We start from the raw sequence: 57,671 nt of genomic DNA on the forward strand, positions 1-57,671 counted from the left end.
GAGGTCCGTCGCGCCAGATTTGCCCGCCCGGCAGCGGGTTATCGTCGAGCATGACAATGCGGGCGCCGCTGGGGGCAGCGGCAAGGGCGGCGCTCATCCCGGCAGGGCCAGCGCCAATGATCAACAGATCAGCGTATTCATTCATGGGCGAGTCTCCACCTGCATGCCGTCACGGCACAGGGTCTGGCAAGCCAGGCGACGCCGGCCATCGATGATCACCCGGCATTCCTGGCAAATGCCCATGCCGCACAGCGGCGCACGGCGCTGACCGCTGACCGAGGTGCGCGTGCAGCCGTCACTGGCCAACGCCAGGGCAGCGGCGACGCTGGTGCCTTCGGCGACTTTCAGGGCGTGGCCGTCCAGCAACAATTCAGGCATAGACCGGTTCTCCGAGAAAACGCTGGGGCAGATAAGGTTGTGCGGCCAGTGGCGGGGTTTCGTTGAACAGTTGCGCCACCAGTAGATCGGCGGTGCCGGGGGCGGTGGTAACGCCCAGTCCTTCGTGACCGACTGCCAGCCACAAGCCTTGACATTGTGGATGTTGGCCCACCAGCGGCAAGCCGTCGGGGCTGGCGGCGCGAAAGCCGGTCCAGGCACGGATGCCATTGAGCCGGGCCAGCCCCGGCATGTACTCGGCGGCACGCTTGAGCATTTTCGCGAGCATCCAGCCTTCGACCTGCGGGTCGGTGGTGCCGAATTGCCGCGAGGCGCCGATGAACAGTTGCCCGGTGAGGCGCGGCTGGATATTGCAGGCGGTCGACGGCCCCGTGGCGTTGTGGGCGCTGGTGACGTAACCCAGTTCCACCAGCGTATGGGTGACGCTGCCGGGGTAACGGTCAGTGATCAGCAGGTGGCCTTTTTTCGGCTCGATGGGCAATTCCGGGCACAGCTCGTTGGCTTGGATACCGTTGGCCAACACCACGGCATCGGCACTCAACCAGTGACCATCATCGAGGCAGACGCGGTTGCCATCGACCGCATTGACCCGTGCCCGGCGCTGGCGGATGTTCGGTGTTTCGAGCATCCATCCGGCCGTCGCCGGGGCGTATAGAATGCCGTCGCCATTGATCAGCAAACCGCCTTCCAGTCCTTCGCTCAGTTCCGGTTCGCGCTGGCGCAGGGCACTGGCGCCGATCAGTTCGCAAGCCACGCCCTGGGCTTGCAGGTTCAGGAATTTGCTGTGGGCCACCGCCATTTCTTCGGCATTCGCCGCCAGCCACAGCGTGCCGTTGCAGCGATAGGCACAGCTGTCGGGCAGGTCCGCGCCCAGTTCGCGCCAGCGCTGCAATGAATATTGACTCAGGGCCAGTTCGGCGGGGTTGTCGTCGAGTACCAGCAAGTGGCCCATGCCGGCGGCCGTGGCGCCGTGCAGGCCGGCGTCCAGCACCAGCACCTGCAAGCCGCGACGGGCCAGCGCCTGGGCACAGGCGGCGCCGATAATGCCGGCGCCGATCACGATCACATCGGCCACCTGGCCCTCGTTCATGGACGAATGCCCCAGGCGAACGGGTCGTCCTGTTCGATGATCAGGCTCGCCTCGGCACTGATGAACGCGCGACCGCGAATGGTCGGCACAATGCGCTCACCCTGCAGTTCGTAGGCCCCCTCGAACTCGCTGCCGATGACGCTGGCCTGGCGCCAGACCTGCCCCGGTTGCAACTTGTCGTCGGCCGCCAGGCATGCCAGTTTGGCACTGGTGCCGGTGCCGCAGGGCGAACGGTCATAGGCTTTTCCGGGGCAGAGCACGAAGTTGCGGCTGTCGGCGTGATCGTCATCGGCGAACAACTCGACGTGATCGATCAAGCCGCCGTCTTCACCGCGAATGCCTTGGGCTTCCAGGGCTTGCTGCACAGCGAAGGTGTAAGCGGTCAGCGCTTCGAGGTTGTCGCCGGCCACCCGCAGTCCATGCTCGGCGATCAGGAAAAACCAGTTGCCGCCCCAGGCGATATCACCGACCACTTGGCCGATGCCCGACACCTGCACCGCCAGCGCCTTGCGATAACGGTAGGCCGGCACGTTGCGCACACTCACCGAATGGTCTTCGTGCAGGGTTGCCTGCACCGTGCCCACCGGTGTTTCGATGCTGTGCACACCGGGGCCGATCTTGCCCAGGTGCGCCAACGACGCCACCAGGCCGATGGTGCCGTGGCCGCACATGCCCAGATAACCGGTGTTGTTGAAGAAAATCACCCCGGCACAGGCGCCAGGGTCCACCGGCGTGCAGAGCAGGGCGCCCACCAGTACGTCACTGCCCCGTGGTTCCAGCACACAGGCGGCGCGCCATTGGTCATGCTGTTCGGCCAGTACCTTGCGCCGTTCGGCCATGCTGCCAGTGCCCAGGTCAGGAAAGCCGGCGGTCACCAGGCGGGTCGGTTCGCCGCCGGTGTGGGAGTCGATCACTGAAATGCGTTTCATGGGAGGGCCACGTCCATTCGGTTGAGTGAACGCAAGAGTGGCCCGTGCGGCGGGGTGTCGGCTTGATGGATTTAGTCTGTGTCGATGACGAAATCGGCACAGCATTCGTCGCTGTCAGTGGCTATGGGGCAGGTGCTCGAACAGGGTCGTGCAGACGCCGGCAATGTGCTCGTCCAGAAGCTTCACCGCCAGGTCCACATCCCCGGCGCGGCAGGCCGCCAGGATCTCGCGGTGTTCGTGATCGGCCCGTTCCTTACCGGCCGACAAGCTCATCTGCATGCGTAGATAACGCTCCAGCTTGTCGTTGACCGAACGGATCAGACTCACCAGAAACGGTCGCTGCGCCGGCTCGTACAGGCAGGAATGCAACTCCCAGTTGAGCTCGGCCCAGCGCCCCACGTCGTCCTCGCCGACAAACTCCTGACAGATGCGCTCGGCACGGGCGAAGGTCTCTTCGGTCATGTTCGGAATGGCCAGGCGCAGAATCTTGTCCTCCAGCAGCATCCGCACTTCGAACATCTGCGCCAGTTCCGCATCGGAAACCCGCGTGACCATCGCCCCGCGATTGCGCTGGAACATCACCAACCCTTCGGCCTCCAGACGCTTGAGGGCTTCGCGCACCGGGATCTTGCTGACATTGAACTGGCGGGCGATGTCGTCCTGGCGGATCGGCTCATCCTCGGCAAAATGCCCGGCGACAATCGCATCGCGCAGATGGCGGGTGATGATTTCCGAAGTCGAAGGCGTGTTACCAAGGTCGGGTGCGTTGAGTTTGGGTAAGTTCACGGCGGCGGTCATTTGGAGTGAGATAGCGCTAGGGTATACGAAATTCTTTTGCTGATCTTCCCCGGTTCGACGTCGATGCACCCGGTGTCGGTCATGCAACCCGCGACAACAAAACGGGCGCCTGTAAAGGCGCCCGTTTTCATTCAGGCCTGCGTCGCCTTCTCAGAGGCTGTCCGGATCCCCGAAGAACATTTTGACTTGGCTCTAGGGCGGTAGTTACAGCCTGAAAAAATAGAATTGTGCCCCCAGTTTTGCCCCCATTTGCACTGGGTGTGCGAGCGATCGCGAATGGCGATTTCTGAAGCGGGGCGGGGTGGACGTGACTGGTATTCAGCGCGCCTCCGTGTACTGGATCAGCAACCCAAGCTGCCTAGAGTGTCGGCGCTGATGCGATTTTGACCCAGGTTGCTGATTTTGACTGACCCACACGCTGCCTCCGAAATCACCCGCAAGGTCATCATTTCTTGAGTACTCGAGTGGGTCAATGAATTCCGGTAGCCTGCGTCAAAATCGCATCAGCGCCAACAAGCAGAGGTCTGTCTGCAGCGCCTGCGTAGTCTGCGAGGACTGGGGGGGCTATGTGCGCGAGCAGAAATGCTACGGGTAGCTAGTTTCAGTTCTGGCACACCTCCATCGCGCTCACAATACTCTCCGCCATATCGCGCCAGCACGCTTTCTCTGAAATTTGCCTGGCTAGGCCGAACAACTGATGCCTGGGTGCGAAGCCTCCGCCTATCAGCCTGTAGCAGCTCAAGCTCTACCGTCGGTGAGTTTATTGGTGAGAATGCCGCGTCCTCGATCTCCAGCGGCAGGGTATTGGTGAGCTCCCGCACCAGTTCGTGAAAGGGCATTGCCCGGTAGGAAGGTTTGGTCGACGATTCGCTCTTTAGGGCGCGAAGGATGGCCTGCGTTTCCGCCGCGGCCTCAAGCGACGAAAAGCTGACGGGCAGTTGCGGGTCACTTAGCTGACTGGCTACGTGTCATATTCAGCACCACCACCGCCACGCGTCCCTGCGTGGCAGCCTTGCTACGCTCGACCAGCATCATCTTCAGCTGCTCCGGGGAGCTGGGGGGCGGGCTTCCGTCTGCTGGACGGCGAGGTTTTTTGGAGTGCTCGCCAAACCACAGCACAAGGTAGATGCCCAGGCCCGAGCCACTGTGGAAGCTGACATAGCCGTCATCGAGCTGCTGGTCGGCCGCGTTCCAGAGTTGCCCGTTCCAGGCACGCTTGATTTCGATGGGCAGTGTGATACCCATGGTTTCGCACATGATGTCCACGCGTTTTTGGTCGACCACGTGTCTTTCGGGATCGAATCGGATACCTGCCGTTGCATGTTCGAACATACCGATCAAACGATCTCGGCAACGTCCTTCTAGTTGTGGCGTCTCGCCGTCGTCCATGTAAAACAGCTTCCAAGAGCTGAGCTCGTCATTCTTGATCCGGCGCTGTACATCTTCCAGTTGTTCGAGAATGAAGGCCAGCAAATCGGCCCCGGTGCGCGGTGGTCCGTCACACTTAATTGCCAGCAACATCTCCAACGTGAGTGGCTGGTATGCTAGTTCTTGGCCGTTCTGGCGTTGCAGGGTGCGGCGTTCACACAGGTAATCGGTGTAACTGTCACGGGAGGCTTCGCACAGTAGGTCCATGGCCGAGTGTGCTTCGTTGGTTTGCTGCTCGCTTAGTTGGAAGATTAGGTGTTGCAGGTATTCACTTGGCGGTTTCGACCAGTCTTCATCGATCAGGTTGCCCTTGAGCCAGCCGATCATGGGATACCAGCCCCGGAATCTTTCGATGATCCAGATGGTGGCGGCCACATCGGGAGTGAGCATATGAAACTCACTAAGTGCCAGCAGCAGTTCAGGGTTCACGGGTGTGCAGTCGAGTAGCGCCGACTTTTCCTCGAAGTTCACGATGAGTTGCGCGGCTTCAATGAACAGCGGCATGGTGCGAAATTTTCCGGGGCCCCAATGCCGCAGAGCTCGGGGGACTGTGTCTGGCTCATTGAGGGCCAGATGCTTCAAGCACCAGCTCTGCGAGGTTTCGGGCAGGTCCGGTCGGCACTCCAGCCAGTCGCTTGCCAGTTTCGTCAGGATTTTCTCGGTTTGCTTATAGGGCTCCGGGTTATCTGGATAAAGCTGCGGGATGAGCTCGCCGATAAGCAGGCAGGGTTCGAACCAGAGCTGTATGGCCTCCATCAGAAGGCTGCGTTCGCCTAGCGTCTGGTACACCAGCGTTTCCAGCGTGTCAGGTGCCGTGAAGGGGAGATGTTTGAGCGAAAGAAAGATGGCGAACAGCGCTTCGGTCGTTAAGCATTCCAAAGACTTTCGGGTGCGTACGTGCTCGATTGCCGCAGCCAGGATGATCTCTGCGGAAAGCTCTGCCAACGCCACTTCCTGGTCGTTGCGTTCGTACCGGCTGAATCGGGCGAAGTACTGGCTTATCGCTTCAACCGATAGGCGTGTTTGAATGTTTTGTAGGTAGTTTTCGAAACCTTGGAAAACTGCGGCTGCCAATTCGTCACCTGCCCACTGCACGACAGCGCCATTTCCGGCCCCTGCATCAAGGCTATGGCGAGATACGCGCAGGTAGGCTTGCGCCGGTATCATCAGGTACTGGTGATCACCTTTGCTTATGGAGGCCATTGCTGCCTTGTGCTCATTCAGCCGGGCAACGGCGTCGTGACGGTCCTGTTCCGCGCGGGTCTGGTTTTCGCTCCGTTGTCGTTCCCAATTCGCTTGACGGCTGAAGTCCAGTTCAATGTTGCCTGCCCACGCCAGCCTTTGCGGGTGGCTGCCGGCAAACCGCAGCGCGGCGGCGCGAATTTGTACACCGTGCTCGTTGTCGTGATGCATTAGGCTTACAAGAGCCTTCCAGCGCTCGTCCTCTAGATCGTCGGCGTCTAGCCTCGTCAGCATCTCGATCGCGTCGTTTTCCGAGCAGTCAAGACCGATCTCTTGCAGCCGCTCATGTCGTTGGTCAAGGCTCTCGCCATTTGTGCGGTCGAACAGCACATGTTGTTGAACGGCGCGGCGAAAGGCGTGGTCTGCGGCCAGACGCTCAGTAATGGTGGGGTCCAGCATTGGGTAGAGCGGAATTGAGCAGAGGAAGCTGAACGCTCGCCAGGCTTGAGCCGGAGAGAGCGTATTGTCCGTCATCGCCGCTAAGGTCAGCGCAGTAAGCAGTTCGCGAAACTCGTCAACCTGCCGAGTATAGAACTCGGTACAGGACAGCCCTACGGGAGCCTGGTCGATCAGGCAATTCAACAGTGGCGTGCGTCGCGACGCCGGGAAGTCGGACTTGAGAAGGGCGAACTTGTCCCACAGCTCACCGAAGCGGTCGTTCTGGTCTGAGCAGCCGATGATCAGGCCGGCAAGTAGTTCATTTTCGACACCGACGAAATCGACCAGGCAAGAAAGGTCGAAGGCTAGCCTGACGGAGTCCGGGTCGGCACATGCATGCATGACGCGGATGCACTCAAGGGACTCATCGCCTGACAAGAGGGTAAGCAGTGCTTGAACTGCTGCTCGGCGAGCGCCATACACATCCGTGCTGTCGAGCATGACGGCCAATAACCGCTTCTTGAACGGCTCGAGCTTCGCCGAAGCCTCCAGCGATTCGAGAACAAGCAGGCGCAGATGCACTGGCTTGCTTCGATCCGTGCCGATGTCTACCAGCTTGCCCAGCAGGCCTCTGCTAGCCAGTTCAACGGCGGCGCTGGGGCGCCACCAGGAAAGTGCCATTGGGTTACTCGAATAGCACTCTTCCAATCGATTGAGTAACAGGGTAATGGAGCCTGGATCAAGCCCGGCCAAGTCCGCGTTCTCGATGACGCCTGCTGGGTCCATGCATATCACTCTTTGGGCCAGTTTCGGGCTCATGCACAGCCATGCGTGCATGCCGCGCAGGCCAGAGGGCACGATGCCATGCTGATGGAACATCGCAAGCAACCGGCGCTGGCTTCTGCGAGGCAGCGGTTCGTGTACCAGCCAGTGAGCGGCCAGGTATTCGGCGATGCTGCGGTGGATGCATTCGAAGCGATTGGCATCCAGCGCCCTGAACAGGCGGGTGCCCAGCAAGTCTTCGACCCGATCGGCGTTTGGCAGTCGCTTCAGTGCGATGATGGAGACATCGGTCGATCGGGCAGGTTGTGATTGGCGTGAAATAGCTGTGTGGCCTGTCAGCAGAAGTGCCGCGCAGACTGCGCCGGCCAACTCGAAGGCGTCATTGATGGCGAACGCGTTTTTTGTCTTCAGGTCATTATGTTCGCTCACCAGTTGTTCCACGGCGTGTCGGAACAGTTCGGAGCGACTGTGGGGAAGTTTGCCATGTGCGGTGCTTTCGGCAATCAGTTTCAGCGTGTGTGGATTGCCAAGCCAGTGGGTGAGGCCGACGCGCTCGAGGTGTGACTGAAGCGTGATGACCTGCTCGGAGGGAAGGTATGCACGCAAGAGTGCCTTGATACATTCATCACCGAGTGGTTGCAGGCGCAGCACTGTGGGTTCTTGGCCGTAGGCGGCCTGGATCCAGCGTGCATGCTTTGTGTGCGACCAATCAGAGGCACGGCAGGACATAATGAAGGGCGGGCGGCTGCTTCTCTTCAATTCCTGCAACACCGCCTTCAGCGTACTATCGACGTCAGCGGCTGTCGTTTCGTCGAGCGCATCTATCAGCATGACTGCCGAAGCAGGGTTGTCAACCAGATCGATCTCGTCGGCTCGCACGATGTGCCAACCTGGTTGTGTAGCTAGTTGTGCGAGCAAGCGGCTTTTCCCCATCCCGGCCTCGCCCAATACCACGATCGGGGCTTGATGTGGGTCAAGCTCACTATCACGAAGGGGGCCGTGGCGCCCATGTTGGTGCACCAGGGTACGCGGGATGAAAGGAAGTTCCTTTTCCATAGCCTGTTTCTTCAGCCAAAAAAATTCCGTGTAGGTTAACCCGCACGCCGACGTCGATGAAGTAGCGGCGTAACCGTCGCAGGAAAACTCGCCATCATCACCAGTGCCGGCTCCGGTATCGGTCGCGCTACGGCGAAACTGTCCGCCGAGAAGGGCGAGTGTCTGGTGCTCAACGCTCGGCGCCGGCCCGAGGTACAAGCAGTGGTCGACCAGCTTATGTCGTGAGCAAGGCCGGGCTGTCCCAGTGATCACTACCGAATGCGGCGAGCGGGGAATCCGCGCCAATGCCATGCTGCCCGGCGGTACCTATCCGCCAAAGGCCCGGGTCCAGATCGCGGTACTATGTGCCCCCCCCCGACGCTTATCTCGGCCCGAGGAGATTGCCCGGGCGGCTCTGTTCCTCGCGAACGTGCTCAGTTTCGTGAGCGTGATGGTCACCTTATGAAACGGGCACGTAGGCTATTGCCTGTCTTTCCTATAGGGTTCCTTTGAGTTTCCCATGGAGTCTTGCGATGTAGCTTTCCCTGTTTTCTGTCATCGTCGGCGGCAGCGCGGGTTGTGTGCTGCACTGGCTGCTCGGCTTGCGCCTGAACGGCCTTTTCCCGGGCATGCCACTGTGCATCCTGTTGGTCAACCTAGTCGGTGGCTTCATCATCGGCGGTGCGATGGCGCTGTTCTTCCGCTGGCCGAACCTCTACCAGCGCAATGCTTCAACATATTGCCCCATCTTGGGATGCCGACGCGCAGCGTACAGATACCGCGGCGCTGGCTTTTAGAAAATGGAGGAGTTGCCATGGTTGAGTCACTTTCTCGCGGCGAAATCGAAGGCAGACTCGCTGAACTGCAGGCGCGCATCGGCGTCACGCTGGCCTCCTTTGACGCGAGATCGGCCACGTGCTGCCTGCTGGACACGCTGCGGGCCGTCGAGGAACTAATCAACCTGCACACCGTTGACTGGGAGGATGAGTTCGAACAGCAGCTTTTCGGGTTCCCCGTCATGCGGAGCGCTGAGGACTTGCTTTTACTCACGCGTATCCGCAAGCGTTTGGCTACGCGATTGGAGCAACCCCTCGTCGAGAGACTTACTTTGTTGATCGTCCAGGGATCAGACATCGGTGTGGCTTTTAAGCGTCATGGCGTCATTGAGGCGGCGAGTGGCTTTCAGACTTTGGCGGCAATGATTGGCTACCTACAGTCCCGGCGACGACATTTGGTAGGATTACTGCACTTCATTCCTGCGGCGTGCCGAGGAACGAAGTCTATCAGGCGAGAGGATGCGCTTAACGTTTTCCTGCCTATTGTGGAGTTCAGCGGAGCTCCGATGATGGGGGCTCAATATGCTCTGATGGTAAAGCTTGCACAGGAACGACTGGGCATCCCGGATGATGCCAACGCCGAGACGGCCATGTTGAATGGACTATTCCTAGAGCCAGAGCGCGCTCCAATTTTCGAGATGCCCAACTCGCCAGAGGGTTGGCAGATACTGGAGGCCATGGAGCAGGTCCGGGCCGATCGACTATTTTCGGCCGCAGAGCTGAGAAACGACATTCTCCTCTGTGAAGCGGTCTACGCCGAGTTTGACCTAACAAGTACCGAGTTCGCCGTCGCCGCGTCATTGATACGTCGCCTGTCCAAGGAATTTATAGAGGACGACTACTGGATTCGCATCTCCCCCGAGGATCTGACGTTGATCACCGTGCAGGAAGGAACTTCGCCGCTGCTCGCGGCGGCGTTAACCTGCGGTGCCGACACTTATATGGAATGCTTGTCGACCTACGCGCCGCTGGTGCTGTCTGGCGACCACTATTTATCTACCGTTACGCTGCTGAGCCGCTTTGCCTACAACTGGCGGGCGCAAGTACTTGATCGCCAGAAACGGTATCAGATTAGGGCAGGCTTCATCTTTGAGGATGTGGTCAAGGCAGCGCTGGAAGCCCAAGGCTTCATCGTCCAGGATATTGTGCGTATCAGTCGGCAGGAGTTTGACGTAGTGTCGTTACGCGATGGCATTATCTGGAATGTCCAGTGCAAGAACAACTTCGTCGATCTCAAGCGCATCGACTCGGATGCGGTCGCCTTTGCCCGCTACAACCGCGGACTCGTGCGAGCATATGAGAGGGCCTTGATGAAGGAGCGAAATCGCGAGCACCTTCTGAAGATGAAACTGGACGTCGAGCCCGTGCAGCACATGCTGGTCTCGCGCTTTCCGGTAGTGACGGACAACCCGCGTATCGTTGTCTTCAGCCGCATCGCCGAGTTCACGGTGCGGGCCGATGGGGTCTTGGCAGCCTCTGAAGGTGAGTCCGCCCATGTCTGAAGACTGTTGGCGGTGATGCAGAATTGTCCTCCCTGCTGGGGCAAGACTGCCCCAACATGGATAGGTAGATACCCAGCACAGGCGGCCGTAGCCTTGAACGTTGCTCGGGTCAGCGTTTTTTCGGCGGATGGGTCAATTCTTCTTCAGCGCCTACAGAGCAACACCACCCTGGCGGCGAGAGGATTGCGCGAATAGCCGATGAGACGGCGCACTCTTCACATTACGAATGCCCGTCCCATGTCGGATTTACTTACTCATAGCTTGGTAGTGCTCCGCGTACCCACACTCTTCAAAAATCAACCTCAGACCATCTTTGAATACATCATGATCAAATTCCTTTATGTCAAAAATATTTTGACCCAAGGAATGTGACTCGCGGTTCATGTACCTGTAGAACGTCGTGAATTTATCAGTCGACAGGGCTGGCTTTTGGAAGACGTTATTAAAATCCTTTTTTTGAACAAAATTGAAGAAATATTCGATAATGTTCCGCATGCAGTTAGCAATCAGCGCAGGCGGTGAGGCCTGGTCCTTTATGATTGACCAATAGGACTGGTAGTCATTCTGGATTTCCTCATACTTCATTGGAACTACAGAGCTTCCGTTTGTATTTTTGAAAATTCTGAATAGCTGCTGTGTCTCCGCGCGTTTCTCTTTATTAGTGTGGGTCAGCTCGTAGAAAAAATACAGACTATGGGTGAGAACAAATACCTGCGCATAGAGTTTGTCGTTAATGAAATATTTCTTGATCAGCTGTCCAATGTTGAACACGTAGAGGTGAGAAAGGCTGGAAATGGGATCATCAATCACAACCACTTTCGACTGAGGCACCGCAGTGGCCGTCTTCTGCCCTTTGCAAAGCTCCATGAAGTATAGAAAACTAATGACGGTTTTCTCACCCTCGCTCAGCGAGTGAAATGCATTCGCTTGATCGGTAGTCCTGGAAACTCGGTAGAAATTTTCACCGTACGGCACCACAGAAAATCCATCGATGCCTATCTCTACAAGCCCAGCGTTGATGTTCTCAATTGACTCTTCGATGTTGACCGTTTGCTTCCTGAGAGCAGCAAGCTTGCCGTAAGAGGCTGTGACATCAGTATTTATTTTGGTGGCTTCCTGGCTTATCTCGCTAGCCTCATCTTTGAGATCTGAAGCTGATTGAGAGTAGGCAGAAATTGTTTGATCGTAATCCCAGCGCATCAACGTCCAAAAGCGCGATCTTATGTCATCTCGAGTTTTCTTTTTATTCGCCAACTTGTTGTTATGTGTCTCAATCAGCTCATTCAGGCCGTCGATCAAACTGTTGATCACGTCGACGGCGGACTGAGTATCGGTGAGGGCAACAGGCGTGCTCGGGCTTTTGATCTTGTTGCCAATGTGCAAAATATTTTCGCGAATTGACGCTTTCAAAACCTCACAGGCAATGCTCCAAGCTTCCACAAGCTCTTTGCTGGCAAGCGGGGAATTTGAAATATCTTGTAGATTCAGGCTGGAGGTTAGCGTCTCGTAGCGGGTCTTGATTGACTCCAGCTGCTTAATATCTTGCTCGTAGGCTTCGTCGAAGACTTGGCGGATGGAATAGATGAAATTTTTAGTGATCGTTTCTCGCTGGCAGAAAGGGCAGGCTTGAGGATCCTTATCATCTGAAATGAACTGGAGCCCTTGCTTCACCCAGTCAGAATTGCGAGCTTTATTGATGAACTCTGCAACTGAACCTTCTTGACTACCTACAATGATTTTCGACCAGAGGGAGTCCCCTTCAATGGTCAGCCAGCCAGCCGAAAGGGTTGAGATTTTCGTGAATGGAGCTGCACCCTCGCCTTCAATGGACGACGCCTCAGTCTTCAGATCATCTACGGTGTAGCTGGGTGCATTTTCCGGCAGAGGTAGTCCAATAATATGCTGGAAAAGAAGTTCTGTTCTTTTGAGACTTTCCAGGCAAAACTCCAGAACGCGATCCCCTCCTGAGAAATTCGTCTTGATTTCCCAGACTTTTCCACTTGCTTTGGTCTTTTCCTGATCGAGTTTGCCGGCGTTTTCAGTGGCCAGTTTTGAGTTCTCTTGCTGAGCGCTCAAATGCTTCGCCAGCTCTTTTGTTTCGGCTTCGATTTGCTGGAGTGCAAACTTGTTCTCTTTCGAGAGGGTGAAAATTCCTTTTAAATTGTCCTCTTCGTAAAAGTAGTCGTTAAGGAAGCTTTGATTGTACACCAAAATTTCACATGGCTGACTGGTTTTCAAACTGCATTTAGTAAAACGAGGTTCGGTATGATTGTACAGAAACTCGGAGATGGTGCTCTTACCTGCACCATTTAGCCCGTAGATGAGAGACGTCTTGTTGGTGGGCGAGAGAGTAGACCTGGATTTGTAACTGGCGACGCCATCTATATTCAATTCCGTGATCACAACCTGACTCCTAAGTGTTAAGTGGCTTGGCGCCATCTCTGTTGGCGAGAAGGAGCATAGGCGAGCCAGGAGCTGCCTACCACACCGACTTTAGGCTACTTCCTGAAATCCATCGCTGGCCTGGCTGCTCTGGTCTATTTAGATGTCAAGGTTGAAGTATTCGGTCCTTAATTCGAAATATCGTTTTACAGTCGGGAATCTTCGACTGTGAGGGCTTTGAAACCGTGTACCTTTGGGGGGCATTTAGAATGGTTGCTCCGCCGGATCAAATCTCCTTTGAACCGGCGAAAGCATTTGCCAGGCCTACCAGCGCTGGGCGAGGGCAGGGCGAAGGTTCGACAAGGCAGGTGGCAGCTCCTGATGACAGACCATGCCGAGGTAAGTCGCTGCCCGGGTGGCACCTACATACAGGAATCGCTGGAACAGAGTAGGTTTCGCTTCGACGAGCTCATCCAACCCGATGAAGAACACGGCTTCGAACTCGAGCCCCTTGATGTGCTGGACATCAAACACCCGGATATCGGACTGGTTACCCAAAGACTGGCCATCGACACAAGGAACCGCGAACAGACTCCTGCTCTCTAGTTTTTTGGTGAGCGCTTCGGCAACGGGTCTCACGTGCGCCTCGGATGCGACCAGGACGGCAATCGTAGGCACCGGCTCATTTTTGGAGCGGATCTGATCTTCGATCTCGAAGATCCTGTCGGCGACCCAGGTGACGACGTCTTCACCCCGGAGGTTTTCCCCTAGCACCGGCGGTACACCTTCGTGAGAGGAGTGCTCCGGCAGGCTGCCTACTGCTTCAGTGTCTCCATCCATGTGCTCGAGCAGTTTGATGGCAAAGCTGTTCAATAGGCGACTCTGCCGATACACCGTGTTGATTCGCTGAGGCTTGAGGCGAGGGGAAATCCACTCAAGCTGATCGAGGTGTTTGAGGCCAACCCCTGTGATCCGTTGGTTGAAATCTCCGCAGGCGAAGAACGATTCAATAGCAGGGTCAGTCAGGCTCTCCATGCAAGCAAGCTGGAGGAGCGAGAAGTCCGTGGCTTCGTCTACTAGGACTTGCTGCAGGAATTGGCTCGAGATCCTGGCAAGCTCGGTGAAGCGAGGTTCGTCTATATGCCGCTTCACAAAATCCTGGCGGATGAGTTCGCGAGCGGATCGAAGCATGAGGAGAAGAATGGCGTCGAGCTCTGTCTCATCAATGTGGGAAGCGTGCTCTGGCCGCTCATAGCGGTACCGATCAAGCGTTACGCTGTCGCGACGGAACGCTCTGTAGCTTGCCGGGACATCAAGTATGTACCGTTTCCAGGCGTCCCTGAAGCGCCGCAGCGCGTTCTGGAAGCACATCTCTCGCCCAAGCGTTTCAAGCCATTCATCTGAGGGGACTCGATCTCCAAGCCAGTCTCGTAATTGAGCTGCACGGCTTGTCTTGCCTAGATTGCTGTTACGATAGCGAGTGCGCGCATAGGCCTGAAGGAACTTTCGGTAAGCCGCGAATGCTTTGAGCTCTGCGCTGTGCGACGGCGTAGCAGTACCATCGTCAGCAGTATCGTCATCAAATTCGGCACCTTCCTCGTCCTCATCATCATTTTGGCCAAGGCTATCAAGGAAGGTGGCCATTTCTGCGAAGACGACTTTGTTCCGGTTGTGAAGGAGGTTGCCTTGCTTCTTGATCAGATCGTCTGTGGTTGAGCGACTGGCTTTGAGCATAGGATCAATCCGCGTCTCGAGATTGTTCCACTCGGCATACGCGCTCAGCAATCCTTCTGGTCGAAGTCCATCTGACATTGCAAACAGCTTGTGCACCACTGCGTCTACTAGGTTCGGGGCAGAATCCCGCAGCAAAATTGCTCCTTCCTTCAGAGAGGAGAGGAGGCGGCTTTGGTGTAGAGCTTTAAAATCGGCAAACCACTGGCGCGGATCATCGTTGATGTCCACCGGGGCGAATTGATGATCTTCCTTGAGAATGCATGTGCCACTGTTGCCCGTCTTGAGGATGCCAAATGTAGACCTTGCCAGTTCATGTCGGCGCTTGCTCCAGGTCTTGATATGCTCGTCCGAAGCCGGCACGTTTTCACGGTTGAAGGCCTCTTTGACGTAATGCTTTAAGAGGTCTGACGGCGTGAACATCATCCAGCGTGAGCGCTTAGACTGGGGGCCCAGCAAGAGGCGCTCGTCCTGGCTAAGCGCCTCCCAGTCGAGCTTCTGGCCGAGACGTTTAATCAGGGTGGTTGTTTTGCCTGTCCCCGGTGGGCCAAGGATGATTAGCTGGTGGTCTACTGAAAGGCGGAAAATTTCGTCCTGAAATTTGTCAAGAATCGCTTGGTCTCGAAGAGCCATAGCGTTTCGGATCTCGTGACGCACACCTTCGCGGATCTTCTCAGTTTCGGACGTGCCGGCGAGCATGGCGAAAAACGAATTGCTGTCGTCGGGCTGTATAACCTTGCGAAGAGACGGGATCGTCTGAGGTGCTGAGCTTTCTTGGCGCCAAATGCTGTCGATTGAGTCCCAGAGCTCAGCGCTTTTCTGAGGCTTTAACTCGAGTTTGTCCAAGACCCGGTAGCTGACTTTTTTACCCGCGATCTCTACATCAACGTCCTCACCTGCGCCGTGGGCAGCCAAGCGACCGAACGGAGAGCGGTAACCAGCTAGCTTGCCGTTATTGAGGACGAATCCTCCTGTGGTGCGGCAGATGTAGTAGGTCTCAACCTGGCCTTTCTCGTTTTCCACCACGATCCGCGAGACAGCTGGCTCTCGGATGAGGCTAACCAGTGATTTGGTCACATCGTCAGAGATGGATGCGATCTGCTCAACGGCAGCGGCACCGGTGAAGGTATTCACAAATGCTAAGGCATCAGAGGCTTCGCGACTCCCCGATGTGAGCTGTTTGGAAGCAATTTGTTCGATCTGGTGAAACGAGTCTAAAGCGTCGTTGGCAAGATCCAACGCATCATTGGCACTCATTGAAGCACTCCCTGTTTCAAATGTTCATGACTTCGTCTGCCAGACATGCATGTGCGTAGATTCATGTACTCATGGCGATGTTCATCGGCTGCCCCAGATCCTAAATCCTGATGGCTTTTGTTGCTAGCAGATTGCTATGAATCTGGTATTGTCCGGGCATTGTCGCCTTTCGCGACTCGCCGGCACAGGAGACGCCAGCTTGGGAACTCTGCAGAAATCGTCGCCCTTTCTATCTAGATTTGCGACGCCTAGAACAGGAGAGGACCGTATCCCGGGCTTCTATTCCCCGGAGCTCCAGATGTGGGCCGTTGAGGCTCCTGATGGAGTAGTTCCAATCATCGCTGACGGGGCCCTGAATGAGCTGATGACCAAGACCAAGGTCAACGCTGAGCAGGATGACGAGGCGTGCTGGCAGGTTGAGCTGTTGACCAAAACCTACCAGAGAGTCGAAAGCGATGACGACGATCCCAGTCCTTACCGAGGCCAATCGGCTGATTCAGGCTCCCCGCGTCGATTCGACTCGAGCAATCACCTGCTGCAGCTGGTTACCAAAACCGATGCGACGACTGAGCGCGATGATCAATGCAGTGCCAATCACATCCTGGAGCTGATCACCAAGACTAATGTCGAGCTGGAGCGGGACGACAATGGTGATCCAACCTTTGGGCTAGATGCTCGTTACTACTCGGACTGAACTGGAAACGCTTCATGTTGCTGTTGGTTACAAATTGTCGTGACATCACAATGGACTACGTGGTTGCTGAGCTCCGTCGACGTGGCCAGCCTTTTTTCCGGCTGAATACCGAACAGTTGCCCCAAGCGTTGTGCTCGATGGCAGGGTTTCCCCGGGACGCGTGGTCTATTTCGCTAGACGGGGTAGTAGTCCGCGGGGCAGCGATAACAGGAGCTTATTTCCGTAGGCCGGGAGCTCCAGTTGTACCGGACACGGCAACGGATCCTGGAGAGCGGGCCTACATCGAAGCGGAGTGGAGTAGCTTCCTCAAAAGCCTTTACTCCCGTTTAGAAGGCCGGTGGCTGAACTCTCCCACCAAGATCTTCATGGCTGAGGACAAGCCGATGCAGCTCCTTCTCGCGCAGGAGATCGGCTTCCATGTACCACAGGCATTTGTGACGAACGACATCTTATGCGCTAGGGCTATCTCTGCTCTTGGCCAGGCCATTGGCAAGCCTCTTCGACAAGCGGTGTTAGCAGGCGAAACGGAGCGAGTCATCTTCACCTCTCGACTCGCTGAGATTGAGGATGAACAGGCGGAGGCCATCAGGCTGAGTCCTTTCATTGTGCAATCAGAGATCTTGAAGCAATACGATGTCCGAGTGACCGTCGTGGGCGAGCGGGTTTTTGTGACCGCGATCTGGTCACAAGATAACGAGGAAACGATAACTGACTGGCGCAAGGGTAGTCGTCCTGATCTTCGCCACGAAAAGATTGTTCTTGATCGACGCGTTGAACGTCAGTGCGTGAAGCTCGTCCAGCGCCTAGGCCTTCGTTACGGGGCGATCGATTTGGTTTGCGATCAATCGGGCAAATTGTGGTTCTTGGAGATAAACCCGAATGGGCAGTGGGCCTGGATCGAGAATCTCACGGGTTACCCAATCGCTGCTGCAATCGTAGACGAGCTGACGGTGAACGCCATTGCTCAAACTTAAAGACTGGCTTCATTGGGTATGGCCGACCCTCATCCCGTTGTCGCCTGGTCAGCAGGCTGAAGATGTGGAATGGAAGCAGGGTATTGCTGCGTCTGTTCAGGCGGGGGATTGGTCGACAGACAGCGACGTGGTGCTGGACGAGTCACGCCGTCTTTTCGATGCAGAGGTTGACCGCCGGAAGGGAGCTGACGCGAAAGCCGGTATCTACCTAGCCGCCATTACGGCGCTGATACCCGTCCTAGTCTCACTGCTGCCCACTCTGTGGAGCGACAAGTCGAGCAAATGGCTAGGCTGCATTGGTCTCGTCCTGTTCGGATTGGCAGTGGCCTTTCTGCTACGCGCAGGGGCGTGGGCATTCAGAACGTTGAAAGTCGCAGGGTTCGCTCAGCTTGGCCCAGGAGAGCTAGCCAATACCTGGAAAGAAAGCTCGCCTAAAGCGGGCTTAGCCAAACAGCTCGCCCGCGCCGTTCTGCATAACTACTCGCTGGTCAACGAAAAAGTGACCGGCATCAAAATGACCTATGAGTATCTGCTTCGGGCCTTTTTGACCTTCACTATTCTCCTTGTGCTTCAGGTGATGTGGCCGTTTGGCGCGTGGGTAGTCGAGAAGAGCGCCAGGTTGATCGAGGCTCCCGTCCCAGCTCCATTGATCATGTGCTACTCATGACGGTACGAATCCGAACGATCTATCCCTGAATATGCTACGTATCCAGTACTTTTGAGATGTTTGAGCATGCATTTGAGGCGGTGCTATGGGCGGAGTCAAGAGAATGATGGAAGAGGACATGGAGCGAGGTTTCTCGCGAGTCGAGGACACGTTCGTGTGCTTACACTGCGTCGAAGATGACGGCCTCAAAGCTTTCATCAAGGATAATTCGGTGAGAGGAACCTGCAGCTATTGCGATGGAAGCCGACGCGTCGCGGACATGAATGACGTGATTGAGCACGTTTTCAATAGCCTCTCAATAGAGTGGGGCGAAGCTACGAATGAGGGGCTCGCTTACGAAACCCGTGAAGGAGGCTGGCAGGGCCGCGTATGCGGCACTTGGGAGCTTCTCTATTATCACGGCCCCGAGTGTGCGGAAGAAGTGTTCGACACTATCGCCGGATCCATACACGACGTGGCGTGGTGCGAGAGAGATCCGTATTCGTTACCCATAGATCGAACGCTGGTCTACGGATGGCAGAGCTTCAGTCATTTCATCATTCACACAGCACGATTCGTGTTTTACAAAGCTGTGAACACCTCATATGCGGCTGATCAGCACGATGAGATGAACCCGGTCGAAATTCTTGAAACGCTGGGGAGCGTCGCGAAAAAGCTCGACCTAATTGATACAGTGCCTACAGGGCAGTCGATCTTCCGCGTTCGCATCGTCGATCCTGAGGTTCACCTCAGCCGAGCTAGTGAGCTTGGGCCGCCACCAGCCGCGCATGCGAACATGCCGAACCGGATGAGCCCCGTGGGAATCCCTATGTTCTACGGGGCGTTCGATCAAGACACCGCAATTCGTGAAACCTACGATCCTGCTGAGGAAGCCCTTAAGAAGGCAGCCACCGGCGAGTTTTCGCCTATCAGGGATCTGCGGGTGGTTGATCTGTCCCGCTCGTTTTATGTGCCGAGCCTTTTCGATCCTGAACTGCAAACGCTAAGGCCATACTTCAGCTTCATGCGTGACTTCGTCGAGGATTTCACCAAACCGATCGAGCGAAGCGATCGAGCTCACGCGGACTATGTCCCGACCCAGGTGGTGACTGAGTATTTCAGGCACGTCTACCGTACCGATGACGATCATCAAATTGATGGGATCATCTACCCGAGCTCGAAGACTGGGAACAAGGCGATCGTTATTTTTGCTGATGATTCAGGCTGTATCGACGCTGGGGATACGTCTAGTGATCGAACGCTGTTGCGGCTCGACAGAGCATTCGACGTTGACCTGGCCGACTTCGCGGCAGGCGAAGATGACGATGAGATCTTCTGACTATCTGCAGATGCCCTGGGGAAGCAGGGCATCTGTTGAGTGGCTTGGGATTACCCCTGGGAATCGCCAGTCTTTATAAGCCTCAACGGAGAAGCAGGCACCTTGAGCATGAACTGGTTCTCGACCATCTGGCTGGTCAGTCCAGCCCCTGCGAGAACCCGGCTCCAAGTCGAAAAATCCAGGAGATCGATTGCTCGTTGCACAAGCAGGGGAGACTCCATTGGGATGAGCTCGTCGAACTCCTCGTGCTTAGTAAACCCTTTCCGAGCGAGATAAGTGAAGCCGCTCTTGGCTTGGTCAGCGGTGAGAAGATCCAAAGCCCGTGCACGATAAATCAGCGCCTTGAAACTGACCTTCCAGCGAAGCTTCAAGTCTTTCAGCGCTGGCCAGTTGAGATACTTACCTCGCATTGCTGGGAACTCAGCCGCGAAGCTAGCCCTTGGCATGAGTAAAGCGCTGGCGAACTGATTGGCTTGCTCTTCCGTTTCCCAGCAGCCGGTTTCCACCCCTTGATGCATCACAAGATGACCGAGCTCGTGGGCCAGATCGAAGCGCTGCCGTCCAGGGTTCACCTTTGAGGTATTCCGGACGATCAATGGACGTTTGTTGAACAATGAAAAGGCGTCAACGCGATCGTCCGCGTCCGCCAGGTTGACGACGAGCACCCCAATTTTTTCCGCAAGCTTGGTAACGCTCGAAAGTGGGCCCAAACCTATTCCTTGCTCTCTCCTAAAACGCTCGGCCACCTGTTCAATTTTTCCGGCACCTGTGACTGGCTCCTCGATGGCATGGAAATCGACGGAGGGAAAAGCTACCTCCTTGTCCAGCTCATCAACGAGAAGCTCGAAGATCTCCACTTGGGCTGCGATTGTTTTCTTGAGCGTTTGGGTCGAGGCTCGCACGCTACGAAAGTGGCATTGTTCAAGCTCAACACCACTTTTGCGCGGAACGAAGAAGAAGCTCTCCTTGACGTTCAGGATTCCGCATAGCTGCTTCAACTGTCCAGGATTGGGAAGTGAGTTGATCTCAAGCTTGTGTGCGTATTGTCTGGTCACGCCAAGGAGCTCGCCGATTTCAGCAAGGGATCGCCCCGAGGCGCACCTTGCAAGGCGGAGCTTGTCGGGTGAGAACTCATCACCCAGAGGCAGAAGGCCTGTTGTGTCATTCATCTTTCAAGTCAGCGTCTTTCGTTTCTTTCTGCGCAGCGTCCTTATCGCGACGAACTGGCAGAGAATCATCAATTTCAACAATAGGGGAAAGCTCGGTGACGCGGACAGAAACCAGAGGTTCGTAGTTATGTGTCCACTTGCTAACGACATTTCGGTTGGTGTCGAAGCCCAGGACAGACACGGTGAGAGTCGGGCCATCTGGATTTCGATCGCTGTCTACGTACAGCCGCCACGTTACGTTCCCGTCAGTAGCCGGCCCTAGAAGGCTGTCGTGGTAAAGCTCAACGACGTTCTTCTCCACTCGATAGCCTTTTTTGCGAGTGTCGGGATCATCCGTGACCACCTGCATCAAAACCCCATCAATGCTGACCGTGAAATCCAGCGTGTTGTTGACGAGCTTGAACCAAGGGAGGTCAGCCTGGAGATGTAAACGCTTGAAGCGGCCATGAATGCGACCGTAAGGGAAGATCCCTCGAGTCCAGTTAGTGTCATCGTCAGTGGAGGTAGCCTCGAGCGCTTTGTAAGCAGCATCCAATAGGTTGTTGCAGACGACATCAAGGTGAGCGCGGCTGAGCTTCGGCTCAAGCTCGCTTGGATGCTGGTAATCAGGCATGCATTTCTCCGAAAAGCGTGCAAATAATCTGTAGTGTCAACCGGGATTTTTGTGCATAATTCTGAGAATGTCAACCTCTGGCATAGTGGTCAGAGTGATCAGTAGCCATGCTAACAAGGCGTGCGCTTTGGCTGCTCAAACTCATGCGAGCTTGGCGAATCTTGGGGTGATTGGGGGTTTTATGAACGTTTTCATCAGCTCTGTCGTTCGAAACTTTGAGAGCTATCGGGCGGCAGCCAAGAAAGCTGTCACGCTGCTGGGGCATGTGCCAGTGATGTGCGAGGATTTTGGGGCGCGGCCTTATTCCTCTCAAGAAGCTTGCATGACTGAGGTCGAGCAGGCAGATGTGGTGGTGCTGGTGCTAGGTGCAGATTTCGGATTCAGAACTGCATCTGGGGAGTCAGTGACACAGCAAGAGTTCCGGCGCGCTCGTGCTGCAGACAAGCCCATCCTCGCGTTCCTGCACGATGTGGACGTGGAGGGGCCCCAGCAGGAGTTTCGCTGGGAAGTATCGGATTATGTCGACGGCCTTTTCCGCGCGACATTCGCCAATGAGCAGGAGCTTTCGGATGGTATCGTCCGGGCATTAAACCAGCTGAATACGAACCGAAGTGCAGTTAGTGAGGAGGAATTTGAGAAACAACTTCAGATTCGGAACGCCAACGGTCGGTGGGGTGGCAGAGACCACGAAACACGGATCGAGCTGGCCTTCCTCCCTCAGCCTGCTAGCCCTAGCAGTCTGCGTGCCATCCACGCGGAGCATGAATCGTATTTCTTGAAGTTTTGCCAAGCTGGACTCAGCACGGTCAAAGCCGGCTATGTGGACTTCGACAGGGATGAGCTTACTGGAATTGATGCTCCAGGCTTGATCTGGCGGCATCACGATCGTGGACTGTCCTGGTTGTCGATGACCTTGGCAAACCCAGTCCGCACGTCTAACCACTTTGACGGGTACTACATATCGCCAACACAAGTGAGACGCTTGGCAGAGGCTGCGCATGAGATTCTTTGCCAGGGCCGAGGAGGGTGGTTTCAACTGTCTCTCTATGGCGTTTCATACAAGGTATTTGCTGAGCCGCCTGCGGTTGCCACCAGCAGTTTCACTATGTCGCACCGGTCGGAGCAAGAGGTGGAGGAACGCCGGCTGCTCGTCCCAGCTACCCCTGCGACTTATGGGCGATGGCTTGATGACGTGATGTTCAAGTTCAAGCGTAAACTGTCGTCATAGCCTGTCTTTGCGCCTGGCATAGGGCTACCAGGCGCGCCTCGCGTACTTAGCTGGAAGAAATATGAAGGATCATCCCGCTCTCAGCCACCTCTTCAAGTTTGAAGAAACGACCAGCCACCTTGAGGGCGGGGAAAACAACACAAGCGGCGTAGGGGGCACTGTATTGAGTGGATATTCCTTGGACGTCGAACACTATCTGGCCGGGTGGAAAGCCTAGGTTTTGGGCACGCGTCAGGTTGTGAAGTGCTCCCTCCCTCTCTCCATTTGCCTCTGCAACCTCAATCACTTTCAGGCGGAGAGTGTCCACGTCGTCGTCAATCACTTCGGTGAAAAACTGCTGCCTGCGATGCTTTCCGAAGCCGAATCCTGCTGAGTTGGCAGAGCCAATACGATTGAGCGCGATGCATGCAACGGTAACCAGTTCCATACCACTTCCTTGGTTTGCCTACGGTACTCATTTCATAGATGAAAAATGGTTGGAACGCCAGGAAGCTCAAGAGGTTAAGCGGAACCTTCCAATTTCTTGGCGAGCCCGCCGAACTGCTGTGCGGGCTCCACGTACCTCAACGCCGATTTCAGATCGCCCCAACCTATGAATGATTGCTATTCAGTTAGTACTTGTTGGTCGTTTGGATTTTCAATCTTCGGGGGTAGAAGGGCCCTTACGGGCTTTTGAAAACCGGCGTGATCATGGGGCGACGGTTGTCCTGCAAGCGATGCCTGTGTCAGCCACTGCGACATCAACCCAGCAAGCGCTCAGACTGCTCCAACGGCAATGAGCACTCTGCGTATTTGAGCTGAGGTGATCCGATAGCATTCAACGGCGATAGGGAACTGTCGCAGGTGATTTTTCGAGAAGAAGATTGTTGAGCCTTAGGCTGGGGGCATCCTTTTCAAACCATCCAAAGCATGCCCTCAGATATGCCCCCAATGTAGCAATTTTCTGGAAGTGGATGGATCTCCATGGTCTATGAAAAGGCAGAAATGATCAGCTAAACAGCCTGCCCGACAACGCCTAAAGACTCTCAGGGTCGCCGAAGAACATCTGAATCCGCGAACGCAACCAGCGTTCGCCCGGATCATTATCCTGCGAACCACGCCAAGCCATGTGCAACTCGAAACTGCGCACCGGCAGCGGCGGATCTTCAGCCCGCACACCGCCCGCGGCGGTCAGTGCCTCAGCTGTGTAGTCCGGCACCGTCGCCACAATATCTGTGCCCGCGAGCAGGGTGCTCAACCCGTTGAACTGCGGCACAGCCAGCACCACATGCCGTTTGCGCCCGAGTTTTTCCAGTTCTTCGTCAATAAAGCCGCTGAGGTCGCCGGCGAATGACACCAGTGCATGGGGGCGAGCGCAGTAATCATCCAGGCTCAACGGCCCCGGCACGGTGTCGGCGCGCAACAGCTTCGGCTGGCTGCGGCGCAGTACCTTGCGCTTGGCGTTGGCCGGCAGGTCGGTGGTGTAGCTGACACCGATGGAGATCTCACCGGAAGCCAGCAGCCCCGGCATCAGGATGTAATTGACCCGACGCACCACCAACACAATCCCCGGCGACTCGGCACGTAGGCGCTTGAGCAGCATGGGCAGCAAGGCGAACTCGACGTCGTCCGAAAGGCCGATGCGGAACACGGCGGTACTTGTGGCAGGATCGAACTCGGCCGCACGGCTGACGGCGGTGGAAATCGAATCCAGTGCCGGCGAGAGCAGGGCGAAGATCTCGACCGCCCTGGCGGACGGCTCCATGCTGCGGCCGGTACGCACGAACAAAGGATCATCGAACAGGCCGCGCAGGCGCGAGAGCGCCGCACTGATGGCAGGCTGGCCGAGGAACAGTTTTTCCGCAGCGCGGGTCACGCTGCGTTCGTGCATCAACGTTTCGAAAACGATCAACAGGTTCAGGTCGACACGACGCAGGTCATTACGATTCATCTGGAGTCCTGGCAGAGTCAGCAAACTTGACGTGGGCGGCCATATGAGAACAATGGCCAGCAGGAATATTACGGGGAAAGGCTGGTACTCTGCACCGGGTAATTCAGTTTTTCCTACATAGGCTGCTTCGGTTTCTTACGACATTTGACGATGTTGCCGCCGCTGCGGAATCAATGACAGGCATGTCGACTATTAATAGCCACAGATAGTGTTGGGTTGAAAGCCCAGCTAGAGTTCAAGGCATTAGAGGTTCATTTGGCGAGGTTTGCGATGTCCCGCACGATCCGTTTTCACAAGTTTGGTCCAGCCGAGGTGCTCAAATGCGAAGAGCATGCGACGGCTCTGCCTGCACCGGGCGAAGTGCAGGTGCGCGTCGAAGCGATCGGCATCAGTTGGTATGACACTCTCTGGCGCCAGAACCTGGCCCCGTCCCATGCCCGTCTGCCTTCAGGCCTTGGCCAGGAGATGGCCGGTATCGTCACCGCTGTCGGTGATGGCGTCGATGACCTGGAAGTCGGTGACAAGGTCGCCAGCTTCCCGGCCCAAAGCCCGAACGACTACCCGGTCTACGGTGAGCTGATCGTTCTGCCGCGCTCGGCGGTCACCCGTTATCCGGATGTGCTCAGCCCGATTGAAGCCAGCGTGCACTACACGCCGTTGTTGATTGCCTATTTCGCCTATGCCGATCTGGCACGGGTCAAACCCGGGCAATTCGCCCTGGTGACCGACGCCAGTCATTGCGCCGGACCTTCGTTCGTACAACTGGGCAAGGCCTTGGGTGTTCGAGTGATCGCCGCGACCAAGACCGCGGAGGAACGTGAATACCTGCTGTCGCTGGGTGCCGATAAAGTGATCGTCACCGAGGAAGAAGATCTGCTGATGCGGATCAACAAGATCACCGATAACCGCGGCGTGGACGTGGTGTTCGATGGTTTGGGCGGTCCGCAGATGTCGTTGCTGGGCGATGTGCTGGCACCTCGCGGCAGCCTGGTGCTGTACGGCCTGCAAGGTGGCAACCAGACGCCTTTCCCGGCCTGCGCAGCGTTCCAGAAAAATATTCAGTTCTTCGTCCACTGCATTGGCAACTTCACGGGCAAGCCGGAACTGGGCATCACCCAGGACCAGGCCGCGCTGCAACGTGCCTTGCGCGACATCAATCAGCTGACCGCCGACCGCGTTCTGCTGCCGCTCAAGACCCGGGTCTTCCCGTTTGCCGAGTTTGTCGAAGCACACCGCTACATGGACGAATGCCCGTGTCGCGAACGGGTCGCGCTGCAGGTCGAACCGGCGTAGCACTTATCCAACAGTCCTCCCAAGAGTCCGTGCCCGCACGGACTCTTTCGTTTCAGCCCCCGAAACCCGTCGATCCGCAGGCCGGTCCAGCAACTGAACTGGTTTTTGCCCGTAATCTGTAGCTTCTAATCAGCCACTAAGCCCTGATAATTGAATGATTACTTTCATCTCAAGGAATGAGTCATGGCTGGGTATCAGGCTGGAACTTTTCACTGTGCGCCATCGGTGCAAATCTGCAAATTAGTTGGTTGTTGTTTAGTTGCCAAAAAGACAGCGACAACTTTCTTCCTTATTTCTTGTATTAAGTGTCTGTGGGACCTTGTCGGACATTTCCTAGGACTCCCGTTTAAAACGAGAAAGCCCTTGCCAGCTGGGCACTCCGGCCTTTCCTTTGTCTTTAAAACGAGGGGGCGCTGCGAACGTTTCAAATAATTTCAAGAAAATTCAAGTGTGAGCATTTGGCAATAAAGTCCATGACTCCATTCGCGCCGACAGTCCAACGGGATTTGCTGTCTGCACGATATTGAACTTACGAGTATCAGGTAAATAAAGATGACCAGCATCCATGACCAAGCGATGAACTATGTCTATCAACAAGTGCTGCAGCGATTGCTGGGTTTTTTCTCCCGGGCCGAACGCACTGCATTGCAATTGTTGATTCAGCGCCTGGCGGTAGCGGCCGGGGGCATGGAGCGGATTGGCGATTACAAGGTGTTGGCGATCCAGTCCGGGGCTCGTGACAACTGTTACACCCTGGCGCTGTTGCGTGCTGCGCAGTTGACCATTGCTACCCGTACACCGGCGACATTCCAGTTGCGCATCGCCTCGTTACGGTTGAACGGAGCAAACTGCGCGGCCGTGGAAAACATGCACCGGACCAACAGCGCATTGTTTGTCTATGACGATCCCCGGGTCGAGGTGTTGATGGTCGATGATCGGGAGGTATTGCCGTTCAATCATCTGACGCCGGTCTCCGACTCCGGTCGCGAGTCCGGCCGCCTGAACCTGCTGCTGATCGGCCATCGCCGGGAATGGCGCGGCGGGTTCGACCTGTGGGATGACGGTTATCTGGCCACGGGAGAGTTCTACGGACAAATCGCCCGCTGGGACGGAGGTGTCGACGCGTTGCTCATCAGTGACACGCCGCGTCAGCAGAAGCAATTCATCGAGGGTTTGAAACGTGCCGCCACCAAGGCCGGGCTGCAGTTTTCCCACACGGGCGAGGCCGGTTATGCGGGGTTGTTTGCATTGCTCGATGAACTGGGCAGCGACTTTTATCAGGGGTTCTACGCCGATTACGCCCAGGCCCCGTGGCGTCCGCAAGAGCGCTTCGAGACCTGTCGCCGTACGGCCTGCATCGACATTCACGATTTGCTGGTCAGCAACCTGGAAGAACGCTGGCCAATGCTGACTGAATTTCTCGGCTTCCAGCCCGACGAACTGTCCGCGCAGATCAGCGACAACGAGTTTGTCAGCCCGTCGATCTCGGCGCACGTCAGGGGGTTGCAAGCGTGCTACGTGCAGGGCCGCAATTACGAATCCGGCATTGCGCAATACCTGCAACGCGCCCTGGTGATGATGCGCCGCAAGCGCGTGCCCGAGCGATTGTGCGAGCAGGCCATCGAGGTCTTCGGCAATCCGGCGACAATGACCGAACTGCGCGCCCGGGCGGCGGCCGAGGCGCAAAAGAACCTGGGCCTGAGCGAAGCACAACTGGTGTGCCTGCTGTTTTCGCCTTTTATCGATAAAGGCGCGGGGCTCGAGCCTTTTCTGCGTCAGTGCCATCCGGGCATGCTGGTGGCCATGCCCGAGTTGCACAAGGCCATGCAGGGGCACCCGGTCGCCGAACAGATCATGCAATGGATGATTGATGTCAGTGGATTACCCCTGAGCCTGATTGGCCAGCTTTACCGCATGGAGTGGACGCCCGCAGTCGATGGCGGGGCGCCTGGGGCAATCATCCAAAGGGCTGCGTCGCACAATACGCCGGACGATCCTGACGCCGGCATCACGATGGAGGATGAATGGTCAGCGGGTCACTGAGCGTGGGCGGATTTTCAGCCAGCGTGGCTGGCCTTCGCCGATGAAAGGTCCACGAGAAACGGATTTCGCCTATCAGGCGGTTTATCGATACCTGGTCAGCCTGATCAACGAGTCTGAAGGGGATTCGCGCATCCGCCTGCCGTCGCTGCGGCATCTGGCTGAGCGCCTCAATGTGTCGATTTCGACCATTCAGTACGCTTATTCGCTGCTGGAGAAAGAAGGGCGCGTCTATTCGGTGGCCAAGTCCGGCTACTACGCGTTGCCGGTGTCCTCGATCAACCTGCAGGACAGCGGCAGCGACTTGCTGGAAGCGGTCTACGTCAATGCCAGGCGCCCGGGGATGCTGGTCCTGAGCGCCGATGAACCGGCGTTGCTGCAACCGCTCGACAGTCCTTTGTTGCTGCTGGAGCGGGAGTTGCTGCGCCAGTATCCCCGCCAGCCGCAGTCGCCTTCGCAACCCTGCGGCGAACTCGAATTGCGTACCGCCCTGGCAGCACGCTACACCACATCTCCCATGCGTTACTGGCACGCCGACGATGTCTACATCGGCGCCGACCTGCGCGGTGTACTGGAAATCCTGATCGCCGTGCTGGGCTTGAAAGACGCCACGGTGGTGGTCGAATCGCCGTGCGACTGGACGATCCTGCGTTTGTTCCAGGCCGCCTGTGTGCGGGTGATCGAATTGCCTGTGCAAGCCGATGGTGGCCTGGACCCGGAACGGTTGAAAATGCTCCTGGATACCGAGCCGGTAAGGCTGGTGCTGTTGTCATCGGCCCTCAACATGCCCCGTGGCAGCCTGGCGCCTGACGACAACAGGCAGACCATTGCCCGACTGTTGGCCGCGCACGACAGCTGGGTGCTGGAGAACGACTGTTATGGCGAACTTGGATTCGACCTGGGCGGCGTGCGCTTTCGAGACTTGCTGGACCCTGAACGTCTGATGGTGTTTTCCACGTTCGAGAAAATCATCGGGCCGGAAGCGCCCTATGGATATCTGCTTTCAAGGCATTTGAGCGCTGATCTGCAACGGCACTTTCTGCTGCGTTCCTTCCGACTCTCGCCGATTCGCCAGAAAGCCATCGCCCGCTTGTACAGCAGCGGGCGCATCGATCAACACCTGCTGGTGCTGCGGCGGCTGCTCAATGAACGCAAGAATCAACTGACCCAGTTGTTGCAGGAGCGTTTGGGTGATGCCTTGCGTTTCGTCGAGCCAGAAGGTGGTGCAACGGTCTGGGTGCGCTCTTTGCGTCGGGTCAATGTCCGTCGTGTGTTCCAGCGTCTGCTGGCGCATCAGGTGGTCATTGCACCGGGGGAGCTGTTCAGCCTCCACGGTCTGCACGGACAGCATTTTCGCCTGAGCCATACCTTCGGTGGCGATCACAACCTGGCGGCCGCGCTGGGACTGCTGGGGGATGCGCTGCGCCTGGAATCGATCGAGTGAGTGAGTGACAAAAAATAACAACCGCCACTGTGTTGGATCGATCCCATCGCCTTGCGGTCCAACTGCCAGTAAACTGCGACCCAACTCCTGAACCACTCTATTCCAGAGGTTTTGCATGACACTCAGTCCTTTTGCGGGTAAACCGGCACCGGCACAATTGTTGGTCGACATCCCGCGACTGGTAACGGCCTATTACACCGGCCAGCCTGATGCCGCGATTTCGACCCAGCGCGTTGCCTTCGGCACGTCCGGGCACCGGGGCAGCTCGTTCGACTTGAGTTTCAACGAGTGGCACGTGCTGGCGATCAGTCAGGCGATCTGCCTGTACCGCGAAGCTCAAGGCATCGACGGCCCGCTGTTTGTCGGCATCGACACCCACGCACTGTCCACGCCGGCCGGCGCCAGCGCCCTCGAAGTACTGGCGGCCAACGGCGTGACCGTGATGATCGCCGAAGGTGACGAGTACACGCCGACACCGGCCATTTCCCATGCGATTCTCTGCTACAACCGCGGACGCACCAGCGGCCTGGCCGACGGCATTGTCATCACGCCGTCCCACAACCCGCCGCAAAGCGGTGGCTATAAGTACAATCCAACCAACGGTGGCCCGGCCGATACCCACATCACCAAGTGGATCGAAGCCAAGGCCAACGAACTGCTGGCCAACAAGCTCGCTGGCGTCAAGCGCATCAGCTACGAGCAGGCACTGAAGGCCGGCACCACCCATCGCCACGATTACCTCAACACCTATGTCGCCGACCTGATCAACGTGATCGATTTCGACGCCATCCGCGACGCCAAGCTGCGCCTGGGTGTCGATCCGCTGGGTGGAGCAGGGGTGCGCTACTGGTCGGCGATTGCCGAGCATTACCGCCTGGACCTGGACGTGGTGAACAAAGAGGTCGACCCGACCTTCCGCTTCATGACTGTCGACTGGGATGGCCAGATCCGCATGGACCCATCGTCCAGCCACGCCATGCAAGGCCTGATCGGCCTGAAAGAACGCTTCGATGTGGCGTTTGCCTGCGATCCGGACCACGACCGCCATGGCATCGTCACCCCGTCCGGTGGCTTGCTGGCGCCGAACAACTACCTCGCCGTGGCCATCGACTACCTGTTCCAGAACCGTCCGCAATGGCGCGCCGATGCTGCAGTAGGTAAAACGGTGGTCAGCAGCGGCCTGATCGATCGCGTGGCCAAGCGCCTGGGTCGTCGCCTGTACGAGGTGCCGGTCGGTTTCAAATGGTTTGCCGATGGTCTGTTTGACGGTTCCCTGGGTTTCGGCGGTGAAGAAAGCGCCGGTGCCTCGTTCCTGCGCAAGGACGGCGGCGTCTGGAGCACCGACAAGGACGGTTTGATTCCGGCCTTGCTGGCCGCCGAGATGACCGCCCGCACCGGTCGCGACCCGAGCCAGGCGTACCGTGCCTTGACCGACGAACTGGGTGAGCCGTTCTCGGTACGGGTCGACGCCAAGGCCAATCCGGAGCAGAAGGCGCTGTTGAGCAAACTCTCGCCGCAACAGGTCACCTCGACCCAGCTGGCCGGCGAGCCGATCCAGAGCATCCTCAGCCACGCACCGGGCAATGACCAGGCCATTGGCGGCCTCAAGGTCATGACCGAGAACGGCTGGTTCGCGGCGCGTCCGTCGGGCACGGAAGACATCTACAAGATCTACGCCGAAAGCTTTGTCAGCGACGACCACCTCAAGCAACTGGTGGCCGAGGCGCAAACGCTGGTCGATGGTGCCATTTCCGCGAAATAAACACACAACCCTGCAGCAACTAAAAAGGGGCGACCATTCACGGCCGCCCCTTTTTTTGTGCCGCCCGGCATTTACCGAATCAGGCCAGATCCACCAGAACAATCTCGCTGTCCTCGATGGCCGTCACCCGCAGCACTTGCTCATCGGCAACCGCTACACCGTCTCGAGCTTGTACACGCAAGCCATTGACTTCAATGACCCCGGAGGCTGGCACCAGGTACGCACGACGCCCCTTGTCCAGCGGGTATTCGGCAGACTCACCGGCCTTCAGATTGGCCGCTACCAGCCGGGCATCGGCGCGAATACGCAGGCTCTGGTCGTCGCCTTCCTTGCCGCTGGCCAGGGTGACAAAGCCTTCGCGGTCGCCTTTCGGGAACGGCTTGGCGCCCCAGGACGGCGCCAGGCCGGACTCGTTCGGGATGATCCAGATCTGGAAAATCCGGGTCGGCGTCGCTTCCAGGTTGTACTCGCTGTGGGCGATCCCGGTGCCGGCACTCATGACCTGGACGTCACCGGCTTCGGTGCGGCCCTTGTTGCCAAGGTTGTCCTGGTGGGCAATGGCGCCTTCGCGGACATAGGTGATGATTTCCATGTCGCGGTGCGAGTGTTGCGGGAAACCGGTGCCCGGGGCGATCACGTCGTCGTTCCAGACCCGCAGGTTGCCCCAGTTCATGCGCTTGGCATCGTAGTATTCGGCGAACGAAAAATGATGGTGGGCATCCAGCCAGCCGTGGTGAGCGCCGCCGAGGGAGTTGAAGGGTCTGAGTTCAAGCATGATCGTCTCCAGGAAAGGTTCGTCATGGGGCCAGGTGCCTGAGCCACGAAGCGAGACCGGTGAGTGATGACGGCCATCATCCAACAGGTAACAATCGATAAAAAGCGTAAAAAATGCAGCATTCCCATCGAATGGATTGATATAAAACGAGCTCGAAATTTTGTCATCCAGCTTTCACTTCATCGCATAAGCCAATGAGACATAAGCAATTGACTAGAACTCGACGGCAAATGCAGACACCATAGCGCCCAACAGCCTCACACCCTGGAGTCAGTCCGCGTGCCGCAACACACCCCCGATCTTCCGCCTGAACTTCGCCCCCTGGCCGAGATGCCGCTGATCAAGCGATTGCTCGCCCGATTCTTCGGCTACAGCCTGACCCGCCTGCACGCACAGCATCGTGCGTCTTGGCTGCATGGCCAGGCCGACGGTTTTCGCAGCGGTCACAGCGCCGGGGTCGATTACGGCTACAAGGAAGGCAAGCTCGAAGGGCTGGAAGAGGGCCGGCAGGTCCTGCTGATCCGTGACTCCCGTAGCACTGAACACCGACCGCCGAATGTCGATGACCTGCTGTTCGACGATTGGCGCCTGCCGTTGAGCGCCGAGTTGAAGAAACGCATGAAGGCCGATGTCACCCGCTTGTTGCCGGCCCATGCCCAGCCCAGCGCCGCACAGTGGAAAATGATCTTCAGCGATACGCCGTCCACCTCGGTGATCGCGGGTGCCGGTGCTGGCAAATCGACCACGTTGGTGCTGCGAATCCTGCTGTTGACCCACTACCTGGGCTTTGAACTGAGTTCGATGACGGTGGTGACCTTCACCCGCGAGTCGCGCAAGGACTTCATCAACAAGCTGATCGAACTGTTTGCGCTCTGGGGCCGCGCGATCAGTTTCAAGGAGGCGCGGGACCTGGTACGCACCTTTCACTCGCGGATCCTGCCGATGGTGCGCAGCCTTGCGGGTTTCGAGCGTTTGCAGGCTTTCGAGAACCTCAGCCTGCGGGCCGCACAGGGCGATGAGGAGGCCGACAGCAATCCGTTCGATCTGCGCATCAACGACGCTCAACGCCAACAGCTCAACGCCTGCTATCACCGCCTGCACAGTGTCGATGAGCGTTTTCGCGAGTTGATCAAGCCACTGTCCCGGCATGCCCTGCAACTCAAGGAACTGGAGCGCGATCACCCCGATGTGCAGAAACGCATGGGGGTTACCGAACTGGCGGCCAAACGCGATGAAGAACTGTGCGATGCCATCGAGGACCTGTGGTTTCGCGCCGGTGCCTGGCCCATCAAGGGCATCGAACCGAATCGCCAGTCGTTCGATATCAACGGTTCGACATTCCATTGCCACGGCTACATCCCGTCCCTGGATGCCTGGGTGGTGCTGGGGTTCGATCCTCGGGAAAACCCGCAGGTTACGCGACCGAACGCCAAGCTGACGGTGCGCGCAGAGTGGGCAGTAAAGCGCACCCTGTTTCAAGCTTTCTGTCGTAAGCCTTTGATATGGCTAGATAGTTACGAATCATCCAGACGTGTCCTGGCCTCGCTTGCCGGCGATGCCAGCGCTGGGCCGGGCTTCGATTACAAGGTCAAGGGCGAGCTCGCTTCCGCGCCGCTGCTCGATTGCTTTGTCGCCGCCGCCGGGTTCATCGAAAACCTCGGGCTGGATGTGCCGAGCGCGGTAGGCCAGATGAGTTTCGCCAAGGACGATCCCGACCGGTTCTTCTTCGAAGCCTTGAGCCTTTACTGGCGGGCGCTGGAAGATCACTTGCTGGATCAGAAGCCACCGATCATGACCTACAACCGGATGTTCGCCCTGTTCAGCGAACATTCGCCGGAGAACCTCAAGCTGCTCGGCGATGAGCTGCTGCGGCCGCTGTCGCACCTGATGATCGACGAATTCCAGGATGTCTCGCCGCAGATCGTCTCCTGGATCAGGGCCAGCCTGGCAGAGATCCGCAGTCGCGGACCGGCCATGCACGTCGGGCGCGGCGCCCAGCGTTCCTCGCTGCTGTGTGTGGGCGATGACTGGCAGTCCATCTACGGGTGGCGCGGCAGTTCGCCGAGCTACTTCATGGAGTTCAACAAGGAGTTCCCGTCGCCGAGCACCACCAAGGTCATGCTCAGCGACAACTACCGCAGCCACCAGCACATCATCGATGCCGCCGAGCACATCGTGCGTGCAGCACCGGCGATTGCCGGGAAGAAAGCCAAGGCCAGCGGCGAACCCAAGGCGTTGCTGCCGGTGAACGTCCACGATCGTGATGACCAAGGCATGGCCCAACGCCTGATGGAGCATTACCGAAAGGGCGATTCGATCTTGATGCTTTATCGAAAAAGCAGCGATAAGTTATTGATAGAAGAGCATATTCAGTCTGTAGTTAATGTTGATTCTAGCTTGCCGTATGAGGCTCGCAGGCTCAAGCAACTGACCTATCACAGTGCCAAGGGCCTCCAGGCCGATGCGGTGTTTTTGCTGGGCGATTGCCAGCACCTGACCAGCTCGCCTTACAAGAATCAGGTTTACCGCATGGCGGGCCTGGGCAAGGCAGGTGACAGCGAACCCTACGACAACGCCCAGAAGGACGAGATCCTGCGGCTGGCCTATGTAGGGATTACCCGCGCCGTCAGCCATTGCTACTGGTACGTTGACGCACAAGACACCCAGGCCGCGAACATGCCCAAGGCCTCCGACCGGATCGGCAAGGGCAAGGCGTTCTTTGTCGACCATCGGCAGGGCAAAGCTTCTACTTGAGCGATTGTTCACCCACAAAAAAGCCCACCTGACGTGGGCTTTTTTGCGGGTGTTCAGCCTTCAGGCATAACTTCTGAGGGCTTGTGGTGGTACGAAAGCTTCAAGTTCATCCTCCACCGCTTCGATTATTCGCTCTACATCCGCGGCATTCATGACGGTGGCGCACGGAATGCCGGCAATGGCGATCATGGTCTCGCCAGTGGCACGATCAAACAGACGGGCAATCATGCTGCCCGGCGCGTCCATGCTCGCCTCGAAACCCATGGGATGAAAATGCCAGCGCATCAGCTGGCAGGCGTTTGGAAACGTGACTTTGCTGAACCCTTTATTCATGTGTTGCCCGCCTTCATTATCGAGCGCTTCCTTTAGCTCATGGTAGGAGGGAAGAACCTTCATTGGTTCAACCAGTGACAGGTTTTAAAAGTAGCATCCGGTTGTGAAAATATTGTGGATTTTTCAGGTCGTTTGGCGATTGCCAACGTTTTTTTTGATCCAGCTCACGCTTGTCGGCCATTTGCGGGCGCCTGCCATCATCGGTTAGTCGTTGAAGACAAAGCGCAAGTTGGGCAAGCTCGGTGTTTTTTCGTCGAGATGTTCAATGCACGCCGATGATGATGGCCCGCTGCAAACCCAGGCCACGGGCGAGACGGTCATGCGCTATCACTTGCGCTGGAAGCACCGGGATCTGGACGGCGTCATGGCGCTTTATCACCCTGAGGTCCAGTACAACGATTTCTTCCAGAACAAGCTCATGGGCCTGGCTGAATTGCGCGAGTACGTACGCAGCAGCATGCCCCGGGATCCGGATGAAGCGCTGGAGCATTCCGACCGCATTCGACTGGACGGCAATACCGCGTTCATTCAGTACCGCATCACCCTGCGCGGCGGTGAAGGGCTGGTGTCGTTCCGCGCCAGCGAAGCGATCACCGTCAAGGACGGGCTGATCTGGCGGGTCAATGAATATGCTTCATTGGTGCATGAACAACCCGGCAGTAAAACGTCCGGCAACCATCGCCCGGCGGTCAGCCGGCTCGGCCTGTCGCCGCGCCAGTTGAGCTTCATGGCCGATGACCTGCAGCAGTATTTCCAGGGTCAACAGCCATATCTGGACCCGGATCTCGATCTGCAACGGGTGGCGAAGGAGTGTGGCTACAGCCGCAACCAGATTTCCTACCTGTTGAACCAGGTGCTGGGCCAGAGCTTCTACCGCTACGTCAACCAGGCACGCCTGCAACATTTGCTTGCGGCGCTGGATGCCGCCACACCGCCAGTGCGCATCGATGAACTGGCCTTCGCTGCCGGATTCAATTCGCTGTCGGCGTTCTACAGCTGTTTCCGCCAGCATACCGGCCAGTCACCCAAGGCTTACGTCAAACAAATTTCTTTGCGTGCACGCGCGCAAGACAGCGCCTGAGCCCACGCACTAGGATCGACGCCATCGAAGTTTGAGTGGCGGAGTCTTGCATGCCGGCGTGGCGCACTATCAGTTTGTGGATGGACCAGCTCGACGAGCCGCTGTTGGCGCGTCCGGCGCTGGAGCGGGACCTGGATGTCGACGTCGCGATCATCGGCGCGGGCTACACCGGGCTCTGGACCGCGTACTACCTCAAGCAGCACAAACCAGACCTGAACATCGCCATTGTCGAAGCGCAAACCGCCGGTTTCGGCGCGTCGGGGCGCAATGGTGGCTGGCTGATGGGTAATTTGCTGGGGGAGGATCGCCTGCTGGCCAATCTCTCAGCCGAAGAACGACGTGCCTCCTACGATTTGCTGCACAGCATTCCGGATGAAGTGGAAATTGTCCTCGAACGTGAGGGAATCGACTGCGATTACCGTAAAGGCGGGGTGCTGTATTGCGCCGCACGCTATCCGGAGCAGGAGGCCAGCCTGCGTCATTACCTGGACGATCTCCACCGCCAGGGCCTCAACGACAGCCACTATCGCTGGTTGAGCCCGGAGCAACTGGCGCAACAGATCCGCGTCGCGAAACCTTACGGCGGCATCTACGCGCCGCACGTGGCGACCATCCACCCGGCCAGGCTGGTACGGGGGCTGGCCCGGGCGGTGGAGCGGCTGGGCGTCAGAATCTACGAAAACAGCCCGGTCACCCATTGGCAGTCCGGCAGCCTGCGCACGGCGAAAGCTTCGGTGCACAGTCGCTGGGTGGTGCCGGCGGTGGAAGGCTACTCCGTGACGCTGCCGCCATTGGGGCGTTACCAGATGCCGGTGCAGAGCCTGATTGTCGCGACCGAGCCATTGCCCGCGGCCACCTGGGACGAAATCGGCCTGAGTCGCGGCCAGGCGTTCAGCGAGGCCAGTCGCCAGGTCACCTACGGTCAACGCACCGCTGATAACCGACTGATTTTTGGCGCCCGTGGCGGCTACCAGTTCGCCGGCAAGCTGCGCCACGACTTCGACCTGACCGCTGACGAAATACAGCTGCGGCGCTACCTGTTCGGCGAACTGTTCCCGCAGTTGAAGAACGTGCAGATCACCCATTCCTGGGGCGGCAACCTGGGCATGTCCCGGCATTTCCAGCCGCACATGCTTTGCGACCGGGCCAACGGCATTGCCCTGTCTGGCGGTTATGGCGGGGAGGGCGTTGGCGCCAGCAACCTGGGGGGCCGCACGCTGGCTGACCTGATCCTGGGGCGCGACACCGAACTGGTGCGCCAGCCGTGGGTCATCCCCCAGCGCGGCCTCGACGCACTGCGGGCCTGGGAGCCGGAGCCAATCCGCTGGCTCGGCTACAACGCGATCATCCGCAGCTTTGTCCATGAAGACCAGACCCTGGCCAACCCGGCCACTGCGCCCTGGCGGCGCAAGCTGGCCAGCGGGGTCGCCGGTTTCATGGAAGGTTTCATGCACTAAACGCGCTTCTACATCGACAGGTATTCCCATGAGCATCACGCAGTTCAAGAACACCGCAACCCTGAAACTGGACGAATCCAATCCGGTCGCCGTGCCCCTGGGCACCCCCGTGGCCGTGGCGTCGACCACCAGCGTCGAACGCGACGACGGCGTCGAGACCGGCGTCTGGGAGTGCACCCCGGGGCGCTGGCGGCGGCAGATCGTCGCCCAGGAATTCTGTCACTTCATCCAGGGCCGCTGCACCTTCACCCCGGACGGCGGCGAGCCTCTGCACATAGAAGCCGGCGACGCACTGATGTTGCCGGCCAACAGCCTGGGCATCTGGGACATCCAGCAAACCGTGCGCAAGACCTACGTGCTGATTTTTTGAGTTTTCAATTCTTTGAAATTTGAAAGCTGATCCTTTGATTGCCTGCCAACAAAAAAAACTACAGGAATCGACCCATGATCCGAAAGACACTGACCCTGGCCCCGCTGATGCTCGTGGCATCGATCAGCCAGGCCGCCGAAACCGTCAAGATCTACAACTGGTCGGATTACATCGCGCCAGACACCACGAAAAACTTCCAGAAAGAAACCGGCATCGACGTCACCTATGACGTCTATGACAGCAACGAAACCCTCGATGGCAAGTTGATGACCGGCAAATCCGGCTACGACGTGGTGTTCCCGTCCAACCACTTCATGGCCCGGCAGATTGAAGGCGGCGCGCTGAAGAAACTCGACAAGAGTCAGCTGCCGAACTGGAAGAACCTCAACCCTGTGTTGCTCAAGGCGTTGCAGACCAACGATCCGGGCAACGAGCATGGCTTCCCGTACCTGTGGGGCAGCACCGGCATCGGTTACAACATCGCCAAGGTCAAGGCCGTGCTGGGGGACAACGCCCCGGTGGACTCCTGGGACCTGATTTTCAAGCCCGAGAACATGCAGAAGTTGCAGAAGTGCGGGGTGGCCATCCTCGACAACGGTCCGGAGCTGCTACCGGCGGCGTTGAACTACCTCGGGCTGCCCCATCACAGCAAGAACCCGGAAGACTACAAGAAGGCCGAAGCCCTGCTGATGAAGGTGCGGCCGTATGTCAGCTACTTCCACTCGTCCAAGTACACCAGCGACCTGGCCAATGGTGATATCTGCGTCGCGGTCGGCTTCTCCGGTGACATCCTGCAGGCGGAGAACCGCGCCAGGGAAGCCAGGAATGGTATCGACATCGGCTATTCGATTCCCAAGGAGGGCGCCGCGATCTGGTTCGACATGGTTGCCATGCCGGTCGATGCCCCGGATGAAAAGGCCGGTTACGCCTTCATGAACTACCTGCTGCGCCCGGACGTCATGGCCGGCATCAGTAACCATGTGCATTACGCCAATGGCAATGAACAGGCCGACAGCCTCATCGACCCGGCCATCAAGAACGACACCAAGGTGTACCCAAGTCCGGAAATGATGGGCAAGCTGTTTGCCCTGGAAGCCATGCCGTTAAATATCGACCGGATTCGCACACGAGTGTGGAACAAGATTCGCACCGGCAGCTGAAACCTGGTCAGGCATTCGGGACAGGACGTCCCGTTGCCACCCTTATCAGCTGACCGGCTCGGCTGCGCAACTCATCTGGCCTGAGCCGGGTATCTGGAAAAACACGTCATCGCCGAGTTGCCAGAAGCTGTAGCTGCCTTTGTAGTCCTTGCCCGTGTACTGGGTTCCGGAATTGTTCGGCACCTGGTTCAACGTCACCGAGGTGTTGGCCCATTTAAGGAGCACCACGCCCGGTTCGACCGTAAAGAAGGTCGCGGCAACCAATGCGTTAAACCCCGCGCAACGATAAGCCAACGGCCCTTCGGTGAGCCTGCTGGGGTCCTTGGTTCGCGCAATGGCCGAACCCTGGCGCAGTTGGAACGCACGCTCGGCATAACTTCGGATGACGCACGCCTTGTCTTGCGGCCCGCCACCACACTGGTTGCGTGACTCAATCCAGAACCGCTGGTCAATCTCGACTTTATTCGGGCGCGGCACTGAATGGTCGTCAGAGAGTGCCAGCAGATAAAGGCGATTGAGTTCCAGATCCATGCTCGCCAGTTGGGCGTCATGACAGATAAGCCTTTCGGCGGAGGCCTGGGGATTGGCGCAATCGAAACTGGTTTTGTACGTTGGCAAGGGCCTTGGCTTTGGTTTTGCCTTTGTGGCGGCATCACACAGGCTCGCCGTCACGCACGTGCTGACGGCGAGCACAGAGGCCAGAAGTGGCATGACCATTTTCATTTCGGCGTCACCTGAGTCTTTGCGTGAAGCCCGTATTGCAACGCCTGTGTCGAAGCGCTGCACAGTCATTCGGTCGCACGGGGTCTATCGAGTGTAAAGCAGTGCTCGAAACCTGCCACATCGTGCCAGGAGAAACGTCAGTCTTCCTCACGAATCGTCGCCACTTCATCGGCCCTGACTTTCACCATCGCTCCGGAAATGTCCTCAAACTCAAAGAACCCGTCCTTGGTTTTGGTCTTCGGCATGTCCTTGGTCAGGTATTGAGTGCCGTTCTGCAGCGTCACCACCGTTGGCGTCGAGCAACCGGCGAGCGCCAGCAGGGCCGCTGCAGCCAGGGGCAAGCCCAATGTCTTGATGTCCATGATCACCTCCCGTTCGTTTAAAGCAGCGCCATCAGCCCGAGGCTGTCACTGCATCTGTATGGCGGTTGGTGCCGCCAGGGGGCAGAAAGTTCTACTGCCCGGGGAAAATTCCGTACAGCGTCGCCATTTATCCTTTTCCGATTGCGCCACGCGGCGTGGAACTGGTATCTGTATGCATAACCAGTACCCCTCGACATGGCCCATTTTCCAGTGACCGCAAATCCCCTCGACGACCCGTTCTACTACTTGAACAACTTCATGCAAGTGCTTGATTGGCTTGAGCAGCGCTTTGCCGATGTGCTGAGCGTCGACGAACTGCGTTTCATTAATCAGTTTAAGCGGTTGCCCCGTGAATCGCAGGCACTGCTGGTCAGAATGGTCATGCGCAAGGGCGTTCATTTCAGGGCGAGCAAACTGCATTACGAGGAAATCGGCGATACCGGCAGCGCCGTCGGGCCGCTGTTAGCGCTCGGTTGGGTCGATGAGCAAATGCCGTTGGCGGTCGAAGCGCTGTTCGAGGTGCTGCTCAAGGGTGAAATCCTCCAGGCCTTTGGCCCGGCTATCGATCAACCCAAAGGCAAGAAAGCCGATTGGCTGCCAGCGCTGTGCGAGCAGTTTCCCCAGGTAAAAAGCTTCAACGACTGGTGCCCGACCCTGGACGAGCGCCTGTTCAGCCTGACCATCATGCAATTGTGCGATCGCCTGCGCCTGATGTTTTTCGGCAACCTGTATCAGGACTGGTCGGAGTTCGTGTTGGCCGACCTCGGTATCTACACCTACGAAAAAGTCGAATTCTGCGCCGAGTCCCGTGGTTTGCGCAGCCGCGAAGATGTGGATGCCTGCGTCCTCCTGCACGCGTACCAGCAACAATTCGAGGCCGGTGAAGCGCTGGAGGAGGTGGCCGGGCGGATCAATGGCCTGACGCTGGATAATCCGTGGTTGCAACGCCGGCGCGGCAAGTTGCTGTTCCAGATGGCCCAGTACTGCGAGCGCATCGCGGATTTCTCCATGGCCCAGAGCCTGTACCTTGAATGCGCTTACCCGGGCGCGCGGGCGCGGCTCATTCGCGTGCTGGAGCGCAGCGGCCAGTTCGAGCAGGCCCTGGACCTGGCCGAGCAGGCCGAGCAGGCGCCGGAAAGTGCCGCCGAACACCAGCAGTTGCTCCGCGTGCTGCCACGCCTGCGGCGCAAGCTCGGCGGGCCGCCCATCAAGCGGGCAGCGCCTCGGGCAATGCAGCGCCTGGACCTGCAATTGCCCAGGACAGACCCGGCGTTATCGGTGGAGTTCTACGTTCAGGCGCATCTGGGGCAAGAGTCGGCGCCGGTGCACTACGTGGAAAACAGCCTGGTCAATTCACTGTTTGGCCTGCTGTGTTGGCCAGCGATCTTCGCGCCGTTGCCGGGGGCGTTTTTTCACCCATTCCAGCGCGGGCCGGTGGATCTGCTCAGCGAAGACTTCCAGGTCCGCCGGGCCGAACTGTTTCAGGCGTGCCTGGCCGAACTTGAGGACGGGCGCTACCGGCAGACCATTCGCGAACGTTATGCCGCCAAGTGGGGTGTGCAGTCGCCGTTCGTGTTCTGGAGCGTGCTCAGCGAAGAGTTGCTGGAACAAGCCCTCGATTGCCTCCCGGCCGAGCACCTCAAGCACTGGTTCAACCGCCTCTTGCTGGACATCAAGGCCAATCGCGCCGGCATGCCGGACCTGATCCAGTTCTGGCCGCAGCAAAAGACCTACCGCATGATCGAAGTCAAAGGCCCGGGCGATCGCCTGCAGGACAACCAGTTGCGCTGGCTGGAATTCTGTCACGAACACCAGATGCCCATTGCCGTGTGCCATGTGCAATGGACGGAGCAGGGCGATTGAGCTACAGCATTGCGGTGCGGGCGCTGTGCGAGTTCACCGCCAAGGTCGGCGACCTCGACCTGCGCTTCACTCCGTCACCGACCGCACAGGAAGGTATCGTCGGTCACCGTACGGTGGCCTCCCGGCGCAGCGAGTGCTACCAAAGCGAAGTCGCCCTTGAGGGCCAGTATCAGACCTTGACGGTCAAGGGCAGGGCGGATGGCTATGACCCCGGGCAAAATTGCCTGGAAGAGGTCAAGACCTACCGCGGCGACTTGAGCAAGCAACCGGCCAACCACCGTCAATTGCATTGGGCCCAGGTGAAAATCTATGGCTGGTTGATGTGCCGGAAACTGGATCTGGCTCGGATCAATCTGGCTCTGGTGTACTTCGACATCGTCAGCGAAAAGGAAACCTGCCTGGTCGAGCCTTTCGACGCAATCGAGCTGCAACAATTCTTCGAGCGGCATTGCGCGCTGTTCCTGCAATGGGCCGAACAGGAAGTCGCCCATCGTGAAGGGCGCAATCGGGCGGCCCAGGGCCTGGCCTTCCCCCATGCCGGTTTTCGACCAGGGCAGCGCCATCTGGCCGAATCGGTGTTCAAGGCCGTCAGCACCGGGCGCTGCCTGATGGCCCAGGCGCCTACGGGCATCGGCAAGACCCTGGGCACCTTGTTCCCCATGCTCAAGGCCCTGGCGCCGCAGCAACTGGACAAGGTGTTCTTCCTCACGGCGAAAACCCCGGGACGGAAACTGGCCCTGGACGCCGCGCAAGTGATTCTTTCCAGCGCCAATGCGCCCCCATTGCGGGTGCTGGAGATCATCGCCCGGGACAAGGCTTGCGAGCACCCGGACAAAGCCTGCCACGGCGAGTCCTGCCCACTGGCCCGGGGTTTCTACGATCGCCTGCCCGCCGCACGGCAGGTGGCCAGTCAACTGAGCCTGTTGAACCAGAGCGCCTTGCGCGAGGTTGCCCTGGCGCACGATGTCTGCCCGTATTACCTGAGCCAGGAAATGGCGCGTTGGGCCGACGTGGTGGTTGCCGACTACAACTATTACTTCGATTTCAGCGCGTTGCTGTTCGGCCTGGCCCAGGCCAACAACTGGAAGGTCGCTGTGCTGGTCGACGAAGCCCATAACCTGGTGGAGCGGGGCCGGCAGATGTACAGCGCCAGCCTCGATCAGGCGACCTTCAACGGCGTGCGCAAAACCGCGCCCGTCGTGCTGAAAAAACCGCTGCAGCGGGTCAACCGCGAGTGGAATGCCCTGCATAACGCACAAACCGGCGCCTATCAGGCCTATGACAAGGGGCCGGAAAAGCTCCTTCAGGCACTGTCATCGTGCAGCGCCAGCATCGGTGACTACCTCAACGATCACCCTCAGGGCCTGGACAGCGCACTGCAGGGGTTTTACTTCGACATGCTGCATTTTTGCCGGGTCGGCGAACTGTTCGATGAGCAGTTCCTGTTCGACATCAGCAAGCGCGACCTCGAGCGCCAGCGCAGCCTCTCGCAACTGTGCCTGCGCAATGTGGTCCCCGCCGGGTTCCTCCGTCCGCGCCTGACCGCCGCGCGCAGCACGGTGCTGTTTTCCGCGACCCTCAGCCCCCGGCACTATTACGCCGATCTGCTGGGAACACCGGCGGACACCGTGTGCATCGATGTCGAGTCGCCGTTTCACGCCGATCAACTGCAGGTGCACATCGTCGACCAGATCTCCACGCGGTTCGTACATCGCCAGGCGTCTCTGGAACCAATCGTGGACTTGATCGCCAGGCAGTTCTGCGAGCGCCCCGGCAACTACCTGGCGTTTTTCAGCAGTTTCGATTATTTGCAGCAGGTGGCGCAGTTGCTGGCCGAGAAACATCCGCACATCAGTCTGTGGTCGCAGTCCCGAGGCATGGGCGAAGCGCAGCGCCAGCAGTTTCTCGAGCAGTTCCACGCCGACGGCCAGGGCGTCGGCTTTGCGGTACTGGGTGGGGCCTTCGGTGAAGGCATCGATTTGCCCGGCGCCCGGTTGATCGGCGCGTTTATCGCCACGCTGGGGCTGGCGCAGCTCAATCCGGTGAACGAGCAACTGAAACGACGCATGGCCGCGATTTTCGGTGCCGGTCATGACTACACCTATCTTTATCCTGGTGTGCAGAAGGTGGTGCAGGCTGCTGGGCGGGTGATCCGTACGCAACAGGATCAAGGGGTGGTGATGTTGATCGACGACCGTTTTGGCGAGAGCAAGGTCAGGCAGTTGCTGCCGCGTTGGTGGGCTTTCCAAAATCCCGGTATGACCCATACTCCAGTGAAACCATGAGGCGGAGGGATCAATGAGCGAAGATCGGACCAGGGTCAGTGCCATCGAAGACGGTCGTTTTCGGCTATTGATCGATGCGGTGATCGACTATGCGATCTACATGCTTGATCCGGACGGCATCGTTACCAGCTGGAACGCCGGCGCCAGGCGTTTCAAGGGCTATGAGGAGGCGGAAATCCTCGGCCAGCATTTCTCGCGTTTCTACACCGATGACGATCGCCGTGCGGGCTTGCCCCAGCGGGCACTGGACACGGCGATTCGTGAAGGGCGTTTCGAGGGGGAAGGCTGGCGGGTGCGCAAGGACGGCACGCACTTCTGGTCCCATGTGGTCATCGATCCGATCCTCGACCCGTCGGGCACATTGCTGGGTTTCGCCAAGATCACCCGGGACCTGACCGATCGCAAAATGGCCGAGGAAGTCCTCAAGCAAAGCGAGCAGCAGTTCCGCCTGCTGGTGCAGAGCGTTACCGACTACGCGATCTACATGCTTTCCCCGGACGGGCGCGTGAGCAACTGGAACCCGGGCGCCCAGCGCATCAAGGGCTATTTGCCGGAAGAGGTCATTGGCCAGCATTTTTCGATGTTCTACACCCCGGAAGATCGCGATGCCTGCGAGCCACAACGGGCGCTGGACATCGCCGTTCGTGAAGGACGCTTTGAAAACAAGGGCTGGAGGGTGCGCAAGGACGGTACGCGGTTCCTCGCCCATGTGATTGTCGAACCGATCCGGGGTGACACCGGTACCTTGCTCGGTTTTGCCAAGATCACCCGGGACATCACTGAAGTCACCCAGGCGCAGCAGGCGCTCGAGCAAACCCGGGAGGCCCTGTTCCAGGCGCAGAAAATGCAGGCCATCGGTCAGCTCAGCGGCGGGATCGCCCACGACTTCAACAACCTGCTGACGGTGATCCTCGGCAATCTGGAAATCGTGCGCAAACGGGGGACGGACGATCCCAAAATAACCCGCCTGATCGACAACGCCACCCAAGGCGCCTTGCGCGGGGTTTCCCTGACCCAGCGCATGCTGGCGTTTGCCCGACGTCAGGAGCTCAAGTCGGAACCGGTGCGGATACCAGCCTTGGTGGACGGCATTTCCGGGCTCTTGCGTAGCTCCCTGGGGCCTTCGGTGAACATCGAAACATGTTTTCCCGAGGATCTTGAACCGGTGATGGCGGACGTCAATCAACTGGAACTGGCCGTGCTGAACCTGGCGACCAATGCCCGTGACGCCATGCCCCACGGCGGGACCATTACCTTCAGTGCCAGGACCGAGGAAGTACTCGACAATGGCACCTCATTCCTGGCCGCGGGGCGCTATGTCTGCCTGAACATTACCGATACCGGCGAGGGCATGGATGAAGCCACGCTGGCCTCGGCGATGGACCCGTTCTTTACCACCAAGGGCGTCGGCAAAGGCACGGGCCTGGGGTTGTCGATGGTTCACGGTTTCATTGAACAACTGGGCGGACGGTTCATCCTCAAGAGCCGCAAAGACCATGGTACGACCGCCGAACTCTGGTTGCCGGTCGCCACCCGTGGTGCGGCGGTGCAACCGGTCGCCGAAGCGGTGGCCGTGACGGTGCCTGGCCTGTGTGTACTGGTCGTGGACGATGACAGCCTGGTGTTGACCAGCACCAGCCTGCTGCTAGAGGACCTTGGGCACCGGGTCATCAGTGCGGCTTGCGGTGCCAGGGCGCTGGAACTGTTCAGCAGTGAACCGGAGATTGACCTGGTCATAACCGACATGGCCATGCCACAGATGAGTGGTGCTCAACTGGCCAAGGCCATCAGTATCTTGCGACCGAGCGTGCCGATCATCCTCGCCACCGGTTATGCCGATCGGCTGGAAGGCTTTGCCGCGCGCCTGCCACGTTTGTCGAAACCCTATACCCAACTCCACCTGGTGGAAATCATTGCCCTGGCGATGAAGTGACACGGCGGTTGTGCCGCTCATAGCGGGCCAGCATCGGCTGGGTGCTGATGCCGTGGACCAGTATGCTCAGTGCCACCACCGACAGCGTCAGGTCGGCACACAAGGTTGCCACCGAAGGCAACAGATCGTGGTTCAAGGCGTAGAAAAGGTAGTAGAAGCTCCCGATGCCGCGAATCCCGAACCAGCCGATCAACCAGCGCTGGGGGCCATTGAGCAACGAACCCCAAGGCATCAGCCAGACACTCAACGGGCGAATCACGGCGAACAGCACCAACGCGACCAGCAGCGCCCGCCAGTCCCAATGCGCGATCAGCACAATACCGAGCAAGGTCACCAGAAACACTTCCATGGCCCGTTCCACCAGGCTGCCGAACGACAGCATGTCGCCCATCATGATCCCGGCGGCGACTTGCGTGTCTTGCAGGTGCTCCACATTGCCGAGCACGGCCGCCTCGGGTTCGACATGTTGATGACCGACCACCGCTTGAACCAGATGTTCGGCCGGTGTATGGGCACCGCCGCTGGTCTTGACCTCGGCCTGACGCAAGCCCAGGCCGGCGGCAAACACCGAGAGAAACCCGTAGCCGTCGATGGTTTCGGCTGCGACATACGCCAGTGCGATCAAGGCCAGGGCCAGGTAGTCATTGGGGGAGAACGTGCTGTCGTCATTCTTGATGCGCATGACCAATGTCAGGTGACCAATGCCGCGTCCCATCCAGAAGCCGGTCAGCAGTCCAGCGGGTACGGCCCACAACAGACGCTTGAAGAACCAGTCATCCAGGCCGCTGCCGAAGCTGCCGTTTTGCTGCAAAAACAACAGTCCCAAAATCACGAACGGGAAAGCGATGCCGTCGTTCAGTCCTGCCTCGCCCGAGAGCCCGAACCGCACCGGGTCATCATCCTTGGCGTCATTGACCTGAACCAGAGAGGCCAGGACCGGATCGGTCGGCGCCAGTATCGCCCCGATCAGCAGCGACGGCCCCCACCCCAGTCCGAAAGCGAAATGCAGCAGCAGGCAGACACCGACAATGCTCAGCACCATCACCGGTCCCGCCAGGGTGAATGCCACTCGCCATTGGCGATCACGAAGCGGTGGTCGCAGCTTGAGCCCGCAGACAAACAATGAAAACAGCACCGCGACTTCCGTCAGGTGCTCGATCCAGAAGGCCGCCTCGTCGATATCCAGCCTGAGCAAACCCAGGCCCGCCGGCCCGATGGCGATGCCCAGGACCAGGCACACCGCTGAAGTGGTGACCGGCATCCAGCGCAGGTACGACGAGGTCAGTGCCAGGGTCAGTAACACCGCGCCCAACACCGCCACCCAGGCAACGAAACTCATGGCTCAGATCTCGAAACAACCGCCAGTGCAGGGCTATAGGCTGTTGAGCATTGGAGGGCTACGTCGGTTCAATTATTACCTGTAGGAGCGAGCCTGCTCCCACAGGGGACGTTATCAGGCCTTGAGATGGCGCAAGCTGCGCTCCATCCGCGATATGCCTTCTTCCAGCAACGACCGTGGGCAGCCGAAGTTCAGGCGTACGAACTGCTTGCAGTCGTCGCCGAAGTCCAGGCCGGCGCTCAAACCGACCTTGGCCTGTTCGAGGAAGAACTGCTGCGGGTCGTCCAGCCCCAGTGCCGTGCAGTCGAGCCATGCCAGGTAGGTGCTTTGCGGCAGGTTCATGGTGATGCCCGGCAGGCGGGTGCGCACGGCCTCGGCGAGAAAATCGCGGTTGCCTTGCAGGTAGACCTTCAGCTCGGCCAGCCATGGCGCGGCTTCGCTGTAGGCGACGCGGGTGGCTTCCATGCCCAGCGGATTGACGCTGTCGACCATGCCGCAACGGGCGTGGTTGACCTTCTCGCGCAGGTGGCGGTCCTGGATGATCATGAACGAGGTCTTCAGGCCGGCGATGTTGTAGGCCTTGCTCGCCGACATCAGCGTGATGGTGCGCTGGGCGACTTGCGGGCTCAGGGTCGCCATCGGAATGTGCTGGCGGCCGTCGAAGCACAACTCGGCGTGGATCTCATCGGAAATGATCCAGGCACCGTGCTCAAGGCAAATGTCGGCAATGGCTTGCAGCTCTGCGCGGGGGAAGGCCTTGCCCAGCGGGTTGTGCGGGTTGCTCAGCAGCAGCGCGCCACCGCCTTGCAGCGACTGGCTCAGGGTGTCCAGCGGCGTGGTGTAGGTGCCGTCGGCTTGCGCATCGAAATTCAGTTCGACCTTGTTCAGGCCCCAATGCCCGGGCGCATGGCGCAGCGGAGGGTAGTTCGGCACCTGCACCACGACATTCTGTGGCGCCTGCACCAGTGCCTTGAGCGCCATGTTGAAACCGGACTCGACGCCCGGCAGGAAAATCAGCTCCTGGGGCTCGACGCGCCAGGCGTATTTGTTCCAGAGGTCGGCGACGATCGCCTCGCGCAGGTCATCCTGGGCCACGCTGTAGCCGACCATCGGGTGCTCCAGTCGCTTTTGCAGGGCCTGGATGATCACCGGCGGTGCGGCGAAGTCCATGTCGGCGACCCACATCGGCAACACGTCGGCCGGGTAGCGGCTCCACTTGGTACTGCCGGTGTGGTGGCGGTCGAACACCTGATCAAAATCGAAAGTCATGCGTAGTCTCATGAAAGCTGGGTTGGAATGCTGACCATGATAAACGCCAAGCCCTGTGGGAGCGAGCTTGCTCCCACAGGTTGTGTGCCTTGGCTCGCATCGGGGAATCGCCCGACGGTCGGCTGTCGTGGTGATTTCGACAGCATTGACTAAAGTTCAAGTGTCGGCAGCCAGGCTGCCGCGACCGTGGTTGTTCAAAAAGGCCCGGCCATGTACCGGGTTCCACCTGATCAGGAGTGCACGATGGATCTCAGCCGTCGTCAGTTCTTCAAGGTCGCCGGTATCGGCCTTGCAGGCTCTAGCCTGGGCGCGTTGGGCATGGCCCCGACGGTTGCCTTTGCCGAACAGGTGCGTCACTTCAAGCTCGCCCACACCCATGAAACCCGCAACACCTGTCCGTATTGCTCGGTCGGTTGCGGCTTGATCATGTACAGCCAGGGCGATGCGGCGAAGAATGTCGCGCAAAACATCATCCACATCGAAGGTGACGCCGACCACCCGGTCAACCGCGGCACCCTGTGCCCCAAAGGCGCGGGCCTGCTGGACTTCATTCACAGCCCCGGTCGCCTGCAATACCCGCAGGTGCGCAAACCCGGCAGCACCGAATGGACCCGCATCTCCTGGGATGAAGCACTGGATAGAGTCGCCGACCTGATGAAGGCCGACCGCGACGCCAACTTCATAGAGAAGAATGCCCAGGGCCAAACGGTGAACCGCTGGCTGACCACCGGTTTCCTCGCGGCATCGGCGGCGTCCAACGAAGCCGGCTACATCACCCACAAAGTGGTGCGCAGTCTCGGCATGCTGGGGTTCGATAACCAGGCGCGTGTCTGACACGGCCCGACGGTGGCAAGTCTTGCCCCGACGTACGGCCGTGGTGCCATGACCAATACCTGGACCGATATCGCCAACGCGAATCTGGTTCTGGTGATGGGCGGCAACGCAGCAGAAGCGCATCCGTGCGGCTTCAAATGGGTGACCGAAGCCAAGGCGCACAACAAGGCGCGGCTGATCGTGGTCGACCCGCGTTTTACCCGGACCGCCTCGGTGGCCGACTATTACGCGCCGATCCGCACCGGCACCGACATTGCCTTCATGGGCGGGCTGATCAATTACCTGCTGACCGAGGACAAGATCCAGCACGAGTACGTGCGCAACTACACCGACGTGTCGTTCATCGTCAAAGCCGGCTATGGCTTCGAGGACGGGATTTTCAGCGGCTACGACGCGGCCAAGCGTCTCTACACCGACAAGTCCGGCTGGGGCTATGAACTTGGTGAAGACGGTTTTGCCAAGGTCGACCCGACCCTGCAGGACCCACGTTGCGTCTATCAATTGATGAAGCAGCATTACAGCCGCTACACCAGGGAACTGGCGAGCCAGATCTGCGGCATGCCGGTCGACGCCATGCAGAAAATCTGGGAGGAAATCGCCACCTGCTCGACGCCGGGCAAGACCATGACCATCCTCTATGCCCTGGGCTGGACCCAGCACTCGACTGGCGCGCAGATGATTCGCAGCGCGGCGATGGTGCAACTGCTGCTGGGCAACGTCGGTATGCCGGGCGGCGGCGTGAATGCCTTGCGCGGGCATTCCAACATCCAGGGGCTGACGGACTTGGGCTTGTTGTCCAACTCATTGCCGGGCTACCTCACGCTGCCCGGCGATGCCGATCAGGATTACAACGCCTACATCGTCAAACGCACGCAAAAACCGTTGCGCCCGGGGCAACTGTCCTACTGGCAGAACTACGGCAAATTCCACGTCAGCCTGATGAAAGCCTGGTACGGCGCCAACGCCACGGCCGAGAACAACTGGGCCTACGACTACCTGCCAAAACTGGATATTCCCCAGTACGACATCCTCAAGGTGTTCGACCTGATGGGCCAGGGCAAGGTCAACGGCTACATGTGCCAGGGCTTCAATCCCATTGCCGCATTACCCGACAAGAACCGGGTGATGGTGGCATTGGCGAAGTTGAAGTGGCTGGTGGTGATGGATCCGCTGGCCACCGAGACCTCGGAGTTCTGGCATAAGGTCGGGCCGTACAATGACGTGAACAGCGCCGACATCCAGACCGAAGTCATTCGCCTGCCCACCACCTGTTTTGCCGAAGAGGACGGTTCGCTGGTCAACAGCAGCCGCTGGTTGCAATGGCACTGGAAGGGCGCGGATGGCCCCGGCGAAGCGCGCACCGACATCCGCATCATGAGCGAGCTGTTCCTGCGCCTGCGCCAGCGCTACCAGGCCAATGGCGGCAAATACCCAGATCCGATGCTCAAGTTGTCGTGGCCGTACAAGATCCCCGAGGAACCTTCGCCGGAAGAGCTGGCCAAGGAAATCAACGGCTCCGCCACTGCTGACTTCACCGACGCCACAGGCGCGGCGATCAAGGCCAATGCGCAACTGGCCGGGTTTGGCCAGCTCAAGGATGACGGCAGCACGGCGTCCGGCTGCTGGATTTTCTGTGGCAGCTGGACCGAACTGGGCAACCAGATGGCCCGCCGCGACAACAACGATCCGTTCGGCATGCACCAGCATCAAGGTTGGGCCTGGGCCTGGCCGGCCAACCGGCGGATTCTCTACAACCGCGCCTCGGCGGACCTGCAAGGCAAACCGTGGGATCCGAAAAAACGCCTGGTGTGGTGGAACGGCAAAACCTGGGGCGGCACCGATGTGCCGGACTACAAGGCCGACGTGCCGCCGGAAGCGGGGATGAATCCGTTCATCATGAATCCCGAGGGCGTGGCGCGATTCTTCGCCGTCGACAAGATGAACGAAGGCCCGTTCCCCGAACACTACGAGCCATTCGAGACACCGATCGGCATCAACCCGCTGCACCCGCAAAACAAGAAAGCCACCAGCAACCCGGCGGCACGGATCTTCGATTCGGTGTGGGATTCCCTCGGCGTGGCCAAGGATTACCCATACGCCGCCACCAGTTACCGGCTGACCGAGCATTTCCACTTCTGGAGCAAGCATTGCAAGCTCAACGCGATTACCCAACCGGAGCAATTCGTCGAGATCGGTGAAGTGCTGGCCAAGGAAAAAGGCATCGTCGCCGGCGACCGGGTGCGAGTCAGCAGTAAGCGCGGCTTCATCGAAGCGGTGGCGGTGGTAACCAAGCGGATTCGTCCGCTGCAGGTCAACAACCAGGTGGTGCACCAGATCGGCATTCCGTTGCACTGGGGCTTCACCGGCCTCACGCGCCACGGCTACCTGACCAACACCCTGGTGCCGTTCCTCGGCGATGGCAACACCCAGACCCCGGAATCCAAGTCATTCCTGGTCAACGTGGAGAAAGTCTAAATGGCCAGCCAAGACATCATCGCCCGTTCGGCCACCACCACAGTCCCGCCTTCGGTGCGCAACCAGGAGGAAGTCGCCAAGCTGATCGACACCACCAAATGCATCGGCTGCAAGGCCTGCCAGGTCGCCTGTTCGGAATGGAACGAACTGCGTGACGAAGTCGGTCACAACCATGGCACCTACGACAACCCGCAGGACCTCACCGCCGAAACCTGGACGTTGATGCGCTTCACCGAGCACGAGACCGACGCCGGTAACCTGGAATGGTTGATCCGCAAGGATGGCTGCATGCACTGCGCCGAACCCGGTTGCCTGGCGGCATGCCCCAGCCCGGGGGCGATCATCAAGCACGCCAATGGCATCGTCGATTTCGATCAGGATCATTGCATCGGTTGCGGCTATTGCATCACCGGGTGTCCGTTCAACATTCCACGGATCTCGCAAAAGGATCACAAGGCCTACAAATGCACCTTGTGCTCGGACCGGGTGGCGGTAGGGCTGGAACCGGCCTGCGTGAAAACCTGCCCGACCGGCGCCATCGTGTTCGGGACCAAGGACGACATGAAGGAACATGCGGCCGAGCGTATCGTCGACCTCAAGAGCCGGGGCTTTGAAAACGCCGGCCTGTACGACCCCGAAGGCGTCGGCGGTACCCACGTGATGTACGTGTTGCACCACGCCGATACGCCAAGGCTGTACGCCGGCTTGCCCGATCACCCGGCGATCAGTCCGTTGGTGGGGCTGTGGAAAGGCATCAGCAAACCCCTGGCGCTGCTGGCCATGGGCGCGGCGGTGGTGGCCGGGTTCTTCCACTACGTGCGTGTCGGCCCGCAAATCGTCGAAGAGGATGAACATCCGCAGCCGCCGGACACCGCCGTGCATGAAGTCGACCCGTCGGTGCACACCTTCGATCCCCGTGGGGAGGGCAGGCCATGAGCAACAAGACGATCCTGCGCTACACCAGCAACCAGCGCACCAATCACTGGCTGGTGGCGATTCTGTTCCTCATGGCCGGGCTGTCCGGGCTGGCGCTGTTCCACCCGGCGCTGTTCTGGCTGAGCAACCTGTTCGGCGGCGGGCCATGGACACGTATCCTGCACCCGTTCATGGGCATACTGATGTTCGTGCTGTTCCTCGCACTGGTGTTGCGCTTCTGGCGCGCCAACTACTTCATCGCCAATGATCGCCTATGGCTAAGGCGCATCGACCGGGTGATGAAAAATGAGGAGGAGGGCGTCCCGCCCATCGGCAAATACAACCCCGGGCAGAAGCTGCTGTTCTGGACTTTACTGCTGTGCATGCTGGTGCTGTTGTTCAGCGGGCTGGTGATCTGGCGTGCGTACTTCAGCGAGTATTTCGGCATCACCGCGATACGCTGGGCGATGTTGCTGCATGCGCTGGCCGGTTTTGTGCTGATCCTGAGCATCATCGTGCACATCTATGCTGGCATCTGGATCAAGGGCTCGGTCAGCGCCATGTTGCACGGCAGGGTCAGCCGCGACTGGGCCAGGAAACACCACGAACTCTGGTATCGCCAAGTGACTCAAGATGAGACCCGCGACGAAGCGCCCGAGCGACCGATCACTAAAAAGGGCTGACCTTTGCCAACCATCCTGGAACCTGGAGAAATCGAAGCGGCGGCCAGTTCGCCGCCGTTTCTGTACATGCCACCGCCCAACCTGTTCAACCTGCGTGCCCAGCGCCTGGAAATGCTGGCCAAAGGGCACCCGCTGGCCGACTACCTGCGCCTGATTGCCGGGTTGTGCCGGGTGCAGCAACAGGTACTGGACGACCCGCCCTCAAGCGAACCCCTCGACCGACAACGCATCGAGTTGTGCCAGCAACATGGCTTGCCGCCGTTCGCGGCCGATAGCCTGGCGCGCGAAGACGATTGGCAGCTTTACCTCGATGCCTTGTTGCAGCGCTATAACGCACCGCCCCAATCCGCGGTGGCCGATGCCGTGGACAGCTTGCGCCTGGCCGGTGCCGGGCAGCGTCGTGCCTGGGCGGTGGCACTGGTCAGCGGCCAGTATTCGCTGGTGCCGGCCGCGCTGGTGCCGTTTCTCGGTGCGGCGCTGCAAACGGCCTGGAGCCACTGGCTGTTGAGTACGCCAAACCTCTCGCTGACCGCCGGCGACAGCCTCAGCCAGTGCCCGGCCTGTGGCTCGCCGGCCATGGCCGGGGTCATCCGCCATCGCGGCAAGCATAACGGTTTGCGTTACCTGGTCTGTTCGCTGTGCGCCTGCGAGTGGCATGTGGTGCGGGTCAAGTGCGTGTATTGCGAGCAGAGCAAGGGCCTGGAATACCTCAGCCTTGAAGATGATCGCCATGCCGCCAACCAGGCGCCGTTGCGCGCCGAAGTCTGCCCTGGTTGCAACAGCTATCTGAAGTTGCTTTATCTGGAGAACGATGCGCACGCCGAAGCGTTGTCGGCCGACCTGTCCAGCCTGATGCTCGACATGCGCCTGGCCCAGGACGGTTATCAGCGTCTGGCACCCAATCTGTTGCTGGCGCCGGGAGACGAGTAACCGCAGCGTCTACACTCTGGCGCGAGGGTCATTCGTTATCAGGAGCGCCAGATGTCTGCACGCAGTGCCAGCCAACCCCTGCGTCTACCTTCCATCGACAGTCTGTTGCGCCACCCGGCGTGCCAGCCGTTGGCCGAGCGCTATGGGCGCGAGGCCTTGCTGACCACCTTGCGGTTATTGCTGGATGAATTGCGCGAAGGGGTACGACAGGGTTTGCTCGAAGCTGTTGAAGTCAGCCCTGATGTACTGGCGGGCAGGGTCGGCGAGCGACTGGCAACCCAGCATCGCAGCCATGTGCGCCGGGTGTTCAACCTCACCGGCACGGTCTTGCACACCAACCTCGGCCGGGCGCTGTTGCCAGAGGAGGCGATTGAAGCGGTGCAAATGGCCGCGCGCTATCCGCTCAACCTCGAGTTCGACCTGCATAGCGGCAAGCGCGGAGACCGCGACGACCTGATCGAAAATTTGATTCGCGAGTTGACCGGCGCCGAAGCAGTGACCGTGGTCAACAACAATGCCGCGGCGGTGCTCCTGACCCTCAACAGCCTGGGCGCGCGCAAGGAAGGGATTATCTCCCGGGGCGAACTGATTGAAATCGGCGGCGCCTTCCGCATCCCCGATATCATGGCCCGCGCCGGAGTGAAGCTGATTGAGGTCGGCACCACCAATCGCACCCATGCCCGCGACTACGAGGCTGCCATCGGCCCGCGCAGCGGCTTGATCATGCGCGTGCATGCGAGCAACTACAGCATTCAAGGGTTCACCACCAGCGTGCCGACTGCCGAACTGGCGCAACTGGCCCATCTGCACGGTTTGCCTCTGCTTGAAGACCTCGGCAGCGGCAGTCTGCTGGACTTGTCCCGCTGGGGCTTGCCGCCGGAGCCGACAGTGCGCCAGGCCCTGCTCGATGGCGCGGACATCGTCACCTTCAGTGGCGACAAACTGCTCGGCGGGCCACAGGCCGGGGTGATTGTCGGCCGCAAGGAACTGATCGCCAGGATCAAGAAAAATCCCCTCAAGCGGGCGCTGCGCGTCGACAAGATGACCCTGGCCGCCCTGGAAGCGGTGCTGGGTTTGTACCGCAATCCGGACCGGTTGGCCGAGCGTTTGCCGAGCCTGCGCCTGCTGACTCGGCCACAGGCCGATATCCTCGCCCAGGCCGAGCGTTTGCGACCGTGGCTGGCCCAGGTGCTGGGTGACGGCTGGAGCGTCAGTGCCATGCCGGCGCTGGGTATGATCGGCAGCGGCAGCCAACCGGTGGCGCGGCTGGCCAGCGCCGCGCTGTGTCTGCGCCCGCTGACCTCCAAGCGCTTGCGCGGGCGTTCGCTGTTGACGCTGGAAGAGGCCTTTCGCGCCTTGCCGATTGCGGTCCTGGGGCGCATCGACGATGACGCCCTGTGGCTGGACCTGCGGCAACTGGACGACGAACCGGCATGGCTGGCGCAGCTCGATCAATTACAGGTGGAGGGCCGGGCAGGGTGATTGTCGGCACCGCAGGGCACATCGACCATGGCAAGACGGCGCTGCTCCAGGCGTTGACCGGTCAGGCGGGTGACCGTCGCCGCGAAGAGCGCGAGCGCGGCATGACCATCGACCTCGGCTACCTGTATGCCGCGCTGGAGACGGATGCGCCGCTGACCGGTTTCATCGACGTTCCCGGCCATGAGCGCTTCACCCACAACATGCTGGCCGGGGCGCAGGGCATCGATCTGGTGTTGCTGGTGGTGGCCGCCGATGACGGGGTGATGCCGCAGACCCGCGAGCACCTGGCGATTGTCCAGCTATTGGGTATCCCTCGGGCACTGGTGGCGATCAGCAAGTGCGACCGGGTCGACAGCGCCCGGGTACAGGAGGTGCGCGACCAGGTCCGCACCTTGTTGGCGCCCGGGCCGTATGCCGATGCACTGCTGATTGCGCTGTCGAGCCTGACGGGCGAGGGCATCGAAACCCTGCGCCAACAATTGCTGCAAGCCCAGCGCGGAGTGCAGCAGCGCAGCACCGAAGGTGGTTTTCGCCTGGCGATCGACCGGGCCTTCAGCGTGGCCGGGGCCGGTATCGTAGTCACCGGCACGGCGCTGTCCGGCCAGGTCGCGGTGGGCGATACCCTGCTGTTGGGGCCACAAGGCAAACCGGTGCGCGTTCGCGGCCTGCACGCGCAAAACCAGGCCGCCGGCCACGCCTTGGCCGGCCAGCGCGTGGCGTTGAACCTGAGTGCCGAACGGCTGGCCCTGGAGCATATCCATCGCGGCCATTGGTTACTCGCCGAAGCCCTGTATGCGCCCACCCAGCGCCTGGACATCGACATGCAGTTGCTAGCCACCGAACCCCGCGCCTTCGAGCATTTTCAACCGGTGCACGTACACCTCGGCACCCAGGACGTCACCGGTCGAGTCGCCTTGCTCGAAGGCGCCAGCCTGGCACCGGGTGAGCGGATGCTGGCGCAACTGCTGCTCAATACACCGGTGCATGCGGTGAAAGGCGATCCGCTGATCCTGCGCGACCAGAGTGCCCAACGCACCCTTGGCGGCGGCCGGGTGCTCGACCCGTTTGCTCCCACTCGGCAACGCCGCAGCCCCGAACGATTGGCGCAGCTGCATGCATTGGTGAACAGCGCAACGCTGGAGGATGTTTTGCCGGCATTGCTGGCCAATAGCGACACAGGGCTCGATCCGCAGCGCCTGGCGCGACAGTTCAACCGACCGCGCAGCAGTTGGGTGTTGCCCGCTGACGTGCGCCTGATCGATACCCGCCAAGGCCCATTGCTGTTCAGTGCCAGCCGTTGGGAAGCCTTGAAATCGCCTTTAGTGGAGCAACTCGCGCGTTTCCATGAACTCGAACCGGACCAGATGGGCCCGGATCGGGACCGCCTGCGCCGATTCACCGGCAGTACTTTGGAACGCCCAACGTTTATCAGCCTGCTCGACGAGTTGTTGGCCAGCGGCGACATCGCCAGCAGCGGACCGTGGTTGCACCTGCCCGGGCATCAGGTGCGCTTGAGCGAAGAGGACGAAGCCCTGTGGCTAGAATTGCAGCCGCTTTTCGAACAGGCCGGATTCGACCCGCCCTGGGTGCGTAACCTGGGGCATGACGAAGCGACCGTCCGCGCATTGCTACGCAAGATGGCGCGTCTGGGCTTGATGCACCAGGTGGTGCGCGATCTGTTTTACCCCGACAACATGATTCGCCGATTGACGGCTATGCTGTTGCAGCT

Annotated in this window: 42 protein-coding genes (2 of these 42 cut by a window edge); 24 read left to right on the forward strand and 18 right to left on the reverse strand. The window is 59.0% G+C overall.

The annotated features are described in order from the left end of the window. From ACM6IT_RS27285 to ACM6IT_RS27310, 6 genes are all read right to left on the reverse strand, one after another. On the reverse strand, window positions 1-145 hold the start of the coding sequence (locus tag ACM6IT_RS27285; protein WP_414919048.1) for an FAD-dependent oxidoreductase. 1,112 nt of this gene lie to the left of the window's left edge; 145 of the gene's 1,257 nt are visible here — the first part of the coding sequence; the start codon lies at window positions 143-145; the stop codon falls past the left edge of the window. Beyond that, window positions 142-378, reverse strand: a complete 237-nt coding sequence (locus ACM6IT_RS27290; RefSeq protein WP_056724745.1) for a 2Fe-2S iron-sulfur cluster-binding protein — start codon at window positions 376-378, stop codon at window positions 142-144. The genes ACM6IT_RS27285 and ACM6IT_RS27290 overlap by 4 nt, the downstream gene beginning before the upstream one ends. Next, a complete protein-coding gene (locus ACM6IT_RS27295) occupies window positions 371-1,486 on the reverse strand; it encodes an NAD(P)/FAD-dependent oxidoreductase (protein WP_414919049.1) in 1,116 nt (371 codons plus the stop codon). The genes ACM6IT_RS27290 and ACM6IT_RS27295 overlap by 8 nt, the downstream gene beginning before the upstream one ends. Continuing rightward, the gene (locus tag ACM6IT_RS27300) at window positions 1,483-2,415 is read right to left on the reverse strand and encodes a 4-hydroxyproline epimerase (RefSeq protein ID WP_414919050.1); all 933 of its coding nucleotides are present in this window, start codon (window positions 2,413-2,415) and stop codon (window positions 1,483-1,485) included. The genes ACM6IT_RS27295 and ACM6IT_RS27300 overlap by 4 nt, the downstream gene beginning before the upstream one ends. Window positions 2,416-2,529: 114 nt before the next feature. Continuing rightward, window positions 2,530-3,201 (reverse strand): GntR family transcriptional regulator, encoded by a 672-nt coding sequence (locus tag ACM6IT_RS27305; protein WP_236709744.1) that lies wholly within the window; start codon window positions 3,199-3,201, stop codon window positions 2,530-2,532. A gap of 957 nt (window positions 3,202-4,158) precedes the next feature. Then, complete coding sequence (locus ACM6IT_RS27310) at window positions 4,159-8,298, reverse strand: NACHT domain-containing protein (RefSeq protein WP_414919051.1); 4,140 nt, start codon at window positions 8,296-8,298, stop codon at window positions 4,159-4,161. A gap of 595 nt (window positions 8,299-8,893) precedes the next feature. On the opposite strand from ACM6IT_RS27310, the gene ACM6IT_RS27315 reads away from it, so the two are divergent. Next, window positions 8,894-10,417 (forward strand): hypothetical protein, encoded by a 1,524-nt coding sequence (locus ACM6IT_RS27315; protein WP_414914446.1) that lies wholly within the window; start codon window positions 8,894-8,896, stop codon window positions 10,415-10,417. A 246-nt stretch (window positions 10,418-10,663) separates the two neighbouring features. On the opposite strand, the gene ACM6IT_RS27320 is transcribed toward ACM6IT_RS27315, so the two are convergent. Together ACM6IT_RS27320 and ACM6IT_RS27325 are read right to left on the reverse strand one after the other, a co-directional pair. After that, window positions 10,664-12,820, reverse strand: coding sequence for an AAA family ATPase (locus ACM6IT_RS27320; RefSeq protein ID WP_414914447.1), 2,157 nt, complete (start codon window positions 12,818-12,820; stop codon window positions 10,664-10,666). Between the two features lie 303 nt (window positions 12,821-13,123). After that, window positions 13,124-15,787 carry an ATP-binding domain-containing protein gene (locus tag ACM6IT_RS27325; protein ID WP_414914448.1) on the reverse strand — a complete coding sequence of 888 codons (2,664 nt, stop codon included), beginning with the start codon at window positions 15,785-15,787 and terminating at the stop codon, window positions 13,124-13,126. 364 nt (window positions 15,788-16,151) lie between these two features. Here ACM6IT_RS27325 and ACM6IT_RS27330 point away from each other — a divergent pair, with 364 nt between their 5' ends. The 4 genes from ACM6IT_RS27330 (at window position 16,152) to ACM6IT_RS27345 (ending at window position 19,440) form a co-directional block, all read left to right on the forward strand. Beyond that, window positions 16,152-16,481 carry a hypothetical protein gene (locus ACM6IT_RS27330; RefSeq protein WP_102880073.1) on the forward strand — a complete coding sequence of 110 codons (330 nt, stop codon included), beginning with the start codon at window positions 16,152-16,154 and terminating at the stop codon, window positions 16,479-16,481. A 14-nt stretch (window positions 16,482-16,495) separates the two neighbouring features. Further along, on the forward strand, window positions 16,496-17,455 hold the full coding sequence (locus ACM6IT_RS27335; protein ID WP_414914449.1) for a hypothetical protein: 960 nt from the start codon (window positions 16,496-16,498) through the stop codon (window positions 17,453-17,455). Continuing rightward, entirely contained in the window at window positions 17,442-18,122 is a 681-nt protein-coding gene (locus ACM6IT_RS27340; protein ID WP_414914450.1) for a hypothetical protein, read from the forward strand. The genes ACM6IT_RS27335 and ACM6IT_RS27340 overlap by 14 nt, the downstream gene beginning before the upstream one ends. A 103-nt stretch (window positions 18,123-18,225) precedes the next feature. After that, a complete protein-coding gene (locus tag ACM6IT_RS27345; protein WP_414914451.1) occupies window positions 18,226-19,440 on the forward strand; it encodes a HEPN-associated N-terminal domain-containing protein in 1,215 nt (404 codons plus the stop codon). Between the two features lie 50 nt (window positions 19,441-19,490). Here the strand turns inward: ACM6IT_RS27345 and ACM6IT_RS27350 are convergent, their stop codons facing one another. Together ACM6IT_RS27350 and ACM6IT_RS27355 are read right to left on the reverse strand one after the other, a co-directional pair. Then, window positions 19,491-20,609, reverse strand: coding sequence for an XRE family transcriptional regulator (locus tag ACM6IT_RS27350; RefSeq protein ID WP_414919052.1), 1,119 nt, complete (start codon window positions 20,607-20,609; stop codon window positions 19,491-19,493). Further along, a complete protein-coding gene (locus ACM6IT_RS27355) occupies window positions 20,602-21,222 on the reverse strand; it encodes a hypothetical protein (RefSeq protein ID WP_414914453.1) in 621 nt (206 codons plus the stop codon). Before ACM6IT_RS27355 ends, ACM6IT_RS27350 begins: the two co-directional genes overlap by 8 nt. A 181-nt stretch (window positions 21,223-21,403) precedes the next feature. On the opposite strand from ACM6IT_RS27355, the gene ACM6IT_RS27360 reads away from it, so the two are divergent. Then, a complete protein-coding gene (locus ACM6IT_RS27360) occupies window positions 21,404-22,450 on the forward strand; it encodes a DUF4062 domain-containing protein (protein WP_414914454.1) in 1,047 nt (348 codons plus the stop codon). Window positions 22,451-22,496: 46 nt separating this feature from the next. Here the strand turns inward: ACM6IT_RS27360 and ACM6IT_RS27365 are convergent, their stop codons facing one another. Together ACM6IT_RS27365 and ACM6IT_RS27370 are read right to left on the reverse strand one after the other, a co-directional pair. Continuing rightward, window positions 22,497-22,877: a hypothetical protein gene (locus ACM6IT_RS27365; protein ID WP_414919053.1), complete on the reverse strand. Its 381-nt coding sequence runs from the start codon at window positions 22,875-22,877 to the stop codon at window positions 22,497-22,499. A 588-nt stretch (window positions 22,878-23,465) separates the two neighbouring features. Beyond that, window positions 23,466-24,380, reverse strand: coding sequence for a LysR family transcriptional regulator (locus tag ACM6IT_RS27370; RefSeq protein ID WP_414914456.1), 915 nt, complete (start codon window positions 24,378-24,380; stop codon window positions 23,466-23,468). Window positions 24,381-24,650: 270 nt separating this feature from the next. Here ACM6IT_RS27370 and ACM6IT_RS27375 point away from each other — a divergent pair, with 270 nt between their 5' ends. The 4 genes from ACM6IT_RS27375 to pgm all read left to right on the forward strand — a co-directional run bounded on the left by ACM6IT_RS27375 (window position 24,651) and on the right by pgm (window position 30,919). Then, the gene (locus ACM6IT_RS27375) at window positions 24,651-25,673 is read left to right on the forward strand and encodes a zinc-dependent alcohol dehydrogenase family protein (protein WP_056724755.1); all 1,023 of its coding nucleotides are present in this window, start codon (window positions 24,651-24,653) and stop codon (window positions 25,671-25,673) included. Between the two features lie 552 nt (window positions 25,674-26,225). Beyond that, window positions 26,226-27,716, forward strand: a complete 1,491-nt coding sequence (locus ACM6IT_RS27380; RefSeq protein ID WP_414919054.1) for a hypothetical protein — start codon at window positions 26,226-26,228, stop codon at window positions 27,714-27,716. Window positions 27,717-27,756: 40 nt separating this feature from the next. Beyond that, window positions 27,757-29,157, forward strand: a complete 1,401-nt coding sequence (locus ACM6IT_RS27385) for a PLP-dependent aminotransferase family protein (RefSeq protein ID WP_223541244.1) — start codon at window positions 27,757-27,759, stop codon at window positions 29,155-29,157. Window positions 29,158-29,272: 115 nt separating this feature from the next. Beyond that, window positions 29,273-30,919 carry a phosphoglucomutase (alpha-D-glucose-1,6-bisphosphate-dependent) gene (pgm, locus tag ACM6IT_RS27390; RefSeq protein WP_414914458.1) on the forward strand — a complete coding sequence of 549 codons (1,647 nt, stop codon included), beginning with the start codon at window positions 29,273-29,275 and terminating at the stop codon, window positions 30,917-30,919. A 79-nt stretch (window positions 30,920-30,998) separates the two neighbouring features. On the opposite strand, the gene ACM6IT_RS27395 is transcribed toward pgm, so the two are convergent. Further along, on the reverse strand, window positions 30,999-31,694 hold the full coding sequence (locus ACM6IT_RS27395) for a pirin family protein (protein ID WP_414919055.1): 696 nt from the start codon (window positions 31,692-31,694) through the stop codon (window positions 30,999-31,001). A gap of 279 nt (window positions 31,695-31,973) precedes the next feature. Here ACM6IT_RS27395 and ACM6IT_RS27400 point away from each other — a divergent pair, with 279 nt between their 5' ends. Then, the gene (locus tag ACM6IT_RS27400; protein WP_414919056.1) at window positions 31,974-34,448 is read left to right on the forward strand and encodes a UvrD-helicase domain-containing protein; all 2,475 of its coding nucleotides are present in this window, start codon (window positions 31,974-31,976) and stop codon (window positions 34,446-34,448) included. A gap of 60 nt (window positions 34,449-34,508) precedes the next feature. On the opposite strand, the gene ACM6IT_RS27405 is transcribed toward ACM6IT_RS27400, so the two are convergent. Then, on the reverse strand, window positions 34,509-34,781 hold the full coding sequence (locus ACM6IT_RS27405) for a DUF1652 domain-containing protein (RefSeq protein ID WP_008050083.1): 273 nt from the start codon (window positions 34,779-34,781) through the stop codon (window positions 34,509-34,511). Window positions 34,782-35,046: 265 nt separating this feature from the next. Between ACM6IT_RS27405 and ACM6IT_RS27410 the strand changes: the two genes are divergently transcribed. The 4 genes from ACM6IT_RS27410 to ACM6IT_RS27425 all read left to right on the forward strand — a co-directional run bounded on the left by ACM6IT_RS27410 (window position 35,047) and on the right by ACM6IT_RS27425 (window position 38,849). Next, complete coding sequence (locus ACM6IT_RS27410; protein ID WP_223541226.1) at window positions 35,047-35,862, forward strand: helix-turn-helix domain-containing protein; 816 nt, start codon at window positions 35,047-35,049, stop codon at window positions 35,860-35,862. A gap of 50 nt (window positions 35,863-35,912) precedes the next feature. Further along, window positions 35,913-37,319, forward strand: coding sequence for an NAD(P)/FAD-dependent oxidoreductase (locus ACM6IT_RS27415; RefSeq protein ID WP_056724767.1), 1,407 nt, complete (start codon window positions 35,913-35,915; stop codon window positions 37,317-37,319). A gap of 28 nt (window positions 37,320-37,347) precedes the next feature. Continuing rightward, entirely contained in the window at window positions 37,348-37,689 is a 342-nt protein-coding gene (locus ACM6IT_RS27420; RefSeq protein WP_414919057.1) for a cupin domain-containing protein, read from the forward strand. A gap of 74 nt (window positions 37,690-37,763) precedes the next feature. Further along, on the forward strand, window positions 37,764-38,849 hold the full coding sequence (locus tag ACM6IT_RS27425) for a polyamine ABC transporter substrate-binding protein (protein ID WP_056724771.1): 1,086 nt from the start codon (window positions 37,764-37,766) through the stop codon (window positions 38,847-38,849). Between the two features lie 45 nt (window positions 38,850-38,894). Here ACM6IT_RS27425 and ACM6IT_RS27430 read toward each other — a convergent pair whose 3' ends face one another. Next, on the reverse strand, window positions 38,895-39,572 hold the full coding sequence (locus ACM6IT_RS27430; protein ID WP_056724773.1) for an MliC family protein: 678 nt from the start codon (window positions 39,570-39,572) through the stop codon (window positions 38,895-38,897). A gap of 137 nt (window positions 39,573-39,709) precedes the next feature. After that, window positions 39,710-39,934: a YgdI/YgdR family lipoprotein gene (locus ACM6IT_RS27435; protein ID WP_056724775.1), complete on the reverse strand. Its 225-nt coding sequence runs from the start codon at window positions 39,932-39,934 to the stop codon at window positions 39,710-39,712. Between the two features lie 195 nt (window positions 39,935-40,129). Here ACM6IT_RS27435 and ACM6IT_RS27440 point away from each other — a divergent pair, with 195 nt between their 5' ends. Genes ACM6IT_RS27440 through ACM6IT_RS27450 form a run of 3 tightly spaced genes read left to right on the forward strand, consistent with a single transcriptional unit; the run spans window position 40,130 to window position 46,015 of the window. Next, complete coding sequence (locus ACM6IT_RS27440) at window positions 40,130-41,797, forward strand: VRR-NUC domain-containing protein (RefSeq protein WP_414919058.1); 1,668 nt, start codon at window positions 40,130-40,132, stop codon at window positions 41,795-41,797. Further along, window positions 41,794-44,082, forward strand: coding sequence for an ATP-dependent DNA helicase (locus ACM6IT_RS27445; RefSeq protein ID WP_414919059.1), 2,289 nt, complete (start codon window positions 41,794-41,796; stop codon window positions 44,080-44,082). The genes ACM6IT_RS27440 and ACM6IT_RS27445 overlap by 4 nt, the downstream gene beginning before the upstream one ends. A 13-nt stretch (window positions 44,083-44,095) precedes the next feature. Next, window positions 44,096-46,015 (forward strand): PAS domain S-box protein, encoded by a 1,920-nt coding sequence (locus ACM6IT_RS27450; protein ID WP_414919060.1) that lies wholly within the window; start codon window positions 44,096-44,098, stop codon window positions 46,013-46,015. Here the strand turns inward: ACM6IT_RS27450 and ACM6IT_RS27455 are convergent. Beyond that, window positions 45,993-47,354 (reverse strand): cation:proton antiporter, encoded by a 1,362-nt coding sequence (locus ACM6IT_RS27455; RefSeq protein ID WP_056724784.1) that lies wholly within the window; start codon window positions 47,352-47,354, stop codon window positions 45,993-45,995. The two genes, ACM6IT_RS27450 and ACM6IT_RS27455, sit on opposite strands and share 23 nt — an antisense overlap. A gap of 114 nt (window positions 47,355-47,468) precedes the next feature. Next, a complete protein-coding gene (locus ACM6IT_RS27460) occupies window positions 47,469-48,623 on the reverse strand; it encodes a MalY/PatB family protein (RefSeq protein ID WP_414914464.1) in 1,155 nt (384 codons plus the stop codon). Window positions 48,624-48,866: 243 nt separating this feature from the next. On the opposite strand from ACM6IT_RS27460, the gene fdnG reads away from it, so the two are divergent. The 6 genes in view from fdnG to selB are tightly spaced (at most 51 nt apart) and all read left to right on the forward strand, a layout consistent with a single transcriptional unit that may run on beyond the window. Continuing rightward, window positions 48,867-51,932, forward strand: coding sequence for a formate dehydrogenase-N subunit alpha (gene fdnG, locus ACM6IT_RS27465; protein WP_414919061.1), 3,066 nt, complete (start codon window positions 48,867-48,869; stop codon window positions 51,930-51,932). Then, entirely contained in the window at window positions 51,933-52,868 is a 936-nt protein-coding gene (gene fdxH / locus ACM6IT_RS27470; RefSeq protein WP_056724791.1) for a formate dehydrogenase subunit beta, read from the forward strand. It abuts the gene before it with no gap. Further along, window positions 52,865-53,530, forward strand: coding sequence for a formate dehydrogenase subunit gamma (locus tag ACM6IT_RS27475; protein WP_056724793.1), 666 nt, complete (start codon window positions 52,865-52,867; stop codon window positions 53,528-53,530). The genes fdxH and ACM6IT_RS27475 overlap by 4 nt, the downstream gene beginning before the upstream one ends. A gap of 3 nt (window positions 53,531-53,533) precedes the next feature. Next, window positions 53,534-54,460, forward strand: a complete 927-nt coding sequence (fdhE, locus tag ACM6IT_RS27480) for a formate dehydrogenase accessory protein FdhE (RefSeq protein WP_056724795.1) — start codon at window positions 53,534-53,536, stop codon at window positions 54,458-54,460. A 51-nt stretch (window positions 54,461-54,511) separates the two neighbouring features. Beyond that, window positions 54,512-55,942 (forward strand): L-seryl-tRNA(Sec) selenium transferase, encoded by a 1,431-nt coding sequence (gene selA / locus ACM6IT_RS27485; protein ID WP_056724796.1) that lies wholly within the window; start codon window positions 54,512-54,514, stop codon window positions 55,940-55,942. Further along, window positions 55,939-57,671, forward strand: partial view of a selenocysteine-specific translation elongation factor gene (selB, locus tag ACM6IT_RS27490; RefSeq protein WP_414919062.1) — the 5' portion only. The gene runs 175 nt beyond the window's last position; 1,733 of the gene's 1,908 nt are visible here — the first part of the coding sequence; it begins with the start codon at window positions 55,939-55,941; its stop codon lies off the right edge, out of view. Before selA ends, selB begins: the two co-directional genes overlap by 4 nt.

It is taken from the genome of Pseudomonas sp. IT-P4 (genome assembly GCF_949767755.1).
Classification (GTDB): domain Bacteria; phylum Pseudomonadota; class Gammaproteobacteria; order Pseudomonadales; family Pseudomonadaceae; genus Aquipseudomonas; species Aquipseudomonas monachiensis.

Bases quoted from the DNA above. Each gene is read 5' to 3' on its own strand.
- ACM6IT_RS27355 (WP_414914453.1), bottom strand. From the start codon at position 21,222: ATGCCTGATTACCAGCATCCAAGCGAGCTTGAGCCGAAGCTCAGCCGC.
- ACM6IT_RS27315 (WP_414914446.1), top strand. From the start codon at position 8,894: ATGGTTGAGTCACTTTCTCGCGGCGAAATCGAAGGCAGACTCGCTGAA.
- ACM6IT_RS27325 (WP_414914448.1), bottom strand. From the start codon at position 15,787: ATGAGTGCCAATGATGCGTTGGATCTTGCCAACGACGCTTTAGACTCG.
- ACM6IT_RS27420 (WP_414919057.1), top strand. From the start codon at position 37,348: ATGAGCATCACGCAGTTCAAGAACACCGCAACCCTGAAACTGGACGAA.
- ACM6IT_RS27455 (WP_056724784.1), bottom strand. From the start codon at position 47,354: ATGAGTTTCGTTGCCTGGGTGGCGGTGTTGGGCGCGGTGTTACTGACC.
- ACM6IT_RS27300 (WP_414919050.1), bottom strand. From the start codon at position 2,415: ATGAAACGCATTTCAGTGATCGACTCCCACACCGGCGGCGAACCGACC.
- ACM6IT_RS27410 (WP_223541226.1), top strand. From the start codon at position 35,047: ATGCACGCCGATGATGATGGCCCGCTGCAAACCCAGGCCACGGGCGAG.
- ACM6IT_RS27375 (WP_056724755.1), top strand. From the start codon at position 24,651: ATGTCCCGCACGATCCGTTTTCACAAGTTTGGTCCAGCCGAGGTGCTC.
- ACM6IT_RS27395 (WP_414919055.1), bottom strand. From the start codon at position 31,694: ATGCTTGAACTCAGACCCTTCAACTCCCTCGGCGGCGCTCACCACGGC.
- ACM6IT_RS27345 (WP_414914451.1), top strand. From the start codon at position 18,226: ATGATGGAAGAGGACATGGAGCGAGGTTTCTCGCGAGTCGAGGACACG.
- ACM6IT_RS27360 (WP_414914454.1), top strand. From the start codon at position 21,404: ATGAACGTTTTCATCAGCTCTGTCGTTCGAAACTTTGAGAGCTATCGG.
- ACM6IT_RS27475 (WP_056724793.1), top strand. From the start codon at position 52,865: ATGAGCAACAAGACGATCCTGCGCTACACCAGCAACCAGCGCACCAAT.
- ACM6IT_RS27370 (WP_414914456.1), bottom strand. From the start codon at position 24,380: ATGAATCGTAATGACCTGCGTCGTGTCGACCTGAACCTGTTGATCGTT.
- pgm (WP_414914458.1), top strand. From the start codon at position 29,273: ATGACACTCAGTCCTTTTGCGGGTAAACCGGCACCGGCACAATTGTTG.
- ACM6IT_RS27435 (WP_056724775.1), bottom strand. From the start codon at position 39,934: ATGGACATCAAGACATTGGGCTTGCCCCTGGCTGCAGCGGCCCTGCTG.
- ACM6IT_RS27425 (WP_056724771.1), top strand. From the start codon at position 37,764: ATGATCCGAAAGACACTGACCCTGGCCCCGCTGATGCTCGTGGCATCG.
- ACM6IT_RS27290 (WP_056724745.1), bottom strand. From the start codon at position 378: ATGCCTGAATTGTTGCTGGACGGCCACGCCCTGAAAGTCGCCGAAGGC.
- ACM6IT_RS27460 (WP_414914464.1), bottom strand. From the start codon at position 48,623: ATGACTTTCGATTTTGATCAGGTGTTCGACCGCCACCACACCGGCAGT.
- ACM6IT_RS27385 (WP_223541244.1), top strand. From the start codon at position 27,757: ATGAAAGGTCCACGAGAAACGGATTTCGCCTATCAGGCGGTTTATCGA.
- ACM6IT_RS27440 (WP_414919058.1), top strand. From the start codon at position 40,130: ATGGCCCATTTTCCAGTGACCGCAAATCCCCTCGACGACCCGTTCTAC.
- ACM6IT_RS27335 (WP_414914449.1), top strand. From the start codon at position 16,496: ATGTTGCTGTTGGTTACAAATTGTCGTGACATCACAATGGACTACGTG.
- ACM6IT_RS27295 (WP_414919049.1), bottom strand. From the start codon at position 1,486: ATGAACGAGGGCCAGGTGGCCGATGTGATCGTGATCGGCGCCGGCATT.
- ACM6IT_RS27405 (WP_008050083.1), bottom strand. From the start codon at position 34,781: ATGAATAAAGGGTTCAGCAAAGTCACGTTTCCAAACGCCTGCCAGCTG.
- ACM6IT_RS27450 (WP_414919060.1), top strand. From the start codon at position 44,096: ATGAGCGAAGATCGGACCAGGGTCAGTGCCATCGAAGACGGTCGTTTT.
- ACM6IT_RS27415 (WP_056724767.1), top strand. From the start codon at position 35,913: ATGCCGGCGTGGCGCACTATCAGTTTGTGGATGGACCAGCTCGACGAG.
- selA (WP_056724796.1), top strand. From the start codon at position 54,512: ATGTCTGCACGCAGTGCCAGCCAACCCCTGCGTCTACCTTCCATCGAC.
- ACM6IT_RS27330 (WP_102880073.1), top strand. From the start codon at position 16,152: ATGACCAAGACCAAGGTCAACGCTGAGCAGGATGACGAGGCGTGCTGG.
- ACM6IT_RS27365 (WP_414919053.1), bottom strand. From the start codon at position 22,877: ATGGAACTGGTTACCGTTGCATGCATCGCGCTCAATCGTATTGGCTCT.
- ACM6IT_RS27430 (WP_056724773.1), bottom strand. From the start codon at position 39,572: ATGAAAATGGTCATGCCACTTCTGGCCTCTGTGCTCGCCGTCAGCACG.
- fdxH (WP_056724791.1), top strand. From the start codon at position 51,933: ATGGCCAGCCAAGACATCATCGCCCGTTCGGCCACCACCACAGTCCCG.
- ACM6IT_RS27350 (WP_414919052.1), bottom strand. From the start codon at position 20,609: ATGAATGACACAACAGGCCTTCTGCCTCTGGGTGATGAGTTCTCACCC.
- ACM6IT_RS27380 (WP_414919054.1), top strand. From the start codon at position 26,226: ATGACCAGCATCCATGACCAAGCGATGAACTATGTCTATCAACAAGTG.